Source organism: Nonomuraea dietziae, from assembly GCF_014195505.1.
Classification (GTDB): Bacteria; Actinomycetota; Actinomycetes; order Streptosporangiales; family Streptosporangiaceae; genus Nonomuraea; species Nonomuraea roseola.
Map to the genome: position 1 here is coordinate 1 of NZ_JACIBV010000002.1, position 57,671 is coordinate 57,671.

Below are 57,671 nucleotides of genomic sequence, written 5' to 3' on the forward strand. Positions count from 1 at the left end.
GAAGCAGCCGGCCCCGACGTCGTCGGCTTCCTCGGCGCCCGGTCTGCCCCACCAGCCGGCCAGAGGCTCGATGGCGTCCACCAGCCGGTCGGCCCTGACCGGCTCGCTCAGGCAGTCATCGGCCCCCGCCTCGTACGCCTCCAGGCGATCGAGAAAGTTCCCTGCCTCGATCAACACGATCACCGAGGCGCCTGTGGCAGCGCGCAGCTTGGCGATCTGCGCCACCGTCGGGCCCGCCTCGCCGACGCTGAGTACGGCGACCGCAGCCTGACGACGGCGCGGCGCAGGCCAGGCCTCGCCACACGCAGCCCCTTTGGTTTCCACCGTGTGCCCGCGCTCTGCCAACGCCTCGACGAGCGCGGAGACCCACGGTTGCGCCGGGTCCGTCAGCAGCACAGTGGCCACTGGAGCTCCTCGTCCATTGTCCGCATGGCGTCATGATCGCGCCTGCCGTCGCCGCAGAAACGAATCCATACGCCATGCCGACGGCAAACCGGTAAAAAACGATGCGTTCTTGACGCGCGGTGCCGGGTGGGGCGTTCTAGAGCAGGCCGGTGCAGTCGACGGCGATCGGCTCCAGCCCTAACAGCGGCATCCGCTCCTGCCGCTCCCCCAGCCTGCCACCGCACTCCCCTCACGGACATCCTCGACCCCGCCGACCAGCCCTCGCGCGCCATCGCCCATGCGGTGTCGGGTCAGCGGTCATGGCAGCGGGCGTGTCAGGACGGCGGCGGCCCGGTATCAGAGCGGTCGCCCCACGGCTCCATCGCCCTGACCTCCGCGACCGGCCTGGCAGGGCACGTGCTCAAGCTCTTGCAGGGGGTCTTCGCAGAGCCGCAAAGGCCGACTACGTTGAGGGGCACGACGCCACCGCACCGTCGTACCGCAAACGCTGCCAGGTCAAAGTGATCAAAGATCGTTTGGGTATCTGGAGCGCATCCATGGCGCGCACACGCAACGAAAAACTCGCGGCACTGCTGAGCGAAGCTGGCTGGTACGAACGCAAGCGGCCAACGAGTTCAACCGCGCCGCGCAGCACCTCCAGCAGGCCACGGCCGCCTGCGCCGACCTCGCGGTTCGGTGGACGTGCCCCACTTGACGCCGATGCTCAGCCTCGACAACGTCTTCGGCCCCGAGCAGCTCGCCAAGCGGGCCGCTGCGCTGGAGCGCAGGCTCGGCCACCCGGTCGCGTCCATCCGGGTCGACCGGCTGCCCCAGTGGCAACGCCCGGGACTGCTGTGTCCCCTCTTCGTTCGGGGCGAGGTCCTCTCGGAGGCCGACCTGGCCTGGGTCCGGTCGCGCCGGGTGGTGCCCGGGCCCGGCGTCTTCCCATGGTCGACGACGATCACCTTCTCGGTCTTCACGTACCCGGCACGCACTCGCTCACCTCGCTGCTGGGCTGGTAGGGGCTGCCCTCGGAGGCGTACGTGACTGCTTCAGGGCCGCCCAGCAGGAAGCTCCGGCACTCGGCGGCCCGGGAGGAGCAGGTGCCGGTGATAACGCGCAGGTTGACGCCCTCCTTCTCGAGGCGCCACTTGGCGGGGATCTTAGGAGGATCGTGCACCGCTTCGTCCAATGGCCGGGCGAACTCAAGGGCTGACCGATGTCACGCGGTGTCCGCCATTTCCCGTCAAGGAGGTGATGACCCCCTACGGCGAGAAAAGTGAGCGAGGTCCGATGAGTATGGCCGACCTGGGGCTGACCGCCGACCAGGAGAACCTCTACCGGCGCCTGCTGCGTGACCCGCACACCGATCTCGACGCGGCCGGGGCCGGGCAGGTGCTGGCCGAGCTGCGTGCGCTGGGTCTGGTGGACGGCGCGCTGACCGCCGTCCACCCGGCCGTCGCCATCGATCTGCTGGTACAGCGGCGCATCGAGCAGACTCGGCGCCAGCTCGCCGGGCTCACCGTCGCATGGGACCTGCTCACCGAGTTGGCCGAGGAGCACCGCAGCGGGCGCCCCGTGCGGATGGTCGAGCACATCCCCGACGAGCCGGCCGTCACCCGCCGCGTGTACATGATGCTCGCCGAGCATCCCGGCGAGTTCGCGCATCTGAAGACCACAGCGCTGACCACGGGCGCCGGGTATGAGGAGCTACCCCACTACGACCACGCCCCGTTCAGGCGCTCGCTTGCCACCGGCTTGCGCAGCCGTACCCTCTTCCCCGCCCACGTCTTGGAAGATCCGGCGCAGGAGCCTTACGTCCGCCAGTGGCACGCCCAGGGCGCCCTGCACTGTCTCCACCGGCGCGGGCACCGGACCTGCCCGGCCCTGACCCGTCGATCCCGTCCCGCGACCCGGCGGCACGCAACCGCCGGGCCGCGGGCCGTACACGAGCCCTGGCCTCACCTTGAGAAGACGGCGATCAGCCTTCCTTGATCGCCGTCTCCACCAGGGCGCGTGCCGCCCACCTGATGGTCTCCTCTTCGGCACGGGCATCGAGGCCGCGCACGTCACGCAGGGCGATCTGCGCCTCCCAGCCGACCACGACGGTCAGCGCCGAGATCAGGCGCTGGAACGACTGCTCGCTCAAGGTGTCGCGCAATGGCTCGCAGGCCTGCTCCAGCCAGCCCACCCGGCGTTGGGTCCGGCGCGGCGCGGGCGGCCGCGTGTCGTCGTCCGGCATGTCAACGGTCAAGCGGATCAACCTGCGCCCCAGCGGAAGTGACTGCGGTGAGTGCTCCAGCAGCGTCCGGATGAGGGCGTCCACCCGGGCCGCCGCGTCGCCCGCGACCACGGGGTCGGCCAGCGCCTGCTCCACCGGGGGCTCGTTGATCGCACCGGCGGTCGCGTCGATCAGCAACTGGTCGAGGGTCGGGAAGTGGGAGTAGATCGTGCGACGTGCCACGTCGGCGGCGGCGGCGATCTCGTCGATGGACGGCGTCGCGCCACCCGCGCTCAGTTTGGCCGCCGCCTCGACGATCGCTTTGCGAGTACGGCGGCGCTGCGCTTCGCGTCCGCTGCTCATCATGTCCTCCATGCCTCAGGTCGGCTGGGTCCTGTTGACGGCTAATCACGACATGAGTATACCTATGTGCATTCACTGCACTCCAGTGCAATGAATGCACATCTGTGTTTTCGAGTTCCGTGTCACGAACCGGCCTGGCCGTTTCGTCTCGGAAGCAGCGACCTATGTCGACGAAGGAGATCGATTATGCGAGTGTTCGTGGCTGGCGGTGCCGGGGCGCTGGGCCGGCGGCTGGTGCCGCAGCTGGTGGCACGTGGTCATCAGGTGACGGCGACCTCGACGAGCACGAAGAGGTTCGGCGTGCTGCAGCAGCTGGGCGCCGAGCCCGTCGTGATGGACGGGCTGGACCCGGTGTCGGTCAGTGAGGCGGTGGCCAAGGCGCAGCCGGAGGTGATCGTGCACCAGATGACCGCGATCTCCGGCAAGCCGGATCTCAAGAACTTCGACCGCTGGTTCGCCACCACCAACCGGCTGCGCACCGAGGGAACGGACCACCTGCTGGCTGCCGCCGAGGCCAACGGCGTCTCTCACTTCGTGGCGCAGAGCTACGCCTCCTGGAACGGCATCCGCCAGGGCGGGTGGGTCAAGACCGAGGAGGATCCGCTGGACCCGACCAGCATCGGCGCGGGCGCCGCGGCGATCCGCCATCTCGAGGAGGTGGTGGTCAAGGCCGGTGGCGCGGTGCTGCGGTACGGCGCGTTCTACGGGCCGGGCGCCACCGACGATCAGGTCGAACTGCTGCGCAAGCGTCAGTTCCCGGTCGTCGGGGACGGCGGCGGCCACAACTCGTGGGTGCATCTCGACGACGCGGCGAGCGCCACCGTCCTGGCCGTGGAGCTGCGGGCTCAGGGCGTGTTCAACATCGTCGACGACGAGCCCGCCCCAGCCCGAGAGTGGCTGCCCTACATGGCCGCCTGCGCGGGCGCCAAGCCGCCGATGCGGGTGCCGGTCTGGCTGGCGCGGCTGCTGGCCGGGAAGACGGCGGTGACGATGATGACCGAGGGACGGGGCTTCTCCAACGCCAAGGCCAAGCGGGAGTTCGGATGGACGCTGCGATACCCGTCGTGGCGACAGGGTTTCAAGGAGGAGCTGGCATGAAGACACAGGTTCTGGTTCTCGGCGCGGGTTACACCGGCATGATGGCGGCGCTCGGCGTGGCGCGCCGCACCCGTGACGCGCAGGTCACCCTGGTCAACCCCACCGACCGCTTCGTCGAGCGACTGCGGTCGCACCAGGTCGCGGCCGGGCAGACGCTCGGTGACTACCGCATTCCGGCGCTCGTGGCGGGCACGGGCGTGCGGTTCGTCCAGGGCCGGGCGACCCGCATCGACGCCTCCAGAAGGCGAGTGCTCGTCGCAGACGTCGAGCTGCCTTACGACGTCCTCGTCTACGCGATCGGCAGCTACACCCCGCCCGTCGAGCACGCCTTCACCATCAGCGACCCCGGGCTGCCGGAGTTCCTGCGCCATGCGACGGGCACCTTCACGGTATGCGGCGCCGGCCTGACCGGCATCGAGGCCGCAACCGAGACCACCGAGGCGTACCCCCACCTGCACGTGCGTCTGGTCAGCCAGGGCGAGCCCGGCGCGATGATGGGCCCGGCGGCACGCGCCCACATGCACAAAGCGTTCGACCGGCTCGGCATCGAGGTCCGCACCGGCGTGAGCGTCGCCAAGGTGCTGCCCGACGCGATCGACCTCGGCGGCGGCGAGCTGCTGCCCACCGACGGAACGCTGTGGACGACCGGAGTCGCGTACGCGCCTTTGGCCGCCTCGGCGGGGATCACGACCGACGAGGCCGGGCGGATCGTGGTCGACCAGACCCTGCGCTCGGTGTCGCATCCGTCCGTCTACGCGGTCGGTGACGCGGGGGCGATCCGGCAGTCCTATGGGGTGATCCACGGTACGTGCCAGAGCGGCATCCCCATGGCTGCCCACGCCGCGCAGTCGATCGTCCGGCAGGTGCGGGGCAAGCAGCCGCGCCCGTTCCGTTTCGGCTACTGGCATCAGCCGGTTTCGCTCGGACGACAGGATGCGGTCATTCAGTTCACCTACCCCGATGACACACCGCGTCGCTGGTATCTGAAGGCGAAAGCCGCGATCCGCTACAAGGAGGCGGTCAGCAGCAGCCCGCTGAAGTTCTACCGCATGTCAGTCCCGCTGCCGGCGCGGATGCTCGGCATGACCGGCGGCCGCCGCAACAAGCTGCCCAGCTGATTGCGCATCCGGAAATCGTCATGATCTCCCGGATGCCGTGCGTTCAGAGCTACGGCCCTCATCTAGATGTATTGACCACAAGCGTTGTTGACACGATGTGCGGAACGTCGCGGCGAGCGCATAAGGCGAGGTTCGGGTAGGGGTGCCTACCGGCTTTTGTCTGCTGCGGTGCTGGAAGCGTGCACTTCGTCCATGTCGAGGCTGCGCGCCTGGTTGATGAGGTCGTCGAGTGCTACCTCGGGCAGGGCGCCGGCCTGACGGAAGATGGCGATCTGTTCGCGCACGATCATGAGGGTGGGGATCGACGTGATCTCGAATGCCTGCGCCAGTTCTCGCTGTGCCTCGGTGTCGACCTTGGCGAAGACGACGCCCTCGTGCTTGTCCGAGACCTGCTCGAAGACGGGCCCGAACTTACGGCAAGGTCCGCACCATTCGGCCCAGAAATCGATGATCACAAGTCGTTTCCGGAGATGACCTCGTTGCGGTCAGCTCGATGGTGCTCATGAGTGCTACTCCTGCATGTGATCGGGGTATCGGGTTGCGCTGGGGCGCTGTGCGGCCGTCGGGCACACTGCGAGGTCGCGGTGTGCCCGACGGCCGTCTGCCGTGCGGGCGGCGTCGTGCTCCGTCCGCACGGAGTCCCTGCGAGGTCAGCGAGCGGCGACGTTGTCCGCGACCCCGGTCTCGGGGACTGCCTCGGCGTCGCGCTGGAGGGGTGCGGTGTTCTTCGGGCCGCGCAGGGCGACGTAGAGAAGCAGGGCGGCCATGACGGCGGCGCCGACCCACATGGACTGCTGCCAGCCGTCGACGAAGGACTGCTGTGCGGCGTGGATGAGGTCCTGGGCGTGGCTGCCGCTGGTGGGTGCGACCTCGATGGCGTTGGCGATGCCTTCGCGTGCGGTGTCCGCGGCCCCGCTGGGGATGCCGTCGAGCTTGCCGTCGATGGCGCTGCGGTAGCCGCCTGCCAGGAGCGCGCCGAGCATGGCGACGCCGAGGGCGGTGCCGAACTCGCGGGTGACGTCGTTGAGTGCGGAGGCAACGCCTTGCTTGGCGCGGGGCAGTGAGCTGGTGATGGCCTCGGTGGAGGGTGTCATCGACAGACCCATGCCGATGCCCATGGCGAGCATGCCAGCCAGGATGGACAGGTAGCCGCCGTCGACGGAGACGAACAGCGCCATCTGCGCCAGGCCGATTGTGGCCAGGGCGACGCCGACGGTCATGGTGGAGCGGGCGCCGATCTTGGCGGCCATTTTCGGGGCCAGGCCCGAGGTCATCATCATCATGACGGCCATCGGCATCATCGCCACCGTGGACAGCAGCCCGGACCAGCCGAGTACGGCCTGGAAGAACGGGAAGAGCACGACGGCGATGCCGGCCTGGACGCCGAAGACGACGAGCAGGGTGATAGAGCCGCCGGCCAGGCCGCGCTCACGGAAGAGGCGTACGTCCAACAGCGAGGCGTCGCGGCGGTGCAGCTCCCAGGCCACGAAGGCGATGGCGGCGACGACGCCGACGGCCAGGCTGATCAGGGTGATGGGGGCGGTCCAGCCGCGCTCGGGGCCTTCCTGCAGGACGAAGATGAGACCGATCACGGCGATGGTGGAGACCAGCGCACCGATGGTGTCGAAGGAATGGGTGGAGCGTTCGCGGGAGTTGGGCACCGACTTCAGAGTCATCGCCAGCGCGACGACGACCAGGACCACGGGCAGCACAAACAGCCAGCGCCAGTCGGCGACGTCGACCAGTAGGGCGGAGAGGAACATGCCCAGGATGCCGCCGCCTCCGGCGACGCCGGTCCACACACCGATCGCCTTGCCGCGCTCCTCCTCGGGGAAGGTAGAGGTAATGACTGCGAGAGTGATCGGCATGATCATCGCAGCGCTGATGCCGGCGGCTACGCGCGCGGCGATCATCACCGCGGCCGACGGGGCAAGCCCCGCGACGACGCTGGCGGCACCGAAGATGACCAGTCCGGTGATCAGCATGGGCTTGCGGCCCAGACGGTCACCGATCGCGCCGAGCGGCAGCAGCAGCGCGGCCAGGGCGAGGGTGTAGATATTGATGATCCACAGAACGGTGGTCTGCGAGGCGCCGAACTCGACGGCCATGTGGGTCTGGGCGACATTCAGCCCTGACACCGAGGCAATGACAGCCATCAGCGCGAGCGAGACGGTGATCAGGACCGCACGCAGCTGACGCGCATCCGGCGTACCCCCGGCGCCTACTGGCGTATCCGGTGCCTGGGGAGGCTGATTGATACTCATGGTTTCCTTCCAAAAGGGCATGCCGACTCAGCGCCGGGACAGGGCCGGTCGCCAGGTTGGTGAGATGGGGACTTCCCGCGCGGCCCGTTGGATGGCGGTCGCACGGTTCTTCAGCTGCGGGGCTTACGTGTCAGCCAGCGGTTTTCTGTGCGGCGGCGAGCGCGGCGTCGGTGTCCGCGGTGGCCAGCAGGGCGTTGATGTGGGAGCCGGCCAGGGCTCCGGCCGCGGCGGAGGCTCCGACCTGGGCGGTGAGGTCGGTGGCGTTGCCGACCACCCACACGCCCGGGATCTCGGTGGTGCCGGCCATGGCGGAGGCGAAGCGACGGCCCATGTTGTCGGGCAGGTCCTCCATCGGCAGCTTCAGGCCCTCCAAGCCCTCGGTGCGGGCCTGCATCTGCGTGGCCACAGCCAGAACGCGCCGCTCCACGAAGCTGCCGTCGGTCAGGCGGACGCCGGCGAGGGTGCCGCTGTCGTCGTTGACGACTTCCTTGATGTCCGTCTCGATGATGCGGATGCTGCGGGCGGCGAAGCGGGCGCGGGTGTCCGCGTCCAGATCGGTGCCGTGAGTGAAGTAGATGAGGTCATCCGTCAGCTGGCGGAACAGCCAGGCGTGGTGGACGGAAGCCGGGCCGGTGGCGAGGATGCCGATGGGCTCGTCGCGCACCTCATAGCCGTGGCAGTAGGGGCAGTGCACCACGCTGTGGCCCCAGTGCTCGGCCAGGCCGGGCACCTCGGGCAGCACGTCGCGCAGTCCGGTGGCCACCAGCACCCGGCGTGCCGTCAGCGTGCGGCCGTCGGCCAGGGTGACGGTGAACCGCAGGTCACCGTCGCCCGAGGGGGCGGCGGGTTCGGCCGTGGCCACTTCCCCGAAGACGATCCGGCCGCCGTACTGGCGTACCTGCTCACGTCCGCGCTTGAGGATCTCGGGGGGCGGGGTGCCGTCCAGGACGATGAAGCCGTGCATGGCTGTTGCGGGGGCGTTGCGCGGGGTGCTGCTGTCGATCACGACGACCGAGCGGCGCGAGCGGGCCAGCATCAGCGCGCCGTTCAGGCCCGCGGCGCCGCCGCCGATCACCACGACGTCCACGGTCTCGGTGGGCAATGCGTCGCTCTCGTAGTGGGAAGTCTGCGCAGACATGTCGCGCCCTTTCGTCGTACCTGGCCCCCCGTGCTGGACCATCTGTATTCGACGTTAAGCCCATGTTGCATCGGGGGCATACCATATTGCCTATGACGCAAGAAGATCGGCAGCTGGAGAGCCTCGTACGCAAACGGATCCGCGCTCTGCGCGTCGCGCAGGGCTGGTCGCTGGAGGAACTGGCCACCCGGGCCAACCTCAGCCAGTCCTCACTGAGCCGCATCGAGAACGGTCAGCGACGCCTCGCCCTGGATCAGCTGGTCACCCTCGCCCGCGCCCTGGACACCACGCTGGACCAGCTCGTGGAGAACGCTGCCGACGATGTCGTCATGAGTCCGATGATCGACGGCACTCACGGTTTGATGCGCTGGCCCATAAAGGGCGACCCGGGCATGAGCGTGATGCGTCAGCGGATGACCGACCCGCCGCCCGACAACCCCTCGAAGATGCGTGCCCACCCCGGCCGCGAGTGGCTGGTGGTGCTGTCAGGCACCGCCATCCTCATGCTGGGCCACCGGCGCTTTCGCATCGAGACCAATCAGGCCGCCGAGTTCCCCACCATGATGCCGCACGCCATCGGCGCCGAGGGCGGACCGTGCGAGATCATGGGCATCTTCGACCGCGACGCCCGCCGCGGCCACCAGAAAGACGCCGGCGCCGACGGCTCCGAAGCCGACTGCGGAGGCACCCAGGGCCCCTGCGAATAGCGGGCCACGGCCGCGCGGGAGGCCCAGGCCCGGCGGGCGATCTTGCGTGCTGGGCAGCACGTCAATCCACCTTCTTGCGTAATGCGCAAGGAGTCGTGCGGAAGGCGCATAGCGGGCTTACGGTGTTGCCATGACCCAAACGCACCAGCACACCCGCCATGGCGAAGGCGGTCACCACCTCGACCACGGCCATGGCGGCCACCACGAGCACACCGATGGCGGGCAGGCGGAGATCCTCGATCTGGATGCCGAGGTGCTCGCCGAGCACATGGCGTCCATCACCGCCTGGCTGCCGCTGAAGAGCGAGCCGCGCCACATCGTGGACCTGGGCTGCGGCACCGGCGCAGGCACCTTCGCGCTCCTCGAGCGCTTCCCCGACGCGCACGTCACCGCCGTCGACACCGCGGCCGGGCATCTCCAGCTCCTGCGCGAGAAGGCATGTGCCCGCGGTGTCGAGGGGCGCGTACGGACCGTGCAGGCCGACCTCGACAGCGACCACTGGCCCGACCTCGGCAGGCCGGATCTGGTGTGGGCCTCGGCCTCGATGCACCACACGGCCGACCCCGACCGCGCCCTGGCGAGCGTCCGCGACCTGCTCGCCCCCGGCGGCCTGTTCGCCGTCGTCGAACTGGCGGGCTTCCCCCGCTTCCTGCCCGCCCACGCCCCGGAGAACCGGCCCGGCCTCGAAGAGCGCGCCCACGCCGCGACCGACAGCTTCCACGCCGAGCACGTTCCGCACCGCGGCGCCGACTGGGGCCCGATGCTGACAGCCGCCGGCTTCACCGTCGAGGCCGAGCGCACCATCACCGTCAACATCGAAGGTGAACGCAGCGCAGCGATCGGCCGCTACGCCTACGGCAGCCTGCAGCGCATCCGCGGGGTAGCCGCCCCCGCCCTCGGCCCCGAGGACCTCGCCGCTCTCGACGAGCTCCTGGATATCGACAGCCCGAACAGCCTGCTGCGCCGCGAGGATCTCGCCGTACGCACCGAGCGCACCGTCTGGGCCGCCCGCCGCGCCTGACACCCGGCAGGCACCCCGGGTTGCCTGCCGGGCAGCCCCAGCACCGAATTGCTTGCCTCATACGCAACCACCGCCTGCGCAGCGCCATGCGCGTCGTTGGGCTGAGCAACCACGCCCGCGCACGCCTCGCGCAGCGCTATCGCCGCGCCCCACGGTGCGGCGGAGAGGAAAGGAGCATTCATGACTGCACCGCAGATCCCCGCCGACTACGAAGCCTGGCGCCAGGGCCGGCGGGAAGAGATCGCCGGAGCCAACGGCAAGGCCAAGGTCGCCGCCAACGCCAAGATCACCGACCCTGGTCCTCACACGCTTCCCGGCATCCCCGGCGAATGGCGCACCACCGAAGCAGGAGACCTGACCGTGACGGCCCAGGCCGCCGACGGCGTACAGGTAGCCGGCAGCCTGGTCGACGGAACGAGCCCCGTCCCCTCCGGCAGCACCCTGGAGTTCCCTGACAACCGGGTCGGCTTCGCCAGCGGCGCGGATGGCTCCTACGGCCTGGTCGTCGTGGACCAAGGCCGCCTCGAGCGCACCGGACTCACCGGCATCGACTCTGGGAGCGTCCGAGGAGGTCGCGGCGGCGTGGGCGATATTCGCCCGTCGGGCCAGGCGGAAGGTGCTGATCGCCAGGTTGCGGAAGGACACGAGACCTCGCGGTGCGGTACCCGATCCTGAGCCGGTTTCGGGACAGTTTTAGGGACGATGGTCGAGTGAACGCCCCCACCGAGACGAAACCGTACGGCCCCGCCAACACGATCCGGATCGGCTACGCCCGTCTCCACCCGCGCCCAGGACCACCTGTCGCAGATGCGGGCCCTGGGTGGCGCGCACTGCCGCGAGATCGTCGAAGAGATCGCCAGCACCCGCAAGGATCGGCCCAAGCTACGCGCCACCGTCGAGCGGATGCACCCCCGCGACACGCTGGTCATCTACAAGCCCGACCGCATCGCCCGCAGCGTGAAGGAGCTGTTGGTCTTCCTGGATGACGAGCTGGCCCCGCGCGGCATCAACCTGGAGATCCTGTCCGGCATCTGCGCCGGTACCCATCGGCCCAACGGTCAGACCATCGCCGACAAGATGCTGTTCATGGTCGCCGCCATGGCCGCCGAGATGGAACGTGACCTGATCAGCGGGCGCACCCTGGACGGCCTGGCCGCCGCCCGCGCCCACGGCCGCGCCGGAGGCCGACCCTCGGCGCTGGACGCCGACAAGCTGGCCGCCGCCCGCGCCCGCCAAGAGCGCGGCGAGTCCATCACCGCCATCGCCAAGCACCTCGGCGTCGGCCGCTCCACCCTGTATCGAGCGCTGGAGAAGGACGACCGGCCCGCCGCGGCGGCAACGAATGCCGCCCCCGTATGGGCGGTGTCAATTCTCGGACGCGGGCCGTATGGAACCCGTCAGGAACGACAAAACCGGACACATCTGGGTTTTGGCTAGTCCCGTAGCAATCATCCGGATGTGAGGAGTGGGGATGGCCGACGTCATCTTCGTCGCCCTGACGATCGCGTTGTTCGTGATCCTCGGGCTCGTCGTCAAGGCGGTGGAGCGCCTGTGAGCGCGATCAACGCCACTGGCCTGTTCGTGGCCGCCGGCCTCGTGATCTTCATGATCGCGGCCCTGCTGTTCCCTGAGCGGTTCTGATGGGCTGGATCTTCGTCGCCTCCCTCGTCATCGCGCTGGCCCTGGTGCACAAGCCGCTCGGCGACTACATCCACAGGGTCTACACGACCACCAAGCACAACGGGGTCGAGCGCTTCCTCTACCGCTTGGTCGGCGTCCAGCCGGACGCTGAGCAGAAGTGGGGGGTCTACGCGCGAGGCGTGCTGGCGTTCTCGGTCATCTCCCTGCTCGCCCTGTACGGCCTGCAGCGCCTGCAGGACAAGCTCTTCCTCAGTCTGGGCTTCGCCCCGGTCCCCGACCACATCGCGTGGAACACCGCGGTCAGCTTCGTGACGAACACGAACTGGCAGGCGTACTCGGGTGAGTCCACGATGGGGCACCTGGTCCAGATGTCCGGCCTCGCCGTACAGAACTTCGTGTCGGCGGCGGTCGGCATGGCTGTGGCGATCGCGCTGGTGCGCGGCTTCGCCCGCAGGGGCTCCGACACCCTCGGCAACTTCTGGGTGGACCTGGTGCGCGGCACCATCCGCGTCCTGCTGCCTCTCGCGTTCGTCGGCGCGCTGGTCCTGGTGGCCGGCGGCCTGGTGCAGAACTTCGTCGGCCCGCACGAGATCACGGCTCTCACCGGCGGCCCGCAGAACCTGACCGGCGGCCCGGTGGCCAGCCAGGAGGTCATCAAGGAGCTGGGCACCAACGGCGGCGGCTTCTACAACACCAACTCCGCCCACCCCTTCGAGAACGCCACGTCGTGGACGAACTGGTTCGAGATCTTCCTGATCCTGCTGATTCCCTTCGCGCTGCCGCGCACCTTCGGCAAGATGGTCGGCCAGCCCCGCCAGGGGTACGCGATCCTCGCCGTCATGGGGATCATCGCGCTGGCTGGCATCACGCTGACCAACGTCTTCGAACTCGGCGGCGACGCGACCGTCCCGCAGGCGGTCGGCGCGGCCATGGAGGGCAAGGACGTCAGGTTCGGCGTCGCCAACTCCGCGACCTTCGCCGCGGCGACGACGCTGACGAGCACCGGCGCCGTGAACTCCTTCCACGACTCCTACACCCCGATCGGCGGCATGATGACGCTGTTCAACATGATGCTGGGCGAGGTCGCCCCCGGAGGCGTCGGCGCGGGCCTGTACGGCATGCTCGTGCTGGCCGTGATCACCGTGTTCGTGGCGGGCCTGATGGTCGGCCGCACGCCTGAGTACCTTGGCAAGAAGATCGGCTCCCGCGAGATCAAGCTGGCCTCGATGTACTTCCTGGTCACCCCGATCCTCGTGCTGGCCGGCACGGCCGTGGCGATGGGCAACGAGGCGGGCCTCGCGGCCATGCTCAACAGCGGGCCGCACGGCTTCTCGGAGATCCTCTACGCCTTCACCAGCGCCTCGAACAACAACGGCTCGGCTTTCGGCGGCGTCACCGTCAACACCCCGTGGTACGACGTCGCGCTCGGCCTGTGCATGCTGCTCGGCCGGTTCCTGCCGATCATCTTCGTGCTCGCGCTGGCCGGTTCGCTGGCTCGGCAGAAGCCCGCACCCGAAAGCGCCGGCACGCTGCCGACCCACCGGCCGCAGTTCGTCGGCATGGTCGTCGGCGTGACGCTCATCCTCGTCGCTCTGACCTTCCTCCCGGCGCTCGCGCTGGGGCCGCTCGCAGAAGGACTCCTGTCATGACGACCCAACTGGTCGAGGCCCCGGCGCGGACACCGGGGCAGAAGAAGAACGGCAAGATAGGAGACGGTCTGCTCGACCCGAACCAGATGCTCAGGTCGCTGCCCGACGCGCTCAGGAAACTGAACCCCGTCACGCTCTGGCGTAACCCGGTCATGCTGATCGTGGAGATCGGCGCGGCCTTCACCACCGTCCTGGCGGTGCTGGACCCTTCGTTCTTCGCCTGGGCCACCGTCGTGTGGCTCTGGCTGACCGTGGTCTTCGCCAACCTGGCCGAGGCCGTCGCCGAGGGGCGCGGCAAAGCTCAGGCGGCGACGCTGCGCAAGGCCAAGACCGACACGATGGCGCGCAAGCAGTCCGGTGAGCTGGTCCCCGCGCCCGAGCTGCGGCAGGGCGACATCGTCGTCGTCGAGGCCGGGGAGGTCATCCCCGGTGACGGCGACGTGATCGAGGGCATCGCCAGTGTGGACGAGTCCGCCATCACCGGCGAGTCCGCTCCGGTGATCCGCGAGTCCGGAGGTGACCGGTCCGCGGTGACCGGCGGCACCAAGGTGCTCTCCGACAAGATCACCGTCCAGATCACCCAGAAACCCGGCGAGAGCTTCATCGATCGGATGATCGCCCTCGTCGAGGGCGCCAACCGGCAGAAGACGCCGAACGAGATCGCGCTCAACATCCTGCTGGCCGCGCTCACGATCATCTTCCTGGTAGCCACCGTGACCATGCAGCCGCTGGCCATCTGGGCCAAGGGCCAGAACCCCGGCATTCCCGACTCCCTCGCCCTGACCGGAGACGGTGTCACCGGCATCGTGTTGATCTCGCTGCTGGTCTGCCTCATCCCGACGACCATCGGCGCCCTGCTGTCGGCCATCGGCATCGCGGGCATGGACCGGCTGGTCCAGCGCAACGTCCTGGCCATGTCGGGCCGCGCGGTCGAGGCCGCAGGTGATGTCTCCACGCTGCTGCTGGACAAGACCGGCACCATCACGCTGGGCAACCGCCAGGCGTCGGAGTTCGTGCCTGTGGCGGGCGTGTCCGAGATGGAGCTGGCGCGGGCGGCGCAGCTGTCGTCGCTGGCCGACGAGACGCCCGAGGGTCGCTCGATCGTGGTGTACGCCAAGACCGCCTACGGCCTGCGCGAGCGGGAGCCCGGCGAGCTGGCCCATGCCGACTGGGTGGCGTTCACCGCGCAGACCCGCATGTCGGGCGTGAACCTCGACGGCAAGCAGGTCCGCAAGGGCGCGGCGACCGCCGTCATGAAGTGGGTCAGGGACCACGGCGGTCACCCGACCGACGAGGTCGGCGACATCGTCGACGGGATCTCCGGCTCGGGCGGCACCCCCCTGGTCGTGGCCGAGAAGGGCCGCGTGCTGGGCGTCATCCACCTCAAGGACGTCGTCAAGGCGGGCATGCGCGAGCGGTTCGACGAGATGCGCCGCATGGGCATCAGGACCGTGATGATCACCGGTGACAACCCGCTGACCGCCAGGGCGATCGCGGACGAGGCCGGCGTGGACGACTTCCTCGCCGAGGCCACCCCCGAGGACAAGCTCGCCCTGATCAGGAAGGAGCAGGAGGGCGGTCGCCTGGTCGCCATGACGGGCGACGGCACCAACGACGCCCCCGCTCTCGCGCAGTCGGACGTCGGCGTCGCCATGAACACGGGGACCAGCGCCGCCAAAGAGGCGGGCAACATGGTCGACCTCGACTCCGACCCGACCAAGCTCATCGAGATCGTCGAGATCGGCAAGCAACTGCTCATCACCCGCGGCGCGCTGACGACGTTCTCGATCGCCAACGACATCGCCAAGTACTTCGCGATCATTCCCGCGATGTTCGCTGCGGTCTACCCGGGCCTGGACGCGCTCAACGTCATGCGCCTGGCCAGCCCGCAGTCGGCGATCCTGTCGGCCGTCGTCTTCAACGCGCTGGTGATCGTCGCGCTGATCCCGCTCGCCCTGCGCGGCGTGCGCTACCGGCCTTCGAGCGCGTCGAAACTGCTCAGCCGCAACCTCTACGTCTACGGCCTGGGCGGCATCGTCGCGCCGTTCATCGGCATCAAAGTCATCGACCTGCTCGTTCAGTTCCTTCCTGGGATGTCATAAATGGAACGCATGCCCAGCTGGATCCGCCTGCACCTGGCCGCGCTGCGCGCGCTGCTCGTGCTCACGGCGGTCACCGGCGTCATCTACCCGCTGGCGGTCACGGGCGTGGCCCAGGCGCTGTTCACCGGCCAGGCCAACGGCTCGCTGGTCGAGAAGGACGGCAAGGTGGTCGGCAGCGCGCTGATCGGCCAGTCCTTCGAGGGCCACAGGGAGTACTTCCAGAGCCGCCCGTCGGCGGCCGGTGACGGCTACGACATGCTGTCCACCGCCGCCAGCAACCTCGGACCCGAGGACGTCGTGGACGTCCTGCCGGTGCCCGGCGCCAAGGACGACGAGGGCGACCCGGACGAGGGCAGGCAGTCGCTGCTCACCCAGGTCTGCGCCCGCTCCAAGGCGATCGGCGAGCTGGAGGGTGTCAGCGGCGCGCGGCCGTACTGCACCAGCGACGGAGTGGGCGCGGTGCTGAAGGTCTTCCCCGCCGTGGGCGCTCCCACCAGGGCGGTCAGCGTCAACCAGGCCTGCCCCTCGCGACCCTTCGTCGCCGAGTACCAGGGCGTCAGGGTCGAGTGCGGCAGGCCCGGCGAGGACTACGCCGCCGGCCGTACCGTGCCGGTGCGCGGGAACGTGAGCGACGTCGAGGTACCCGCAGACGCGGTCACCGCCAGCGGCTCCGGCCTCGATCCGCACATCTCCCTGGCCTACGCCGAGCTGCAGGCGCGGCGGGTGGCCGAGGAACGCGGCGTCGACGTCGGCAGGGTGCGGCAGCTCATCGGCGAGCACACCACCGGCAGGGCGCTCGGCTTCATGGGCGAGCCGGCCGTCAACGTGCTCGAGCTCAACCTGGCACTCGACAAGGAGTAGGACATGCCACGCGGGCGGCTGAGGGTCTACCTGGGCGCCGCACCCGGGGTGGGCAAGACCTTCGCGATGCTGGGTGAGGGCCGCCGGGCCAAGGAGCGTGGCAGGGACGTGGTCGTGGGTCTCGTCGAGACCCACGGCCGCCTCCACACCGAGGAGCTCCTCGAGGGCATGGAGGTGATCCCCCGCCGGAGGCTGGTCCACCGGGGGGCGACCTTCACCGAACTCGACGTGGACGCCGTCATCGCTCGCGCGCCGAAGATCGTGCTCATCGACGAGCTGGCGCACACCAACGTGCCGGGGTCGAGGAACGTCAAGCGCTGGCAGGACATCGAGCAGATCCTCGACGCCGGCATCAATGTCATCTCGACGGTCAACGTCCAGCACCTGGAGTCGCTCAACGACGTCGTCCAGCAGATCACCGGCGTCCCGCAGCGGGAGACCGTACCGGACGAGGTGGTGCGCCGCGCCGACCAGATCGAGCTGGTCGACATGTCACCCGAGGCCCTGCGCAGAAGGATGGCACACGGCAACGTCTACGCCCCGGAGAAGGTCGATGCCGCCCTGTCCAACTACTTCAGAGTCGGCAACCTCACCGCTCTGAGAGAGCTGGCCCTGCTCTGGGCCGCGGGCAAGGTCGACGAGCAGCTCGACCGCTACCGGGCCGATCACGGCATCGCCACCACCTGGGAGGCGCGCGAGCGGGTCGTCGTGGCCCTGACCGGCGGGCCGGAAGGTGACACGCTGGTACGGCGCGCGGCCCGCGTCGCCGCTCGCACCAAGGGCGCCGACCTGCTCGCGGTGCACGTGACCAGGGCGGACGGCCTGTCAGGCGGCGATCCCGCCAGCCTGTCGCGTCAGCGGACCCTGGTGGAGTCGCTCGGCGGCACCTACCACCAGGTGGTCGGCGACGACATCCCGCGCGCGTTGCTCGACTTCGCCCGTGGCGTCAACGCCACCCAGCTGGTGCTCGGCGCCTCCCGGCGCGGCAGGTTCGCCCAGATCCTCTCCCGCGGTGTCGGGGTGGAGACCACCGCGCTGTCCGGCTCGATCGACGTCCACATGATCACTCATGACGAGGTGAGGAAGGGCAGACGCCGCCCGGAACGTCACCGGGCGGCGCTGACCGGCCCGCGCCGGCTGACCGGGTGGATCGTGGCGGTCGTGGGCGTTCCCGCGCTCACGGCGGCGCTGATCCCGTTCAGGAACGACCTGTCGTTGCCGAGCGAAATCCTCTTCTTCCTGGTCATGACGGTCGGGGTGGCGCTGATCGGCGGCATGTGGCCGGCCATCACCGCGGCCGTGGGCGGGTCGCTGCTGCTCAACTTCTTCTTCACTCCCCCGGTGGGCGAGTTCACGATCTCCGACCCTGAGAACCTGTTCGCTCTGATCGTGTTCGTGCTCGTGGCGGCGGCGGTGAGCACGATCGTGGATCTCGCGGCCCGCCGTACCAGAGAAGCGGCGCGCGCCACCGCGGACGCGGAGGTGCTCTCGACGCTGGCCGGGCACGTCCTGCGCGGCGAGTCCGCCGTGTCGACGCTGCTGACCCGCCTGCGGGAGACGTTCGCGCTGATATCGGTGACGCTGCTGGAACGGCTGCCGGACACCGGCGGGGCGCCGGACGACCAGACCGACCCCGCGGCGTGGCGGGTCGTCGCGACGAGCGGTGGCACGCCGTGCACGACGCCGTCGGAGGGCGACACCGACGTGGTGGTCGACGAAGACCTGGTGCTGGCGGCGCGGGGCGGGCTGCTCAACGCCTCCGATCGGCGGGTGCTGGAGGCGTTCGCCGCAGAGATCGCCGTGGCCCTGCGCCAGCAGCGCCTGGAGGAGCAGGCCGACAGGGCCAAACCCCTGGCGGAGGCGGACAGGATGCGCACCGCGTTGCTCGCCGCCGTCAGCCACGACCTGCGCACCCCCCTCGCCTCGGCCAAGGCGGCCGTGGAGAGCCTGCGCAACGACGAGATCGACTGGAGCCCCGAGGATCACCGCGAACTGCTGGCCACCGCCGACGAGTCGCTGGCCCGCCTGGACCGCCTGGTGGCCAACCTGCTCGACATGAGCCGCCTGCAGGCAGGCGTCCTGGGCCTGGCACTGCAGGCCGTGGCGCTCGAGGAGGTCGTGCCCCGCTCGATCGACGACCTCGGACCGCTCCGTGAGCGGGTCGAGGGTGACATCTCCATCGAACTGCCCGAGATCGCCGCCGATCCCGCGCTGCTCGAACGGGTCCTGGTCAACCTGATGGCCAACGCGATCCGCTACAGCCCGCCGGAGGCGAAGGTGCTCATCACCGCGAGCCGGCACGGCGACCAGGTGGAGATCCGGGTGATCGACCGGGGCCCCGGCATCCCGCCCGATGCCCACGACCGCGTCTTCCTGCCCTTCCAGCGGCTGGGTGACCGCGACAACCACACCGGTGTCGGCCTCGGCCTGGCCCTTTCCCGAGGACTGGCGGAGGCCATGGGCGGCACCCTCGTACCCGATGAGACACCAGGGGGAGGTCTCACCATGATCCTCGCATTGCCCCTCTTCTCGAGAACGGTGACCATGTGACGCGCGTCCTCATCGTCGATGACGAACGACAGATCCTTCGAGCGCTGCGGATCAACCTGGCCGCCCGGCACTACGAGGTGGAGACCGCCGCCGACGGCAGCGCCGCCCTGCGTCAGGCCGCCGACAGCGCACCGGACCTGGTCATTCTCGATCTCGGCCTGCCGGACCTCGACGGCGTGGACGTCATCCACGGCCTGCGCGGCTGGTCCAGGGTGCCGATCATCGTCTTGTCCGGCAGGGCCGGCAACCAGGACAAGGTGGAGGCGCTGGACGCCGGGGCCGACGACTACGTGACCAAACCGTTCGGCATCGACGAGCTGCTGGCCAGGGTCCGCGCGGTCACCAGGCGGACGGGGACGCACGAGGCCGAGCCGGCCAGCATCCGGATCGGCGACCACGTGGTCGACCTGACCAGCAAGACCGTATCGGGCAAGGTGCGCCTCACTCCCACCGAGTGGCACATCCTCGAGATCCTGCTGCGCAACCCGGGCAAGCTGGTGAGCCAGCGGCAGCTGCTGGCCGAGGTGTGGGGGGAGAAGTACATCAAGGAGACCCACTACCTGCGGCAGTACATGACCCAGCTGCGCCACAAGCTCGAACCCGACCCCGGCCACCCGGCCCACCTGATCACCGAGCCCGGCATGGGCTACCGGTTCACCCCGTAGCGTCCCCCTTCGCCCTGGATCTGTGATGGGATCCGGCGCGACGCGGAGTTCATGCTCGGCACCCGGAAACCGGCAAGCCGTTCGAATACCTGCCTCAGCGCGTTAGTGATGCTAATCACCGTCGCCGACGCCTCATCTTCGTCACATTCTGCGGCCCGAATCCGTCCTATGAGTAGGCAAGGTTAGGGGGCCCACATGCGTTCGCTGGTCAAGCACCGGTCGTTTCAGTTCTCGCACTGGTCGTTCATGTTCGCGGAGATCGCCGTCTGGTCGTTCGTCGTCCTGCTGGTGACCGGGGCCGTGCTGATGGTGTTCTACGACCCCAGCATGGCCCAGGTGACCTATGACGGCTCCTACGGCCCGCTGCGTGGACTCTTCGTCAGCAGGGCCTTCGACTCGACCATGCATCTCAGCCTGGAAGTGCGTGGCGGCCTGCTCATCCGCCAGGTCCACCACTGGGCGGCGCTCGTCTTCGTGGCGGCCGTCGCCTTGCAGCTGCTGCGCATGTTCCTCACCGGCGCGTTCCGCCGCCCGCGCACCACTCAGTGGCTGATCTGGGTGACGCTGCTGGCGCTGGGCATGGCCGCGGGCGAGACCGGCAACGCCCTGCCTGACGACATGTTGTCGGGTGGGAGCCTGTGGCTGATCATGTCGGTGGTGCAGTCCATCCCCTTCGTAGGAACCTGGGCGCTGTCGCTGCTGTTCGGGCCGGACTTCCCCGGAGACAGGATCATTCCGGTGATGTACGGCGGGCACCTGCTGATCGCGGTCGTCATGGCCGTACTGCTGATCGCCCGTGAACTCCTGGTGCGGCGGCACGGCCACTCCCGATTCATCGCCTCGGTGTCGGCACGGCGGAGCGCACGCCCCCTGATGGCCCTCGCGACGTTCGGCATGCTGATCATTCTCGGGTTCGGGTTCCAGATCGCCCCCATATGGCTGTACGGACCCGCCAAGCCGACGCAGATCTCGGCGGGCTCGGTACCTGACTGGTACATGGGGTTCCTCGACGGCGCCCTCCGGATCATGCCCGGGTGGGAACTCACTCTTGGGGACTACACGCTCAGCCTCGCGGTCCTCATCCCCACGCTGGTGATACCAGGGCTCTTCTTCACCGCCCTGGCCGCCTACCCGACCGCCGAGCGCTTCCTCGTCTCGCGACGCAGCCGCCGCGACGCACTGGGCCGGCCCAAGACCACGAGCCGCATGCCCCGCGTACCGGGCGCGCAAAACATGCTCGATCGGCCACGCGACACGCCGACGAAGACGGCCATCGCGGTCGCCGGCATCACGTTCTACGGCCTGCTGTGGGCAGCCGCGGCCAACGACCAGATCGCCCACCAGTTCCACCTCACCGTCGAGGCTGTGACGATCTTCTTCAGGTACGCCGTGGTCATCGGCCCTGTCATCGCCTTCATCATCGCCCGGTGGATCTGCCTCGCACTGCAGCAGACGGATCGCCACGTCGTGGAGCACGGGGTGGAGACCGGGATCATCACGCGCTCCCTGGACGGCGGGTTCCACGAACGGCTGGCGCCGGCGCAGCAAGAGCCCCAGGAGCTGGCGGCCACCTCTGGGAGATGACAGTTGTACCGATCAAGCGCGTGAACGTGGCCCTCGGCGGCCGACGAGCGTGCAGCACCGTCGGAAACCACCGGGCCAATGCCGTGAGGATGGCCCGGTCGGCCCGGTCCGGCTTCGGGCGCCCGACCTGGCGCCTCAGCACAGCCGCCTCCTGAACTCGCCGAAGACCGTTACCCGATCTTGCCGAGGTCGAAGGCGACGTCGGCGAGATGAACCGCCCGCACCTCCGGGTCATCGAGGAGCTTACGCAGGTCGGCGAGTTTCCAGCGGTCGGGTCTTCCGGGCCTTCTCCGTGGACTCCGTGTCGGCTCCGGGGTCCGCCTCCACGACGGCGATCGCGTCGGCCAGGTCTCCGGACGGCCCGTCGAGGGAGGGAGCCCGGACACCGAACAGGTCCTCCACGATCTCGTACCGCCCCTCGCCTCGCTGGGACCGGCCCTGCGCGGCTCCCCCCACAGCGTGAGGATCGTCTCCAGCAGTCCCCCACCCTGGCGGTAACCGGGCGCCAGGCGCTTGTCCGGGGTTCGCGACGCGGGCGGCCGTGGCGTACACCTGTGCCATCCGTTCGTCGTCGAGGTTGATGAGACACCCCCAGAACCCGGTCGACCGCGCTGAAAGCCAGGACAGCACCGCGGTGACGGCCAGGACCTTGCCCAGAGACCTGGCCACGTAGGTCCAGTCGGGCTCCCTCACGTTCATCACCGGCGCGCCCCTGAGATCCAGATCAAATCGGGTACGGCGCACCATAGCCGCCCGGAACCGAGGCGGGACTCCTTATGACAGCGCGGCCGGAACTGCTGCCGGGCAGGGATGCAGGTCCGGCTGGCGGGCAAGCGCCTGGCCGGTCGCGGCGGCACGGAGCTCTGTCGCCTGGAACGGTCACGGCAGCCCTGCCGAGGGACGGTGGCGATTAAGAGAAGGCTCCAGAGTGTTCGAGCGCCTTCCACATCGATGGCAGGAGACGAGAGAGGGGGCGGGTACGCGAGAATGCCGGATGTGATTGTGGACAAAGCGATCTACTGCGACGGAGTGCGCGAGACCATCAACGGCGACATCAGCGATGCGGTCACCGCCGCCCGCGCCCGGGGCGACTGTTTCTTGTGGATCGGCCTGCACGAGCCCACACAGGAGGAGTTCGACCTGATCACCAACGAGGTGAAGCTGCATCCGCTGGCGGTGGAGGACGCCATCCACGCCCACCAGCGGCCCAAGCTCGAACGCTACGACGACACCCTGTTCATCGTGCTCAAGCCGCTGCTGTATGTGGAGGAGAGCTCCGACATCGAGGTCGGCGAGATCAACCTGTTCCTCGGCCGCGACTTCGTCATCAGCGTCCGCCACGGCCAGGCCAACCCGCTGAGCGGGGTACGCCGCCGCATCGAATCCGACCCCGATCTGCTGGCCGCGGGCCCGGCCGGGGTGCTGTACGCGATCTGCGACGAGGTCGTCGACGCCTACTCGCGCATCTCCCACGAGGTCGCGGGTGATCTCATCGCCCTGGAGCAGCGGGTGTTCAGCGGTGAGCACGCCGATGTCACCGCCGACATCTATTCACTCAAACGCGAGGTGTTGGAGTTCCGCACCGCCCAGGACCCGCTGATCCCGGTGCTGGAAGAGATCGTCAAAGACCGCGTGGAGCTGTGCAGAACCAACCGGGAGCAGTTCCGCGATGTTCTCGATCACCTGTTGCGCGTGGACGCCCAGGTCGATGAGCACAACGAGCTGCTCACCAGCGCCTTGAGCGCCCATCTGGCCCTGGTGGGCCGTGAGCAGAACACGGTGGCCATGCAGCAGAACGCCGACATGCGCAAGATCTCTTCGTGGGCGGCCCTCATCGCCGTCCCCACCATGATCGCCGGGATTTACGGCATGAACTTCGACTACATGCCCGAGCTGCACTGGTTGCTCGGCTACCCCTTGAGCCTTGCGGTCATGGTCGTCGCCGTTCTCTTCGTCCACCGGCTGCTGCGCAAGAGCGGATGGCTGTGAGAATCCCCAAGTTCTTCTCCCGCAGGCTCTCCCCGAGCAGGCTCCTGATCGCCGTGATCGTCGTCTGGATCATCCTGTTGACCATCATCATCGTGGTCGACCCCCAAGGCTCCGGCCCCGGCCCATGAGGCCACGACCGAGTAGCTGACGGTTTCAGCCTGCGGTCCTGCGTCGGTCCGGGCAGATGAGGCGGCGCGCAAGGTCGAGGAGGTCCAGGGGAGATCGTCTGGTGTTCGTAGCGGATGCGCAGCCGTTCGAACTGGTGCGGCCAGGCGAGGGCCTGCTCGCTCACCATGAGATGGTGCCCGGTCCCGAGCGGTCAGAAGGCGGCCGACCGTGCGATGAGCTATGACGCGGTACAAGCCCGCATGCGAGATCACCGCACCGCGATCCCGCTGTTGATCTCCGCCAGCAACGTGGTGGTCGCCGTGTACCGCAGGAGATTCCCCGACAGCGGCAGGTCGAGCGTGGCCTGCGCGTACCGGACGGCATCGCCGACCGTCCGCGACCCGAGCCGTCCCGCCGTGAGCGACCGAAGCTCCGTCTCGGCACCGATCCGGCGGGTGGCCAGGTTGAGGCAGGCCGCCAGCAACTCTGCCCGGAGCGTACGCGGCTGGAGCAACGGCAGCAGGAAGGCGTCCGAAACGTCGGCCCGGGACAACGACCCGTCGGCGCCGGTGTCGAACCGGACGTCGGTGGCCTGGACACGAGCCAGGTTCTCGGGTGTGTGAAGCGAGGTCCGCAGTGCCCAGAGCGTGACGATCATCGGATCGCGGGTGGGCGCGACAGCGGTGATCCTTGTGCTCGCCGTCGCGGCAGGTGCGGCGAAGTCGCAGCCGCCACCGCTGAAGCGCGCCGACACCGGCACCGTGAGGCCGGCACCATCGGTGTGCAGCAGGCTTGGGCGCGCGGTGAACGCGATCGTGCCGGGCGCGGAACCCGGAGCGATCCGCCCGGTCTCCCACCGCAGGGTGGTCGTCCCGCCGGGGTTACCGATGACGGCGGTGGGCCGAGGGCCCGCGCCCTCGTCCAGGGACGTGCTGTAGTACACCCCGGCCGGGAGTGTGGCGGTGATCGTGGCCGAGGAGGCCGCTCCGGTGCCCGTGTTGCGGTATTCGATCGCGTACGAGATCGGCTCGCCCGCGTTCACGGAGGGCGGGGCGGTCACCGTCAGACCGGGGACGGGTCGGCGAACCGTGGTGGAAGCCGTCGCGGTGTTGTCGCCGAGCGTGCCGTGCTCCGGGGACCCGTACTGGTTGGTGCCCGAGATCCGCACCTTGTTGGTGACAGTCGAGCCGTCCGCGGCCGTGCACGGGATCGGGTAGGTGAACCTCTCGGTGGCAGGCAGCGCGCTCAGGGAGCGGATGACGGCGGTTCCGTCCGGGAGGGTGTCGGCGAGGGAGACGTTCGTGGGCGTGCCCGCTCCTCGGCCGGTGGCCTGGACGGTGTAGGTGAGGGTGTCGCCCGCGTCCGCCTCCGGCTTGTCCACGGTCTTGGTGACGGCCAGGTCGATGGGCGAGTGCAGGCTCCGCGCGGCCTCGCCGGTGATCTCCTGCGCACCGGCGCCGGTCACGCCCCGGTGGGCGCCCTCGGCGAACATGCGGCTCTCGCGAAAGTTGAACCGCAGGCGGCTCCAGTCATCCCAGGCGGTGAGCGTCTGCTTGGGTGAGGCCGGACAGGAGGTGGTGTCGTCGCCCAGCGCGATGTGGTTGACGTCGGCCGTCGCGGCGGTCTCCACGACCTTGTCGCCGTTCCAGTCCAGCGGCTCGGTGGAGGAGGCGTCGCGCCGCACGCCGTTCAGGCCGTAGACGATCGAGGTGTAGGCGTCGGGTACGGCGGGGCCCGTCTCGTCGAGGCCGGCGTCCTCCTTGAGCGTGCCATGCGCCCGGTTCTGGTAGTCGGGCTTCCCATCCGCGTTGGAGCCGGGGAACTGGTAGAGGTAGTTCATCACGCTGGTGTAGTTCGGCTTGCAGTTGATCGGGTCGCTCCCGCCATGCTGAAGGCCCAGGTTATGGCCGAGCTCGTGGATGAACGTGCCGGCCTCGACGTCCGCCAAGCCGCCGTTGGCGGTGATCATGTCGTCGGTCCAGGCGCCGAGTGTGATGAGGAAGTCGTTGCCGCCGGGGAGCGCCCGGCCGGTGCGCTGGGCGTCGGCGACCGTGGTGGCGGAGTCGTCACCGAGCTCGGCGAATCCCGACGTGGTGCCTCTTCCCGTGATGGCGTGGGCGGACAGCGCGTAGTGGAAGGCCAGCCGCTTGGCGCCCAGGACGTTCACGCAGTTGGCCGAGGAGCGCTCCTGAGGGGCGCCGAACCGGCCGTCACACGGGCGATCGGTGAATCCGGACTTGATGTCGTCGAAGTCGTCCAGGCCGCCCGATCCCTTCACATCGAACAGCAGGCCCTCGGCCTCCGTCACCGTGTCCTCGTCGCGGTCGACGTGGAGGGCGATCCCGTGCTCGGCGAACTCCCAGAACACCGCGAGCACCGCTTCGTCCGAGAGCCTGCGGGGACGGTTCCTGCAGTAGGCGGCTTGGCACGCCATGGCGTCCATCTCCACGAAGACGTCCTTGCGGTGCGGGTCGGCCCGCTCCTCCAGGTGGTAGTCGACGTCGCCGTCCCTGTCGTAGTCGATGCCCTTGGTCTCCCACTCGTCCGGCAGGCCGTCGCCGTCCGAATCCGGCAGCGCCAGCACCCGGATGGTGACCGTGCACGTGGCCAGGACGGTGTTGCCCGTCGCCGAGGATCTGATGTCCAGCACGATGTCGGCCGGGCCCAGGCCCAGGCCGTACGCCGGGCCCAGGTCAAGCTCGCCGCGGAAGGTCGCCGACCCGACGACGGCCCGCTCGTGGACGAGGTGCTCGCGGCCGTAGTGGAAGTTCTCCCGCATGGTGACGGTGAAGGTCACCAGGTTGTCCGTGCCGTTGGTGAGCGTGAGCTCGCTGGGTAACTTGTCTCCTTCCATGAGGAAAAGCCCGCCCGCGGGGAACTCGCACGCGGCCTGGACCGGACCGGCCGCGTGCCCGGGCAGCGGGATCAGGGCCGCGACGGCCATCAGGGTGAAGACGAGGATGGTACCGATCACTCCGCGATGCCGGCGGTGCATTCCAGGGCCTCCTCAGCGGGGATGTGAGGAGATTGTTAGCGATCTACCCCTGGAGTTCATGAGTAGGGCCTACTCAGCTTGCGGGAGGAGGCGTGGCGGGTCTGACCGCGCCGCGCGAACTGGAAGAGGAGAGCGGCCTGCCGTGGCAGCACGCCGGCTCGTCGCCCTTCCACGACGTCGTAAGAGCAAATCTGTAGCGACTGGAGTAGACATTCGTTGCTGTGGGGGCTAATGTTTCTGACATCGCAAGGAACGAAACGCCGGGCAGCGCAGAAAGACGCAGCAAGACGCCGAACTGCCCGGACATGGTGGATGAAGTCGGAGTTTGTGAGGGCAGAAGGTCGGACGTGAGGGGCCAGGGCAGTTGTAAGGGCCCCGCCCGTGGACGCGCTGCCGAAGAAGAAGTTGGTTGATGGCAGGGGCAGAAGGTCGGACGTGAAGGGCCAGCGCAGTAGTCAGGGCCCCGACCGTGGACGCGCTGCCGAAGATGAAGTTGGACAGTGGTCCGGAAGATAGAGATGAAGGGAGTGTTGAACACCATCAGGATCGCCCGTTGCCGGCTGAGTCTCGCCGCTCGGGTACCGCAGTTCCACAGATGGGAAGGTGGTCTACGGTCACGCATTCGCGATCCCCGCATCGCCGCGCTGTACGGCTGATGCGGAAACGGTAAGTACCGGCCGATGGCCGGTAGATGGTGTTGAAACTCTTCGGGGGCCCCGGCGCGAGATAGCGCCGGGGCCTCTGTCGCATCACGAAAGGCTTGTATGGATCAAACGCACCCGACCGCCGGCACCGCCACACTCGAGCACCGCGGAGCCTGCGACAGGTTCGACGATGAGAACTATCCCGCCTACAGCATGGGCGCGGCTACCGAGATGCTCCAGGTCACCCCCGCGTTCCTGCGCGCCTTGGGCGCCGCCAGGCTGATCGAGCCGCAACGCTCCCGCGGCGGACACCGCCGCTACTCCCGCTACCAGCTGCGCCTGGCCGCCAGGGCGCGGGAACTGGTCGACCAGGGCACGCCGCTGGAAGCCGCCTGCCGCATCATCATCTTGGAAGACCAACTGGCCGAGGCGCGGCGCATCAACGGCTCCCGCAGTCATCTGGCCGACGCCTAGCGCCACCACCTTCGCCGATCACGCGCTCTGATCTGTCGCAAGAGCAGATCAGAGCGAACGGCGCAACGGCCTGCGACGGCCAAGCCCTGCCCGCCGGACCGGGCTCTCCACTTGCTGATCGACCACTGTTACCAGGATCGTCGGCCGTTCCGTCCCGCCCGGCGATTGACAACGGGTGTGGTGATGGTCACGGGAATCCCCGAGGGAGCCTGGGCACCCGTGATACGTCGGAGTTCCGCCTCGCCCGAGCGGACCTGGCTGGTCTGCGGGACGATACCGGCGTCGGCCATCAGGCGGGTCATGTCACGGCGCTGGTTGGGCAGCACCAGGGTGACGACGCTGCCGGACTCGCCGGCGCGGGCGGTGCGGCCGCCGCGGTGCAGGTAGTCCTTGTGGTCGCTTGGCGGGTCGACGTTGACGACGAGGTCGAGATTGTCGACGTGGATGCCGCGGGCCGCGACGTTGGTCGCCACCAGCACCGTGACGTGGCCGGTCTTGAACTGAGCGAGGGTACGGGTGCGCTGGGGCTGGGACTTGCCCCCGTGTAGCGCGGCGGCGCGTACTCCGCTGTTCAGCAGGTGTTCGGTGAGCCGATCCACGGCGTGCTTGGTGTCCAGGAACATGATCACCCGGCCGTCGCGAGCAGCGATCTCCACAGTGGTGGCCTGCTTGTCGGCGCCTTGGATGTGCAGGACGTGGTGCTCCATCGTGGTGACCGCGCCCGCCGAGGGGTCGACCGAATGGACCACCGGGTCGCTCAGATAGCGGCGGACCAGCAGGTCGACGTTGCGGTCCAGAGTGGCGGAGAACAGCATCCGCTGGCCCCCCGGCCGCACCTGGTCGAGCAGATGGGTGATCTGGGGCATGAAGCCCATGTCGGCCATCTGGTCGGCCTCGTCCAACACGGTGATGCCGACCTGGTCCAGGCGGCAGTCGCCGCGCTCGATGAGATCCCTGAGCCGTCCCGGGGTCGCGACGACGACCTCGGCACCGCTGCGCAGCGCATTGGCCTGCTGGCCGATCGACATGCCGCCGACGACGGTGGCCAGCCGCAGCTTCAGTGATCGGGCGTACGGGGTGAGAGCGTCAGTGACCTGCTGGGCCAGTTCCCGCGTGGGGACGAGAATCAGGGCGAGCGGCTGTCGCGATTCGGCACGCTGTCCGGAGGTGCGGACGAGCAGGGCCAGACCGAAGGCGAGCGTCTTGCCTGATCCGGTGCGGCCCCGCCCCAGGACGTCCCGGCCGGCCAGGGAGTTCGGCAGCGTGGCCGCCTGGATCGGGAACGGTTCGTTCATGCCCAGGCTGATGAGCATCTTCAGCAGCGCGGGCGGCATGTTCAGTTCGGCGAATGTCGCGGCTGCGGGCAGGGCCGGGGTGACGCTGACCGGCAGCGCGAACTCCCCCTGAAGCGCGGCAGGGCGCCGCCCGTAGCCACCGGTACGGCTGGGGGCGCCTGAACGGCCTGAAGCCGGCGAGCCGAATCGGCCACCTCTGCCGGAACTGGCAGAGCCGCCCGTACGGGTGGGAAAGTTGCGGCCGGGCGTGCGAGTTGCATGGTTCATGCAGAATCTTCCTCGATGCGGCACGTGTCAGGAATTCTCGGCGCGATGAGCGGCACAAAGAATAGTGAGTACGAGCCGAAGAAAAGACGAGTCGAGCCGGGGCGGAAAACAGCCTGGGTCTCGTGCGTCGAAATGGTCGGCATTCGCCGAGAAGAACGGCGGCTGCGATGCCGGGCCAGAGGACTGGAGCGGACTTATGCCCGAACCGGAGCCATTGGTGGCGTAGCCGGTGTGCGGCGGAAGAACAGACGTCTTCGCGGTTCGTGAGGCCGTCGCAGCACATGGGTACCACAAAAGCAACGCGCTGGGGCCCGCCCCCTACAGGGCGGGCCCCAGCTGCGTGGTGCGTCGGTGTCAGGCGGGAACGATGTTCTCCGCCTGCGGGCCCTTCTGGCCTTGCGTGACGTCGAAGGTCACCTTCTGGCCCTCCTGAAGCTCGCGGTAGCCCTGGGCGGCGATGTTCGAGTAGTGGGCGAAGACGTCAGCGCCGCCACCGTCCTGCTCGATGAAGCCGAAACCCTTTTCCGCGTTGAACCACTTCACTGTGCCAGTAGCCATCTTGCATCTCCTTCGGGGCAGTGCCCGTAAGGCTCGCACTGTGCGAGCCTCGCGTCGCCGCGATGATTACCCCGTCCGGAAAAGCGCCGGCAATACAAAAGTGCCACCACCGGCACAGGACGCCGGCGAGGGCACTTGAAGTCTTTGGGAACCACAACTGCAACTGAGATGGACAGTATCACAGTGCGCGTTTCCGAGGAAAGCAAGGGTTCACATTTCGTCGGTTACGCCATAAAACCTAACCGTACGTCGTCCTAATTTCTGCATCTGTGGCAATAGATATTCGCTTCCGTGAGCCTCGTCATCTGAAGCGGCAGGTCTCAGGCTTGCCCAAGCTCGTGAACTTGGTCTCCAAGCAGAGAAGCCCCTGGTAGCTGCGTTGTCGACCAAGAGCGACAGCATCCCCAGGAGCTTCGCGTGCCGCGCTGTCCACCGGCACGTGGTCCTGCCGCTTAGACGTCGTCTCATTTGGTGAGTCGGCGGTAGCAGATGAGGGCTGCGGCGATGGCGACGAAGGATGCGAAGTGGTCGGCCCGGCGCTCGTAGCGGCGGTGCAGGCGGCGACAGCCGGCCAGCCAGGAGACGGTCCGCTCGACGACCCAGCGGTGGCGTCCCAGGCGGCTGCTGGATTCGATCCCTCGGCGGGCGATGCGTGGAACGATGCCGCGGCCGCGCAGGAAGGCTCGTAGATGGGGGTAGTCGTAGCCTTTGTCACCGTGGAGCTTGCCCGGCCGGCGACGCCTCGGCCCGCGGCGGGAGCGGATCGGCGGAATGCTGCGCACCAGCGGCTCCAACGCCAGGCTGTCATGGGTGTTGGCTGCGCTGATCGCGACAGAGATCGGCAGGCCGGTCCGTTCGACGATCAAGTGGATCTTCGACCCTTTCTTGCCGCGATCGACAGGATTCGGACCCGTCAGCTCCCCCCTTTGGCCGCCCGGACGCTGACCGAGTCGATCGCGCACCGCGACCAGTCCAGCTCGCCGCGGGAGCCGAGCTCATCCAGGATGATCCGATACAGCTTGGCCCACACCCGGGCTCTGCTCCAGTCGGTGAAGCGGCGGTGCACCGTCTGCCAGGAAGCGCCGAAGCCCGGTGGCAGCTGCCGCCACGTGCAGCCTGTGGTGGCCACGAACACGATGGCCGCCAGGATCAGGCGGTCATCGGCCCGCCGTCGGCCACCACCTTGCGGCCGCTTCGGAGGCGGCGGCATCACGCGCTGAAACAGCTCCCATAACTCGTCAGGAACCAGCTGATCTAGGAACGCTTCCATGATCGATCCAACGAGTGATCACCAATCAAGACACGGTCTTACTGTGTGACTCTCACCGTTTGACGGGCTGCACCGGCAGCGGGCAGCTCTCGCCTGGAGCAAGGCGGTGAACCCTGCCCGACAGACCCGCCCGTTCCATGTGGCGCAGGAAGTCGTCCAGCGGGGAGGAGAAGACGGTGTAGTCCTCGTGGTGCACGGGCACGACGGTACGAGGGTTGACGAGGTGGACCCATCTGGCTCCCTGCTCGCCGTCCATGGTGACAAGCAGAGCTCCCAGGAGTTTGGTGCCGCCCAGGTGGACGATGGCCACATCGATGTCCGGGAAGCGGACGGGGATGCCCGACAGGCGGCGATGGTCCATCAGCGTGTCCCCGCTGATGTGCAGGCGGAGGTCCGGCTTCCCATGTGGGTCGGAGAACTCCAGCATGCTGCCCATGACAGGAGGCAGGAGCAGGTTGGCGAGGCCGAGCGCGTGCTTGGCGGGCAGCGCGGTGATCGTGACAGTCCCGTCACCGTTGCTCAGCCGGTGCTGGCCCCATACGTCGAGGGCCGGTGGCCCGGCTGAAGCCCTGACGTCTCAAGCGACGGGCGGCGTGGGGAGTGGTGATGATCGGTGTGCGCTTGTCCAGGGCCCCGCGGGCCACCCTGTCCCAGTGATCTCCATGCATGTGGGACAGCACGACCGCGTCCAGCGGCGGCAGTTGGCTGATGTCCAGTGCGGGCTCGGTGAGCCGCCTGGACGTGAGCCCGTAGCCGAGATAGGCGCGCTGGCCGCGGTGCAGGAAGTTGGGATCGGTCAGCAGGGTGAAGCCTTTGTAGCGGATCAGCGTCGTCGCGTTGCCGATGAAACGCACTCCCGCGGTCTCATGACCGGACATCAGGTCTCCAGGGTCGAGGAATGGAGCGCATCAACGAGAACCGTGACTACTCCCCCACAGCTCCGCTGCCCGGAGGAGCAGCGCTGGAACGTGCCTGAGGTAAGGGAGACACCCAGATCAGACGCGGCGGACCGGCCAAGCGCCGCGTCAGCGACGCCTTGCCCACGGCCTGGCGGATGGCGTGGCCACCCCCGATGACGACATCGTTGCTGGGTGTGCGGTGTCCAGGCGGGGACATGGCAAGGTTCCCTTCTCGATCTCGGTGAGGATCTGGAGCTTTGCGACGTGGCCGCCGGGACGATCACGTGTTCCGGCGCCGGTCTTCGCCGGCGAGCCGCGTATCCACCAGGGGTGGCTGCCTGCGTGCTGGATGGTGTGCAGCACGTCGGAATGTGCGGCGACGCGCCGACCTCACAATTCGCTGCGCTGTCTTGTCGAACTGGTGAGAGCAGACCCGACCAAGGGAGTCAGTGACACGATGGCCAGGACGCCATGACCATCCCATCCGAGCCACGAGGCGGCCGGCTCGATCCGGGCCTGGGCGCGATCATGAGCGAGCGGCGTCAGCTGATCAATCTGGCGTATCGGCTTCTCGGCTCCCTGGCCGATGCCGAGGATGTCGTCCAGGAGACCTACGCCCGCTGGTATGCCATGTCCCGGCGGCAGCAGGACGCCATCGCGTCTCCCGGCGCCTGGTTGACCAAGGTCGCCGGCCGCCTCTGCCTCAACGTGCTGTCCTCGGCACGGGTCCGGCGCGAGACCTACGTGGGCGAGTGGATCCCCGAGCCGCTGCCCGAACCCACGGAGTGGATCACCGGGCGGTCTGACGGATTCACCGGGGACCCGGCCGACCGGGTCACCCTCGACGAGTCGGTCAACATGGCCTTCCTCGTCGTGCTCGAGTCGATGACCCCGGCCGAGCGCGTCGCGTTCATCCTGCACGATGTCTTCCGGTATTCCTTCGCCGAAGTGGCCGAGATCGTCGGCCGTACCCCGGCGGCCTGCCGCCAGTTGGCCTCCTCGGCCCGCCGCCGCATCCGCGCGACGCACGCTCCCGCGGCTCCGGCAGCCCGGCAGGCTCGGATCGTCAGGGACTTCAAGCAGGCATGGGAAGACGGGGACATCGACGCCCTCATCAGCCTCCTCGACCCCGACGCCACGGCGATCGCCGACGGCGGCGGCGTCGTCGGCGCCCTGCTGCGCCCGATCGAAGGCGCCGAGCAGATCGTCCGCTCCCTGGTCCATCTCGATGGCAGGCTCCGCGACCTGACGATCCTGGAGCGTACGGTCAACGGCCGGCCCGGACTGATCGCTCAGCACGACGCTGTGACCGTGTCGGTGTACGCGTTCGAGGTCGCAGGCAACCGGATCAAGCGCATCTGGGCGATTCGCAACCCCGACAAGCTCCGGTGGTGGACGGCGGGGCTGCAGCACTAGGAAGTTCTCAAGATGATCTTCGCTCGCAGGGACATACCTTGATTCGAGCGCGCCTCACCCAAGGTCAAAAGGGTTTCGCCGGCGACCTCCGCGAGGGACAGGCCGGCACCACACAAGCGCTCAATGTTCAGTCGCCACATTGACCTGGCGGCGCAGAGACGGTCTCACACGGTGCCGGGCCGGCTCCATGCGTCTGGACGGCGCGCCACCGCACCGTGAGTGACCCTGTGTGCCCCACCAGCCTGGTCCGCCGGATCGGCTTCGCCCTCGGCCCCGGCTGACCACTCCATGGTGGAGTCGCCGATCGCCGGCCGCGACTTCGAACTGAAGGCCACACAACGCAAGGAGAAGTCATGAACATGCCAGATCGATTCGACGAGAATGCTGAGAGACGGACTCAAACGACCAGAACGCACGAGAAGGCGGCCACCGTCGCACGAAGCGGCTGGAGCCGGATCCGCCTCATCGCCTTCTGGGCCACCACGTTTGTCATCGTCTTCGAGCTGACTGCTGGATCGGTGTGGAACCTTGTGCCGATCGAATGGGTGGAGGCTCAGTTGCGCCACCTGGGATACCCGCACTACTTCGCCTACATTCTCGGCGTGTGGCAGGCCGGCGCGGCCGTCGCGATCATCGCGCCCCGGCTTCCGCTGATCAAGGAATGGGCGTACGCGGGCGCCTTTTTCCTGTGGTCGAGTGCCGTGGTATCGCATCTGACGATCGGTGACGGTCTCCAGACATGGGGGCCGCCGCTGATGTTCGGGGCATGCGCCATCGCGTCGTGGGTGCTGAGGCCTGCCGACCGTCGGCTCCCTGCGTCGCGGCTCCGTCCTGCCGCCGGACAGGACGCGGCCGGTCCGCCGGAAACCCGGCCTCGCGCTTGGGCCGTCCCGATGGGGCTCCTCGTTGTTCTGTATGCCGTTTCCCTCCTCACGCTGCCCGCGGCCGACGCCATGATGCACGAGTGGGCAGTTCAGAACGGCTGGATCGACGAGTAGCGGCTTCCTGCCCCGCCGGCTCTGCGGCCGGAGCTCCCCCAGACGGCCGGGCGGCGAACGAAACCCCGCGTCGACGGCATCGCGTTGCCCGTGCGTGGCGCGGCGATCGGCCAAACGCGCACCGGCTGGTCGACGAGCTGAGGGCTGGTGACGTCGCAGGTGACCGCCAGCGCGTGCCCGCCCTCCTCGCGGATCATCTGGGCGGTCTTCTCGTTCTGACCGGCCGCGACGTCGGCGACCACCACGCCCGCGCCTTCGCGGGCGAACGCCAGCGCGGTGGCGCGGCCGATTCCGCTGGCCGCACCGGTCACCAGCACGGCCTGGCCCTCGAAGCGGCGGTGAACAGGCTGCGTCATGGATGCCTCCCTGAGGCTCGTGTCGTGTCGTGGGGTCGCCGCCGCGTTCAGGGCGTGAGGAGGACCTTGATGGCGCGGCGCTCGTCCATCGCCCGGTATCCCTCGGCCGCCTGCGCCAGCGGGAGGGTCAGGTCGAAGACCTTGCCCGGGTCGATCTCGCGGTTGGCGATCAGCTCGATCAGCTTCGGCAGGTACTCGCGCACCGGCGCGGGGCCGCCGTGCAGGTGGACGAGGGAGAAGAACAGCTCGTCGCCCGGCAGCGAGACATCGTGGGAGACGCCGACGAACCCCATGTGCCCGCCGGGCCGGGTGGAGCGGACGGCCTGCGTCATCGACTCCTGGGTGCCGACCGCCTCCACGACGCTGTGCGCACCGAGCCCGCCGGTCAGCTCCTTGATCCTGGCCACGCCCTCGTCCCCGCGCTCGGTTACGACGTCGGTGGCGCCGAACTGGCGGGCGAGCTCCTGGCGCGGCGCGTGCCGGCTCATCGCGAGGATCCGCTCAGCGCCGAGCTGCTTGGCGGCCAGCACCGCGCACAACCCGACCGCGCCGTCACCGACGACGGCGACCGTCTTGCCCGGCCCGGCCTGGGCGGCGACGGCGCCGAACCAACCGGTGCCCAGCACGTCGGAGGCGGCCAGCAGGCTCGGGATCAGATCCGCATCCGGCATGCCGGGCGTGGCGACCAGCGTGCCGTCGGCCAGCGGGATCCGCGCCCGTTCGGCCTGGGTGCCGATCGTGCCCATCAGCACCCGGTGGACGCACGCGCTCTGGTAACCCGACCGGCAGGTCTCGCAGGTGTTGTCCGAGGCCCAGAACGAGCCGACCACGAACTGGCCCGGCTTGATCGTGGTGACTTCGCTGCCGACCTCCTCCACGACCCCGACGTACTCATGCCCCATCGGGACCGGCCCGTCGAGCTTCTCCACGCCGCGGTAGGGCCACAGGTCCGACCCGCACACGCAGGCCGCCGTCACGCGGATGATCGCGTCCGTGGGCTCGATGATCATCGGATCGGGCCGCTCCTCGACCTGGACGTCGCCCGGGGTGTGCAGAACTACTCCACGCATGTGAATCTCCTTCAGAAAGGCGGGATGGGGGGCCGACGACGTTCAGCGGTGGTTCTCACCGGCGGGTGGTGGAACGTGCGGCCCCGTACTCGGCGTCGCTGACGTGCTCCAGCCAGGTGGTGTCGTCGCCCTCCCACAGCGCGAGGTGGACCATGAAATGGTCGGGGGCGGCACCGTGCCAGTGCTCCTCGCCCAGCGGGGTGTACACGACGTCACCCGGGTGCGCTTCGGCCAGGGCCTTGCTGGTCGGCGGCTGGGTGATCAGCTGCATCGCAGGGTTCCTCTTCGACGGTCGTCTTCAGCTGCGTGTCCGCAGCTCCTCTTCAGTCGCCCTGTTTCCGGCAACGGGTGGAGTCATCTCGGCCCTCGGCAGAAGATGGCCTCCGTCACGGCGTTCCTTTGCCTGGTCGGCCTTCCGCTTCGGGCTCGCCCCATCCAGGAGACCGGGCTCCGGCGCGCGGGTGACTTCCTCGCCGGCCGGCGCGCCAGGATCACCCCGCAGCGGGCCGAGCCGGCTCCCGGCGATCGCCGCCGGGTGCACGGCCTGCGCCGCGAGGAAGTCACCCGACTGGTACACCCGCTGCTCGACGCCATGACCGACGCGCCCCGGCCATCCTCCGCGACGGCCGCAGGGAGCTCCTTGCCGCCAACCGCCCGAGGCGCACCATGTACTGGCCCGTCTTCCAGCCCTCCGCTGTTGTGCGTTCTCCCCCGGCCACACCTGATCACTTCAGGTTGTTCCGGAAGAACGTGGTCAACTTGTCGAAGGGGATGAGGTTGACGCGATCGTAGAGATCCACGTGACCGGCGCCGGGAACAATCACCAGTTCCTTGGCTTTACCGGCGAGCCGGTAGGCCTCTTCGCTGAACTCCCTGGAATGCGCCTTCTCGCCCGTGATGAAGAGCATCGGGCGGGGAGAGATCGTCTGGATGTCGGCGAACGGGTAGAAGTTCATGAACTTGACGTTGCTGGTGAGCGTGGGATGCGTCGTGGTGTTCGGGCTGTATCCCCTGGCGGTGCGGTAGAAGTCATAGAATTCACGCTCGACCGGAGTCGAGTTGTCATTGAGCTGTTCAGGCGTTCCGCTGGTGTATTCGGTTTGACCACCCGCGAACTCCACATCGCGCTGTTGCGCTGCCTGCTTGAGGATGTCCTTCCGCTGCTCGAGGGTGACGGATTTCCTGAGCCCGTCGCGGTTGGCGGCGCCCATGTCGTACATGCTGACCGTCGCGACGGCCTTGATACGCGGATCGATCTTGGCCGCACTGATGACGAAGCTTCCGCTGCCGCACACGCCGATCGCACCGATCCGCTCCTTGTCGACGAAGGCTCGGGTGCGCAGGAAATCCATCGCGGCACTGAAGTCCTCGGCATAGACGTCCGGCGAGACAGCGTTGCGAGGCTGGCCGTCACTCTTGCCCCAGAACGACAGATCAAGGGACATGGTGACGAACCCCTGCTCGGCCATCTTCGTGGCATACAGGTTTGCGCTCTGCTCCTTGACCGCACCCATGGGATGTCCGACCACCATCGCCGGATTCTTCGCTCGGCGATTCAGGTTCTTGGGGACGAACAGGTTCCCCGCGACGTTCATCCGGTACTGGTTCTTGAAGGAGACCTTCTGCACCGTTACCTTGTCGCTGGTGTAGAAGTTGTCCGCACCGTTGGACGTGTCCCCAGGCGGCAGGTTCGGTGTTGTATGGGCCATCGGCGCAGAGGGCGTGGAGGCCTGGGCGGCCGAAGGCCAGCCTGATGCGAAAAGCACACCGAGTACGGCGGCGCCGGCGCCCGCCCGCTTGATCAGCCCACGGCGCGCGACAGTCCGCCCCGCGGATGCCGTTGTCGTCGCCTGTCCGGCGGTATCAGACTTCGTGTTCATCGTTGATGCTCCCTGTGGTCTGTCAGCCGACAACTTTCGGCGGCACGGGTATTCAGCGGTTCCCTGATCGCATGCGATTGGTCCTCAGAGGGTGAGGGTGAGTAGCTTCTTGATCGGGTGACGGCTTTCGTCAACGACAGGCCGTCACGCCGTGTGGCAACACCCAGAAAACCGGCTCCGTCGCGCGGGCGGGAGGTCGCGTTCATCGGGGGGACAACCTCTACCCCTTTCCGCCCCCGGCCGCTCCCTACAGTGGAAAGGTGGACAACCGAGATGAGATCCGCGACTTCCTCGCCAGCCGGCGCGCCAGGATCACCCCACAGCAGGCTGGGCTGGCTCCCGGCGGTCGCCGCCGGGTGCCCGGCCTGCGCCGCGAGGAAGTCGCCGTGCTGGCCGGCGTGAGTACCGACTGGTACACCCGGCTCGAGAAAGGTCACATCAGCGGCGTCTCCGAGGACGTCCTGAACGCCGTGTCGCGCGCCCTCCAACTCGACGACGCCGAACGCGCTCACCTGTTCGACCTGGCCCGCGCCGCGGGCACCCGCGCCCGCACCCCCCGCCACGCCCACAAGGTCCGTCCCGGGCTGCAGCGGATGCTCGATGCCATGATTGACGCCCCGGCCATCATCCGCAACGGTCGCATGGACCTCCTGGCCGCCAACCGCCTCGGCCGCGCCATGTACTGGCCGGTCTTCCAGACGCGACTCGCCGCCCCCGGCCGGAACCTGCACCCGGGCGCCACTCCCGGCCAGCCGGCCAACATCGCGCGCTTCCAGTTCCTCGACCCGGCCGGGCCCGACTTCTTCCCCAACTGGGACACCGCCGCCGACACCACCGTCGCCCTGCTGCGCACCGAAGCCGGCCGCGACCCCTACAACGCCGACCTCACCCAGTTGATCGGCGAGCTGTCCACCCGAAGCGCCGACTTCCGCGGCCGCTGGGCGCAGCACAACGTCCGCCTCCACCACGCCGGCACCAAGACCTTCCACCACCCCGCCGTGGGCGACCTCACCCTCGACTACGAGTCCATGGATCTGCACGCCGACCCCGGCCTGAACCTGACCGTCTACACCGCCGCCCCCGACACCCCCTCCCACGACGCCCTTCGCCTGCTCGCGAGCTGGGCCGCGACCCTCGACCAGACCGGACAGCCTCAGGACACAGGCGCGCATCTCCCGCGCGGCTGAGATGGCAAGCGCTGGTTCACAGGCGACCCATGGAACAGCGTTCGCGCAAGCCGATGAGCTCTCAGCATCGTCGGCAGGAAGCGGGACAACGCCGACAGTCACCGATCGGGGCCGCGACGGCTGCCATCCGCGCCGGTGCCGGGTTCCGTCGAGGCGAGACTTGACGCGTCCGCCGAGACCTGACGGAGCCACGGTGATCGTCGATCCCCATGGACGGGGATGGCTCCTGCGACTCGGGGCGTGGGAACTCCCGGGCTGGAGACAGGACTACAACACCGGCCCCTTGCGGAAGCAGCGGGCCGAAGCGCTGCTTACCCGTCAAAGCGGTGGTCGCTGGGGTCGCTATGGCTGGGGCGTCATCCCAGTGATCAGGGTCTGCGGGTCGCGGATCCCCGCGAGGCGGCCGAAACCCTCGGCGTAGGCGGCGATGTCGGCCTGGAGCCGGCGAAGGTGGTCCCGGCACTGCCGGCCGTCGGGCCAGGCGGACTCCGGCTCGTCGGGGTGTTCCCGCTCCCACTCGGTCAGCAGGGGGTGCCACCTGGACAGGAAGGGGCGCAGCTCCTTGTTGAGCATGGAGATCGCGAAATACTCGACGGTCTGGCCGCCCGGCACCGGGGCCGAGGGACGGCCGGCCTTGAGCGCGTCGCGGGTGGTGGCGAACAGGCCGTAGAGGGAGTCCATCGCCTCCCTGATCAGGCCCTCGTCGTCGTCCAGCGCCTGGACGGAGACCCGGGTGACGGTCTCGACGAACAGCTGCCAGGCGACCTGGCGGCTCTGGTTGTTCACCAGGAAGGTCAGCTCGCTCAACTGGGGGACGGTGACCTTCACTTCGGTCAGCTGGGCCGCCCTGGACTGCGCCACGGCCGTGGCGGCAACTCCGGCGACGGTTCCGGTGAGCAGGAATATCCAGCGTCCTCCGGCTGAGGTCAGCTCGAAGATCGCCAGGCCGACGAGCGCGCCGATGAACGCCGCCGCGAGTAGCCTGACCCATCGGGCCTGCATGATCGCGATCATACGCGCTTTCATGGGCGTTCCATTCGTCGGCTGGTAGCGACTTTACTTCCGATCTACCTTCGGGCTGTAGGGGCTTCAGCAGATCTTCTTGTGAGGCTCCCCTTCGGGCAGGTACAGCCGCCACTCCTGCTCGGTGAGGGAGCGGCCGGCCAGGGCGCAAACCGCCTTGAGAGGGTCCGCCGGGATGCCCGGTCGCCACAGCAGGATGGTTCCGGCGTTGTCGGAGCTGGCCAGGGTCTGACCGTCGGGGCTGAAGGCCAGCGCCAGGACGTCAGCGGTGTGGCCCTTGAGCGAATTCCCGATCGGCCGCCCGGTCCGTGCGTGCCACAGTTGGACGCCGTTGTCCGCCCCCGCGGTGGCCAGCGTCTGGCCGTCGGGGCTGAGCGCCACGGCGCCGTCGCCCTTGATCGGATCTCCCGAAAGCCGCTGGGTTCGGGTGTCCCAGAGGCGGGTGGTCCCGTCGCCACCGAGGGCAGCGAGCAGCTTTCCATCCGGACTGAACGCCATCGAGTTGACGCCTTCCATGGAGTTGCCGATCTGCCGTCCGGTCGCTGTGTCCCACAGCCGGATGGTTCCGCCGCAGGCGGTGGCCAGGATCGTGCCGTCCCGGCTGTAGACGAGCGCCTGCACGGCTTCGGTCCCGGCCTTGAGCGGCTGCCCGACCGGTCGCCGGGTGGCCGGATTCCACAGCGAGACGGTCCCTTCGCCGTCGCCGACGGCCAGGGTCGCGTCATCCGGGCTGACCGCCACCGCTTGGACGCGGCGCCCCACCTGGATCGGCTCTCCGATCGGCTGCCTGTCCGCCATGCCCCACGGCTGGACCTCTCCGTCGGGATCGGCGATGACCAAGGTCTGGCCGTCGGCGCTGAGCGCCATGGGCCAGGCGGCGTTGCCGTAGGCGTTCGGGATCCCGATCGGCGTGCCGAGCTGGCGTCCGGTCCTGGGATCCCACAGGCGCACGGTCTCCTCCTGGCCGCTGCTGATCAGAGTCCTGCCGTCCGGGCTGAACAGCAGTGGCGTGACCTCCTCCGTATGGCCCTTGAGCGGGTCCGCGATCGGCCGGCGCGCCTCCGGGTCCCACAGCCGTACGGTCCGGTCCAGGCTGCTGCTGACCAGCAGTGTGCCGTCCGCGCTGAAGGCCACCGCCGAGACGATGTCGGTGTGGCCGGTGAGCGAGTCCCCGACCTGCCGGCCGGTCGTCGGGTCCCACAGCCTCACGGTCCGGTCCCAGCCGGCGGTGGTCAGGGTCTCGCCGTCCGGACTGAACGCGATGGCGCTGACGGGGCCGTCGTGCCCGCTTCGCGGGCTCGTGACGGGCTTTGCCGTGACCGAGTCCCACAGCCGGACGTCTCCGTCGTGGCCTCCGGTGGCCATGATCCGGCCATCCGGACTGAAAGCGACCGATCGGATCGCGCCGGTGTGGCCGCCCAGCGGCTTTCCCTTCCCGGTGGCGAGGTTCCACAGCCGGGCCCCGTCGCGGCCCACGCTGGCGAGAGTGGTGCCATCCGGGCTGAGCCGCAGGGACTCGATGTCGTCGGTATGCCCGGTGAGCGGGGGCCCGATCTGCCGCCAGGTCGCGGTGTCCCACCGCCGGATCTTCTCGTCGAATCCGACGGTGACGAGAGTCCCGCGGTCAGGGCTCAGCTCCAGCGCTACGACGTCGTCGCCCGGGCCGGGGAAGGCGGTCCCGATCGGGCGCCAGGTCGCCGAGTCCCACAACCGGATGTCTTCGTCGTTCTCCAAGGTGACCAGTGTCCGGCCGTCCTGGCTGAACTTCGCCGACCGGAAGTGCGCGGTGAACGGGTGTCCGACCCACCTGCGGGTGACCGGGTCCCACAGGCGCATGGCCCGGTCATCGCCGGCCAGGATCTTGCCGTCCGGGCTGAGCGCTCTGGTGTCGCCGAGGTCGTTCAGGACATCACGGGCAGGAGTCGCCAGGGAGGCGAGCATGCCGTGGCGAGCCTCGGGGGTCTGATTGAAATGCCAGGCCGCGGCGGCCAGGAGCCCGGACCGCACCGGGTCGGCGTCGCCGACCTGGTCTCTGCGCATGACCAGCAAGCTGGACACGGCGCTCCTGTGCTGCCTCTCCGCCCTGTCGCGCTGCGCCCGCGCGACATCGGCCGAGTTGACCGCGGCCACCGCGCCGACGACCGCCGCCGCGGTAAGGAGGGACAGCCCCGTCCAGGAGAAGCGCCGGAACCGCCGGGCCCGCCGGTGCTGGCGGACGTCCTCGCCGACGAGCTCGTCCTTGGGGCGGTGGTGCAGGGCGGAGGCGAGCGTCGCGACGGTGTCAAGGAAGGCGGGGCTGCCGAGGGACAGGTCGGTCTCAGTGCGGACCGAGCGCAGGTCCACCCACAGTGGAGCCTCGGTGAAGCCCCGCAGCAGCGACTCGGGCAGGGCCGTGGTCAGAGTCTCGTCGAACTGCCCCGCCTCGTGATCCCAGACGATCTCGCCGTCGGTGACCACGATGAGCATGGGCCGTTCCGGCGCGAGCGACCGCCAGTGCTCGACCTCCCGCAGGACCCAGAAGGACCGCGCCGATTCGGGCGAGGCCAGCAGGATGAAGCAGTGCGACGCGTCCAGCGCGGCCTCGATCGTGGTCCACAGGCCCGGCGATGCCGACAGGCTGCGGGCGTCGCAGAAGACGCGCAGGGCGCGCAGTCGATACCAGGGACGGGCGAACTGGTGGAGGCCGTCGCGCAGGGCCGGGCCGAGGCGGTCGTCAGCGGCTCGGCTGTAGGAGATGAACCCGTCGTAGTGACTCGGAGATGGTTTCCCGCGCTTGCCCAGGAGGTCCACATGCACAAGTGTGAAGCTTCGGGGATTGAGTATGGGCCTACTCATGCAACACAGATCCGTGCGAGCGATCATCGGGATCCGGATGGTTCGGAGAGGACCGCGAGATGAGATGGTTGGCTCGATCGCTGGTCGCGTTAGTCGTGGTGATGGCGTACCTCGCGCCCACCGCAGCCCAGGCCGAGAACGTGAAGGTCACCGTCCACCTGTACAGAGTGGTCGAAGTGGAGTGCGGCGAGGGGGAAGGCGAGTCGTGCGGGAACGATTACTACCCCAGGTTCCTGATCGACGGTCAAGGATTCGGCGCCGACAAAGACGACTTCTGCTGCGCCCACGGGCCCGACTTCAGGACGAACTGGTCGCGCACGGTGACGGTGAACCCCGACCACAATCCCATCGACATCCACCTGGAGCTGTGGGACCAGGATGACCTCACCCCGGACGACCCCATCGACTGGGGCGCGCCCGGAGATGATCTGGACATCACGTTCGACCTGAACACCTGCATCTTCACCGGCGGCGACCTGACCGCCCAACAGGGGGCGGGCATCCTGTCCCTGACGGGACAGAGCGAGGCCAGCGGGGTCGACTCGGCCCGCGGTTACTTCACCATCACCACCGACCATTGCCTCGCGGAGGCGAAGAAGGCAAGCAGGGACAGCGACGGCGACGGCCTCCAGGATTCCTGGGAGATACCCGGCCTAGGTCTCGACGCCAACACCGACGGCACGGTGGACCTGCCCCTGGGCAACCCGCCGTACAACGCCCTGCCGTACCGGAAGGACCTGTTCGTCGAGGTTGACTACCTGAAGGGGTTTCGGCCCGACTACCTGGGCCTCCTGGACGTCGTCGACGCGTTCGACCGCGCACCGGTCGATCGATACCACGGCGGCACATACTTGGGCGTCCGGCTCCACATCCTGGACATCGACGAGGAACTGCCGCATGTGCCCGTGCTCCGCTTCATCCCGGGCAACGATGGCCAACCAGACAATTTCAGCTTCATCAAGAACGGCGCGCCGAACAGCACCTGTGCGGGCGCCTTCGGCACCGCAGCCGACCGCTCCAGCCCGAACTGCGTGAACATCCTGAAGGCCAAGAGCATGGTGTACCGGTACATGATCTTCGGCGACCGCGTCGAGGACAAGAACCGGAGAACCGATGGGTCGGGCCCTGGCCGAGTGGGAACCCACCAGCCCCAGGGGCGGCAACGACTTCGTCGTCACCATGGGCGTGTTCACCCCCAAGGAACTCCAGAATCTGGGCGGGCGGGCGAACGCCGAGAAGTCCACCTTCATGCATGAGCTGGGACACACGCTGGGCCTGGGACACGGCGGCGACGAAGAGATCAACTGCAAACCCAACTACCTCAGCGTGATGAACTACTCCTACCAGTTCCAGGACTACGACCGCATCCGGCCGCTGGACTACAGCAGCGCGGCCAGCGGCACCGCCCTCGGCGTGCCCCTGCAGGAGAACCATCTCAACGAGAACGTCGGGGTGTACGCCAGCCCCGATCGTCAGGTCGTGTACGGCGTCGACGGCAAGCCCCGAACGGTGACCGCCACCAGCGGATTCATCGACTGGAACGGAAACGGCACACGCCAGGGCGACACTCCTGCCAACATCAACCGCATCCTGAAAGAGTGCCCCGATCAGGCCCTGCAGGCGCTGCACGGCTTCGACGACTGGGCCAACATCCAGTACAATCCCCGCCTCAACGCCGGCTTCTTCGCCGACGGAGCGCGCCGCGACCTGCCGCAGGAACTCACCGCGGAGATGATCCGTGCCAGGTTCCAGAAGTCCGACCTCAAGCTCACCAAGTCCGCCGACCAGACCGAAGCCGTCGGCGGCGACACCCTGACCTACACGGTGACCGTCACCGACCTCGGCCCCGGCGCCGCCGGCGCCGTCTCTCTCACCGACACCCTGCCCGACGGCACCACGCATCACCGCTCGCTGCCCGACCTGGCCAACGGCGCGGTCCACACCGTGACCCCCGAGTTCACCTACCAGGTCCCCTGCGCCACGACCGACGGCGCCGTCCTCACCAACACCGCAACGGTCACGGGCAAGGACTCCGACGGCACCCCCGACCCCTACACCGACGACAACACCGACCGCGCCACCACCACCATCCGCGCCCCGGCCCTGACCGTGAAGCAGACCGCGACCCCCACGGTCAACGCCGGCGAGGCCGTGAGTTACACCGTCACCTACGCGAACACGGGCGGCGGCGCCGCGTCCGACACCGTCGTCACCGCCACGCTCCCCTCCGGCCTCTACTACAGCAAGGTGCTCGACCTGGGCACGGGCCCCCGACCCGGCTCGGTGACGCTCAACGCCGACGGCACCCGGACCCTCGTCTGGAACGTGGGCGACACACCGGCAGAGTCCGGCGACCGGGAGATCGTCTTCACCGCGCGGCCGACGCTGCTGGCCCCGGCGGGCACGACGTATCCGAGCCAGGTGTCCGTGAACTACAAGAACGCAGGCGGCGCGTGCGTCTTCGCCCCCGTCACCGCCACGGCGACCACCACGGTCACGGCCGTGCCGCCGACCCGCGACCCGCTCTCCAAGGGCTTCTGGAAGAACCACGCCGGCCAGTGGACGGCCGAGGTCCTCGCCCGTGTCCAGGCCACCGACCAGCGCTACGACAGCGACCGGAGCGGAGCCCTGAACACCGCCGAGGTCACGACCGCGTTCAGGGGCGACAACGCGCCGAAGAGCGTGCTCACCGAGCACCTCCTGGGCACCTACTTCAACCTGGCGACCCGGCGCGTCAACGCCGACACCACGATCAGCTCCAGCCCCGGCACCGTGCGGGCCGCGGTGCTCTACGCCCAGGTCACAACCGACCTGCCGGTCGACTCCGGCACCGCCGAGCGGTACAGCAGGAGCATCCGCCTGCTGGATGACATCAACGCCAACAGGATCGAGGTGTACTGAGGGTCAGGCCGGCGGACAGCAGGCCCTACACGATCATGTTCGCCGGCGGCTGTGCGCCGCCGGATAGCACACGCATTCCGCCCTGGTTCGGTCATGCCCGGGGCGCGTAAGCAGGCCGATGCCGCCTCCCCACGAAGGTCAACACACAGACGGACCCGGTCTCGGGGTCCTCGTGGGGAGACGCTCTGTCATGCGGCGAGGGCATCGAGAACGCGTGGGTAGGCGATCTCGCGAGGCGTCGATGCACTTCGCGTACACCCTGAGCAGAGCTTCGGGTGTGGACACCAGCGGCGGGCGCGGCACCACGTGCACCCGCTCCTCCCCCGCCGCCCTCCGGCACGGCGCACGCTTACCCAGCCGCACTTTATTGCACAGTCTGTAAATATTCACCTTGAAGACCTTGCGGCGACATGGCGATGCCCGGAATGATCCCGACGGGGAGCCTTCACCTGGAACAACTTCCTCTGGAGTCTGTCAATATGCGTAACCATGTGCCGCCCGCCTGTGACGACACGCAGAGGTCACGTCACCTGGCGCCGCCGCGGCGTCTCACCTGACAGCACTCCTCGGACTCCCTGAGACCCACACCCTTGATCCCCAAGAAACCTCGCAGAAGGAATGCCCATGCGCCTCTTGGTCCCTCCCCTCGCAGTCGCCGTGGCCTTGACCGGACTGCTCGCCGCCACGAACACCACCGCAGCCGCCGCCGACCGCGGAAGCAAGCCGAGCTACCGGTTGGACTGCGACGGCAACGGCCCCGGCAGCACCTGCACAGTGGTCGCCACCGGCAAGGCCCGGCCTCACCGCGTCGAAGAGTTCGTCACCACCGTCAGGAGCGGCGACCAGGTATGGGCGCGAGACACCCTGTACACGCGTGACGGGCAGGTGCGCAGCCGGCCCTTCGTGCTCCCCGACAAGGACGTGACGGTCGACGTCTCCCTCACCTCCCTGCCGGAGAAGCACGTGGGAACACCGCTCCGGCTGATGGCATGGAACCTCTTCGTCGGCGGCACCTACAACCGCCAGGAGAACACCGGCGAGAACCTCGCCCAGATGATCGACTACATGAACGAGGTCAACCCCGACATCCTTTTCGTGGTCGAGGGGTACGGCTCCGGCCAGAAGATCCTCGACGGGCTGAACGCAGGACGGGCGGAGGGCGACCGATTCGCCAGCGTACAGCTCACCACGCCCGAGGACTACAGCGTCAACGGCGACAACCTGTGGCTTTACACCAAGCTCGACATCCAGAAGGTGTACCCGCGCTACGCCGACGCCGACATCAGCTCGTTCAACCTGGGCGGCGCCCGGCTCGGCCTGCCCAACGGCAAGCACGTCCACGCCTTCAGCCTGTGGACCTGGCACGACGGTTGGGCCTACGGCGACACCCACGACGCGGCGGTGCAGAACACCCACGGCCTGCCCCGCACCAAGACCAACGAACAGATCCTGGAGGGCGACAACCTTCGCCGGGTCGCCATGGGCAAGGCCATCCTCGAGAAGGCGATCCCGTCCTTCATCGGCGATGACGATGCCCCGGTGCTCATGGGCGGCGACCTCAACGCGCAGTCGCACCTGGACTGGAGCGAGCAGTTCGCCAACGCCCCCGGCCACGGCGGCGTAGTGCTGCCTTGGCCGTACACCAAGCTGTACACCGACCACGGCTTCATGGACACCTTCCGCTACGCCAACCCCGACGCCGGACGCTACCCCGGCCGCACGTGGAGCCCTTACCACGGCATGGGCGCCATTCCAGGCCGCATCGACTACGTCTTCGCCCGCGGCAAGGACGTCCGCGTCCTGGGGTCCCGCGCCGACATCGATCGCCTCCCCCGCCACCGGCAGAGCTGGCTCAACCAGCCCTACCCCTTCTACTCCGACCACGGCTCCGTCGTCACCGACATCCTGATCCGCGGCAAGGGGACCGGACCCGATCGGGAGCCCGTCACCGAGGAGCCCGGCAAGGGACGCCACATCTGGCCGGCCGAGCCCGCCGGGCGCCGCGTCCCGCCCGCCGAGCTCAAGGCCACTGCCAGCACCTTCAAACCCGGCATCGGCGATCCGCGCAATGCCATCGACGGCAAGCTGACCACCGACTTCCACTCCGACTACCCCGCCGTCCCCCCACAGCCGCACACCATCACCGTGGACCTCGGCCGCGTCAGGGAACTGTCGGCCGTACGGTTCCAGCCCAAGCTGCGCACGAACATGAACGGCACCATCCTCAAGGGCATGGTGCAGGTCAGCGACGACGGCATCACGTTCAGGGACGTCACACCCGTCGAGTGGCCCCGCATGACCGCGCCCAACGACGTCAGCCTCCAGGGGCTCTCGGCCCGGTACATCAGGCTGCGCTCCGACTACGGCATCGGCGGAGCCTCCGCCCTGGCCGAGATCATCCCCTACGAGAAGGCCTGACACCGAGGGTCGGCCGAGCCGGGTTCACCCTGGCTCGGCCGGCCTCCAAGAGGAGGGGCGTCAGGAGACGCCCTGAGGAGCAGCGGGGTCAAGGATCGCCCCTTCCAGCGAGAAGAGCCGCTCGTCCACATCGTCCAGCGCCAGGCAGGCTCCGCCCAGGGCGACGCATTCCTCACCGAGCGTCGACGGCCGGATGTCGGGAACGCGCACGCAGTGGGGCTCAAGGGCCCGGTTGAGCGCGGGAAGCAGGACGTCGGCCGAGCGGGAGAAGCCACCGCCCAGAACGACCAGTTCTGGATCCAGGGTCAGCACCATGGCGGCGGTGCCGAGGGCGAGGTGGTGGGCGTAGGTGTCGACGGCGGCCTGGGCTTCGCGGTCTCCGGCGCGGGCTGCGTCGAAGACGAGCCGGGCAGCCTCCTCAGGTGATGCGCCGACGGCCGCGCGACAGCCCTCCAGGTGGCCGGCCATGGTGCGCCACCCGGTGACCTCCATGAGGCCCACCTCGCCGGTGGCTCCGCTGAACCCGTGGTGAAGCCTGCCGTTGAGGATGAGCGCAGCGCCGGGCCGGCGGCCGACGTGCAGGTAGACAAGGTCCTGAACACCTGCGGCGACGCCGAGCCGCTGCTCGGCGAGAGCGGCTAGCTTGCTGTCGTTCTCGATGGTGATCGGGCAGGGCAGGCGCTGCCCGAGATGGCCGGCCAGTTCGACTCCGGCCCAGTCGGGAAGATCGTGGACGCGGGTGACCAGCCCTTCCCTGTTGACGACGCCGGTGCTTCCTGCGGTGACGCCCCACAGGTCGGAGGCTGCCCGGCCGGCGGCGACGAGTGCGGCGTCGATGGCTCTCCACACGGCCTCCAGCCGCTCATGCCGGGCGGTGTGCCGGTCGACGGCGACCCGGCCGCTGGCGATGACCCGGCCCGCGAGGTCGGTGACCACGGCCAGGACCTTGTGAACTCCTATGTCGATGCCCAGCACGTGCCCGACGTCGGTGCGGAAGCGGTAGCGCTTGGCGGGCCGGCCCAAGGTGCCCGGTGTGGGGTCCACCTCGGCGATCCAGCCACGTTGCTGGAGCTCGGCGACGACGTCCCCCACGGAGGCTCGCGACAGCCCGGTCTGCGCGACCAGCTCTGTGAGCGTCAACGGTGCGCGCGCCTCACGCAGGACGCGGAGGCTGTTCAGGGTGTTCTGCTGACGCAGCCGCTGAAGGTCTCCACCACTGACCTGCACGGGTGTGCTCCTCACTATCAACAGGGTCTGAATTATGTCGCGCCGGTCCAGCCTGATCATCCGGCATCGAAGGTCTTGACGGCAAGGCGGGATTCGTGAATATCTATGGAGCCTGTAATAAAGGGAGTGTTCCAATGACATTGACCATAGCCGTCGTCGGGGCGGGAGCGCGCGGCCAGATCTACGCCAGGGCGGCGGCGGCTGACGGTCGGGCACGCATCGTGGCTGTGGCCGACCCCGACCCGGTGAGGCGGGCCGCGCTGGCCACCGAGCACGACGTGCCGGAGCGGTCCCGCTTCACGGGATGGGCTGACCTGGCCGCCGTGCCGAAGCTGGCGGACGCTGTGGTCATCGCGACGCAGGACCGGTTGCACGTCGAGCCGGCGGTCGCCTTCGCCGAGCTGGGTTATGCGATCTTGCTGGAGAAGCCGCTGGCCCCCACCGAGAGGGAAGCCCGCCGTATCGTCGAGGCGGTCGACCGCAGTGGCGTGGTCTTCGCGGTCTGCCACGTGCTCCGCTACACCGCCTACACCAAAGCGTTCAAGGAGCTCCTGGGTAGCGGCAGGTTGGGTTCGCTCTCCAGCGTCCAACACCTGGAGCCGGTGGGATGGTGGCACATGGCCCACTCTTTCGTGCGCGGTTCCTGGCGCAACACGGTCGAAGCGGGGCCGATGCTGTTGACCAAGTCCTGTCACGACATCGACTGGCTGCTCCACCTCGTCGGCGAGGAACCGGTCGCCGTGTCGTCCTTCGGCTCGCTGACCCACTTCCGGCCGGAGAACCGGCCGCAGGGCGCGGGCACGCGGTGCGTGAGCTGCCCTGTCGAGCCGACCTGCCCTTACTCGGCCACACGCCTCTATCTGGGCTGCCTCGGGGATCCGGCCCGGGAGTTCTGGCCGCTCGGCGCCGTCACCTCCGACGCCAGTACGGCAGGCGTCATGCGCGCGCTGGAGACCGGTCCCTACGGCCGTTGCGTCTACGACTGCGACAACGACGTGGTGGACCAGCAGGTCGTCACCCTGGAGTTCGCGCGGGGCGCGACCGCGTCGTTCACGATGACGGCGTTCACCCCGCTGGAGCACCGCAAGACGCGGGTTTTCGGCACCCACGGCTTCGCCGAAGGGGACGGGCGCCACATCAGGATCGTCGACTTCGTGACCGGCGCCGAGGAGACCCTTGACACCGGGACGAACGCGGGCGCATCGCTGGCCGATGGCCATGGCGGTGGCGATGCGGGCCTCGTCAGGGCGTTCATCGACGCGGTGGCGGCCGGAGACCAGGCGCCGCTCGGCGCCGACCCGGCCGAAGCTCTGGCCGGGCACCTCGTCGTGTGGGCCGCCGAACGCGCCCGCGAGACCCGGACGGTGCAGGCGCTGTGACCCTGATCCCGGCGCCCTCCCGCTGCGCACCAGGACAAGGGCTGTTCACCTTCACCGCCGCTACGCCGTTGACCGCCGACCCAGTGCTGGCCAGGGCCGCGGCGTGGCTCCGCCACGCGCTCACCTCGGCCACCGGCCTGCCGCTGCTCGAAGGTCCCGGCGGGGTCGAGATCCGCCACACCGTGGGCCTCGGGCCCGAGGAATATCGGCTCACCGCCACGACGGAGTCCGTCCTGATCGAGGCCTCGGCCCAGGCCGGTGCTTTCTACGGGGCGCAGACTCTTCGCCAGCTGCTCGACCCGGCCGCTTTCCGCGCCGGCCGTACCGGAGACAGGACCTGGAGCATCCCCGCGATCGAGATCGCCGACGCCCCCACGTACGGCTGGCGCGGCTGTCTCATCGACGTCGCCCGGCACTTCCTGCCCAAGAACGACCTGCTGCGGTACATCGACCTGCTGGCCGCGCACAAGCTCAACGTCCTCCATCTGCACCTGACGGACGACCAGGGCTGGCGGCTGGAGATCAGGAAGTACCCGAAACTCACGGAGGTCGGCGCCTGGCGACGCGAGTCACCGTTGGGCGCCAGGCGGCATCGCCTGTTCGACGGGCGTCCGCACGGCGGCTTCTACAGCCAGGACGACATCAGGGAGATCGTCTCCTACGCGGCCGACCGCTCCGTCACGGTCCTCCCTGAGATCGACCTGCCAGGCCACACGCAGGCCGCCATCGCCGCCTACCCCGAGCTCGGCAACCTCGACGTCCCCCTGGGGGTGCGCACCGAGTGGGGTGTCGGAGAGAACGTCATCAACGTCTCCGACGAGACGATCGCCTTCTTCACCGATGTCCTCGACGAGGTCCTCGAGCTCTTTCCCGGCGAGTACATCTGCGTCGGCGGCGACGAGACCCCCAAGACCCAGTGGAACGAGAGCCTCCCCGCCAAGGAGCGCATGCGCGAACTCGGCCTGCGCGATGCCGACGAGCTGCAGACCTGGCTCATGCGGCACTTCACCGACTACCTGCTGGCCCGCGGGCGCAAGCCGCTCGGCTGGGACGAGCTCCTGGAGGGCGGCCTGCCACCAGGCCTCACCGTCGGGGCCTGGCGCGGTGACAGGTGTACGTCGATGGCCGCGCGGGCCGGCCACGACGTGGTCGTCTCCCCGTTCGCCGAGACGTACCTGGATTTCCGCCAGGCGGAGGGCGATCAGGAGCCGGTGCCGATCGGCAGCGTGACCTCCCTGCGCGCCGTCCACGCTTTCGACCCGGTCCCCCATGGCCTCACCGGGCAGGAGCGGAGCAGAATCCTCGGCGCGCAAGCCGCGCTGTGGACCGAGCACATCGACTCGCCCCGCCTCCTCGACTACATGGCCTTCCCGCGACTGGCCGCCTTCGCCGAGGCGATGTGGAGCGACGAGCGCGACTTCGAGGACTTTCTCGTACGGCTGGCCGTACACGAAAAGCGGCTCGACGCCCTGGGCGTGGAATATCGCCCGGCCACCGGCCCGCACCCGTGGCAGCGACGTCCCGACGCTCCCGGCCACCCCCGGACCAGGGCCGAGATCGACAGCGAGCTCGCCGACTGGACCTCCAACCTGCGGCCCTGAACACCCCCCAACCATCTGGAGACAAACGTGCGTTTCCGTCTACCCCTCGCCTGCCTCACCGGCCTGGCCGTCATGACCGCCGGCTGCGGCTCCTCCAGCGAGCCGGAGGCCTCAGGGAAAGCCACGATCAGCTACGCCATCTGGGACAAGAACGACCAGGCGAGCGCGGAGAAGATCATCGCGGCCTTCCAGCAGACCAACCCGAACGTCACGGTGAAGCTCGAGATCACGCCGTGGGACCAGTACTGGACCAAGCTCCAGACGGCTGCGTCCGGCGGCGCCGCACCCGACGTGTTCTGGATGAACAGCCTCAACGTCCGCATGTACGCCAAGGGCGGGATCATCACCCCGATCGAGGAGTCCAAAGTCCAGGGCCTGTCCCCGGCGGTCGTCGACGGGTACCGCTACGACGGCAAGCTGTACGGCCTGCCGCACAACGTGAGCATCCCGGCGCTCTGGTACGACAAGAAGCTCTTCGACGCCGCCGGAGTGGCCTACCCCACCGCCGACTGGACCTGGGATGACGTCAAGGCCGCGGCCAAGAAGCTGACCGATCCGGCCAAGAAGCAGTTCGGCATCCTCGCCCACATGTGGGATCAGGGCGCCTTCTACCCCACGATGCTCCAGGCGGGCGGCCACGTGCTGTCGGAGGACGGCAAGAAGAGCGGCTTCGACGACCCCGCCTCGATCCAGGGCCTGGAGTACTGGACCGACATGATCGAGGAAAAGGTCGCTCCCGTCGCCGAGGTCTACACCGACACCGACCCCATCCAGCTCTTCCAGTCCGGCAGGTACGGCATGTTCTACGGCGGCGCCTGGCTCGCCTCCACCTTCTGGGCCAACCCCGAGATCCGCGAGCGGATCGACGTGGCCCCGCTGCCCAAGGGTCCGGCCAAGGAGGCCGTCATCCTGCTGGGCCTGGCCAACGCCGTCTCGGCCAAGACCAAGCACCCGAAGGAGTCGGCGGCCTTCGCCGAGTTCGTCGCCTCCGAGCAGGCCCAGAAGATCCTCAGCGACAGCGGCGGCGGCTCCCTCTCGCTCCGCGACGGCACGCAGGAGGGCTGGTTCAAGGCCTTCCCCACCTTCCACCTGAAGGAGACCTACGACGCCTCGATGCCCAACGGCGTGCCGTACCCGGTGTCGCTGAACACCGCGCAGTGGCAGGACGTGCAGAACAAGCTGCTCGCCGAGGCCTGGGCAGGCAAGCGGCCGGTGGCCGACGTCGCCAAGGAGATCGCGGCGCAGATGAACGAGATCCTGGCCAAGGAGTAACCGATGCACTCCAAGCGCGAGTGGGCGTGGGGGTACCTCCTCATCGCACCGATGGCGCTGGGTCTGGCCGTCTTCTACCTGTGGCCCATCGTTCAGACCCTGTATCTCAGCATGACCGAGTCGGGCGTCTTCGGCGGCTACACCTGGGTGGGGACGGCCAACTTCGCCGACCTGTTCACCGACGAGGAGATGTACGGCGCGCTCGCCAACACCCTGCTCTACGCGGTGCTGGTGCTGGCGGGCGTTCCGCTGTCCATCGTCGTCGCGGCGCTGCTGAACGTGCCGGGGCTGCGCGGGCTGAGCCTCTACCGCACCCTCTACTTCCTGCCCGTGGTCACGATGCCCGCCGCGGTGGCCCTGACCTGGAGTTACCTGTTCAACGGCGACTTCGGGGCGATCAACCACGTCCTGGGCACGGTGGGGATCGACGGGCCGTATTGGCTCGGCGACCCCGACTTCGCGATCTACGCCATCGCGGTCGTCGGGATCTGGAGCTCGATCGGCTACAACGCCGTGTTGTTCCTGGCCGGGCTGCAGGGCATTCCGCGTCACTACTACGAGGCCGCCGAGATCGACGGGGCCGGGCGGCTGCGGCAGTTCTTCCGCATCACGCTGCCGCTGCTCACGCCCACCACGTTCTTCGTCATGGTCATAACGATGATCAACGCGCTGCAGGTCTTCGACCTCGTCTATCTCATGATCGACCTGAAGAGCCCAGCCCTGGAGGGCAGTCGCACGATCGTCTACCTGTTCTACGAGACGGGCTTCGTGCAGAACCAGCGTGGGCTCGCCGCGACGATCGCCGTCATCCTGCTCGGGCTGATCCTGGTGCTGACCGCGTTCCAGTTCAGGCTACAGAAGAAGTGGGTGCACTATGAGTAGGCCCAGGACCTGGCCGGCGCACGTGTTCCTGGCCGCCGGCGCGCTGGTCATGCTCGCGCCGTTCGCCTGGCAACTCGTGGTCTCGCTGCAGACCCTGCCTGACTCGCTACGGGTGCCGCCGAAGTTCACGCCCTCCTGGCAGTGGTCGAACTTCGCCGATGTGTTCCGGTCGGTGCCGCTGGCCAGGCAGTTCCTCAACACAGTCGTGGTCACCGCGGCCGTCACCGCCGGGCAACTGCTGCTGTGCTCGCTGGCCGCGTTCGCCTTCGCCCGGCTCCGCTTTCCAGGCAGGGGCGCCCTGTTCCTGCTCTTCCTGGCCGTCCTCATGGTGCCAGGGGAACTGTTCCTCATCCCGCGTTACGAGATCATGATGGAGCTCGGCTGGCTGAACTCTCTGCAGGCGCTGATAGCGCCAGGCGTGTTCGGCGCGTTCGGTACCTTCCTGCTCCGGCAGTTCTTCCTGTCGTTGCCCAGGGAACTGGACGAGGCGGCCTCGATCGACGGGGCGAACCCGCTGCAGATCTACTGGCACATCCTGCTCCCTCTGGTCAGACCCGGCCTGCTGGCGCTCGGCATGCTGACTGTCATGTGGTCGTGGAGCAGCCTGCTCTGGCCACTGGTGGTCAACACCGATCCGGAGATGATGACGCTCTCGGCCGGACTCGCCTCACTCCGCGGTCAGTTCCTGACCAACTTCCCCATCCTGTTCGCCGGGTCGGTCGTGGCCTCGCTGCCCGTGATCGCCCTCTTCGTCGTCATGCAACGCCAGCTCATCGCCGGCATCGCCTTCACCGGTTCGAAGGGCTGATCGATGCCGACCTCAATCCCAGCGCACAGCACGAAACCGTGTTTCCGAGCGGGGGATCGGATTTCAGCCGCGGTGACGGCTCGACCGCCGAGCGGCAGCGGGGCGCCCGTGAGACGCACCTCGCTGCCGCCGTACGCGCTCACGGCAGTGGCCCCCGCACCCCATCAGGTGACAGGGACCCGAGCAGGACGGCTCAGCCGAAGGGGGTGCATCCTGCGGGGTACGCATTACCCGAGGTGACGATCTTTCCGCACGCCCGCCACGGGGACCCGTGGATGCCGACCGTCCCGGAGTTCATGGATGTGCTGCCCGACGGCACCTTCCTGAAGCCGGTCACGACGCCGGTCGCGTTCGTCACCCACACCTCGTCGCCTGCCTTCGCATGGATGATCTGGGCATGCCAGCCGTTGTCGCACCTCCAGAGGCGGACCGCCGTCGGGCGGGCGGCGGTGCCGCCGGACAGCCGGGTGGGCCCCGCCGTCACGGCGCAGCCCTGCGCCGAGAGTTCACCGGACGCTGCCAGGTCCCGTGCGGTCTGGGCGGAGGCGGGGGGTGCGGCCAGCGCCACGGTGGCCGCCGACATCGCCACGATCGCCGCTCTCCTGACGGCTGTGGTCCCGATTCGCATGATTCCTCCTGATGGAAGAGGTAATTCGCCGACCTCAGGAGTCAAGCCGGTGGCTGCGTCAGGACTGTGTCACACCAGTTTCACCGCGCCTGACGTCACTCATGGGCCCAGATCAGGGCCAGGAAGGAGTGGTGGCCGCCGTCCCTGCCCACGATCACGCGAACCCCGGCGAAACGCTCTCGATCCGCATGGGTGAGGTCGGCAGCGCGCCCGGTGAACACGGCCACGCGTGCGTGGGGCTGCCGCACTCCCGTCGGCGAGCGGAGGCTGGGTGGCGGCTCCTCGCGGAGCAAGGAGGCGTGGACGCGCCGCAGGTCGGCCGAGGGCGCGGTGCCCAGTTCCTCGGCCAGCAGCCGCCTGAGCCGTTCGTAGCTGGCCAGTGCCTCGGCCTGCCGCCCCGAACGACCGAGCGCGACGAGCAGGCGCTCCCACAGCGGTTCGCGCAGCGGGTGGCGCGCGGACAGCTCCATCAGCTCCGCGACCAGCTCGCCGTGACGCCCTTCGGCCATGTCGAGGTCGATCCGCCGCTCCACCGCGCCCAGCCGCGCCTCCTGCAGGTAGGCCGAGGCTGACGCGCACAGCCAGTCGGAGTCGACGCCTTCGAACGGCGAGCCACGCCACAGCGCCAGCGCCTCCTCCACCAGGGCGCGCTCCGCGAGCGTTCCTGGCGCGCGGCCCGCCTCGGCCAGCAACCGCCGAAAGCGCAGCACGTCGATCCGGTCGGGATCGACGTCCAGCAGGTAGCCGTCGGACAGCGTGCGAATCACGTCCCGGCCGAGCGCGCGGCGCAACCTGGTGACGTAGGTCTGGACGCCGCGCCGCGCGTTGAGGGGCAGATCCTCTCCCCACAGCGCCAGGGCGAGGCGTTCCACGGGTACCGTGTCGCCCGCGGAGATCGCCAGCGTGGCCAGCAGTGTTCTCAGGCGACCGGCGGTGAGCCGGATCTGGACATCGTCCCGCCGTACCTCCAGCGGCCCCAGCAGGGCGACGGCGACTCCTCTACCGCTCATGCGCTCACTGTCCTCCGCTCCCGCCGCCCGCGCGTCCGCCCGGCGGCGGCAGGACGAGTACGCCGTGTGGCGCACATGTGCCGTGTCGGGCTGACGCGGGCGGACCGGATGGACGAGTCCGGAGGCTGGTCACGATGAGTGGGCGTAGGCGACAAGGGATCGTTCGATCGGCTGGCGGGCGTGGCTGGTGCAAGGATCCCTGGCGGAACGCGAAGGGGCGAGTGACCTGACAAGCCATCGGACCGGACTTTCGTGCTGTCTCCACCGGAAGCCTCCCATGGGCGGGGTCACATGACTGCCGGACTTGACTATCGGCACATGCGTTCCGGTTCGGAACGAGGGCGGAGGCACGTGTCCGGAAACGTGGCGTCATCGTCTGGTACGGCCAACGCCTGCTACGGCCACGATCAGGGGCGACACAGCTCCGGATGAAGCCACACTGCCTCAAACGCGCCGAACCTACGACGAGTCCGTCTCCCCGCCTGGCCAGGGCGTGGACGAGGTTGCTGGGAAGACGCCCTCAACGACCGGCGACGGCTGTCAGCGCAGCGTGTGGCTGCCGCGGGAGCCCGGGCTCCGGTCAGTAGCGTCGGCACGGGGTACGGCGCGCCTCGTTGCCAGGTTCGCCAGCAGTCCGGCCACGCTCACAGCGGCGCCCGCCAGACCCAGTCCGGAAGGCGTGAGCTGCTCCTGGAGCAGGCCACCGAGGGCGCCCCCGAGGGCGACGCCGACGTAGATCGCCGAGTTGTTCAACCCCAGCAGCACAGCAGCGGCATCCGGCGCGTGCGCGACAAGGCGGCTTTGCTGCGGCACAACAGGCAGCGAGACGCAGACGCCCCAGAGCACCGCCCACACGATCGTCATCGCGAAGTCGCCGGTGGCCTGAGGGCTGACCCCGAGCATGACGGCGGCGGC

General features: G+C 68.6%; 51 protein-coding genes and 1 pseudogene (1 of these 52 running past the window's edge). 29 read left to right on the forward strand and 23 right to left on the reverse strand.

What is annotated here, in order from left to right:
• Positions 1-405 (reverse strand): DNA-binding transcriptional response regulator (locus tag FHR33_RS42630; protein ID WP_183660673.1); only part of this gene is annotated, 405 nt, incomplete at its 3' end.
• A gap of 955 nt (positions 406-1,360) precedes the next feature.
• A complete protein-coding gene (locus FHR33_RS42635; protein WP_183660675.1) occupies positions 1,361-1,564 on the reverse strand; it encodes a hypothetical protein in 204 nt (67 codons plus the stop codon).
• A gap of 113 nt (positions 1,565-1,677) precedes the next feature.
• Between FHR33_RS42635 and FHR33_RS42640 the strand changes: the two genes are divergently transcribed.
• Complete coding sequence (locus tag FHR33_RS42640) at positions 1,678-2,379, forward strand: hypothetical protein (protein WP_183660677.1); 702 nt, start codon at positions 1,678-1,680, stop codon at positions 2,377-2,379.
• Here FHR33_RS42640 and FHR33_RS42645 read toward each other — a convergent pair.
• A complete protein-coding gene (locus FHR33_RS42645; RefSeq protein ID WP_183660679.1) occupies positions 2,366-2,980 on the reverse strand; it encodes a TetR/AcrR family transcriptional regulator in 615 nt (204 codons plus the stop codon). The two genes, FHR33_RS42640 and FHR33_RS42645, sit on opposite strands and share 14 nt — an antisense overlap.
• A 174-nt stretch (positions 2,981-3,154) precedes the next feature.
• On the opposite strand from FHR33_RS42645, the gene FHR33_RS42650 reads away from it, so the two are divergent.
• Complete coding sequence (locus tag FHR33_RS42650; protein ID WP_183660681.1) at positions 3,155-4,066, forward strand: NAD-dependent epimerase/dehydratase family protein; 912 nt, start codon at positions 3,155-3,157, stop codon at positions 4,064-4,066.
• A complete protein-coding gene (locus tag FHR33_RS42655; RefSeq protein ID WP_246453690.1) occupies positions 4,012-5,184 on the forward strand; it encodes an NAD(P)/FAD-dependent oxidoreductase in 1,173 nt (390 codons plus the stop codon). The genes FHR33_RS42650 and FHR33_RS42655 overlap by 55 nt, the downstream gene beginning before the upstream one ends.
• A 146-nt stretch (positions 5,185-5,330) precedes the next feature.
• Here the strand turns inward: FHR33_RS42655 and FHR33_RS42660 are convergent, their stop codons facing one another.
• The 3 genes from FHR33_RS42660 to FHR33_RS42670 all read right to left on the reverse strand — a co-directional run bounded on the left by FHR33_RS42660 (position 5,331) and on the right by FHR33_RS42670 (position 8,586).
• On the reverse strand, positions 5,331-5,639 hold the full coding sequence (locus FHR33_RS42660) for a thioredoxin family protein (RefSeq protein ID WP_183660683.1): 309 nt from the start codon (positions 5,637-5,639) through the stop codon (positions 5,331-5,333).
• A gap of 195 nt (positions 5,640-5,834) precedes the next feature.
• Complete coding sequence (locus FHR33_RS42665; RefSeq protein ID WP_312896035.1) at positions 5,835-7,469, reverse strand: MFS transporter; 1,635 nt, start codon at positions 7,467-7,469, stop codon at positions 5,835-5,837.
• Between the two features lie 109 nt (positions 7,470-7,578).
• Positions 7,579-8,586: an NAD(P)/FAD-dependent oxidoreductase gene (locus FHR33_RS42670; RefSeq protein ID WP_183660687.1), complete on the reverse strand. Its 1,008-nt coding sequence runs from the start codon at positions 8,584-8,586 to the stop codon at positions 7,579-7,581.
• A 62-nt stretch (positions 8,587-8,648) separates the two neighbouring features.
• Between FHR33_RS42670 and relB the strand changes: the two genes are divergently transcribed.
• From relB to FHR33_RS42730, 12 genes and pseudogenes are all read left to right on the forward strand, one after another.
• Entirely contained in the window at positions 8,649-9,293 is a 645-nt protein-coding gene (relB, locus tag FHR33_RS42675; RefSeq protein ID WP_376773307.1) for a type II toxin-antitoxin system RelB family anti-toxin, read from the forward strand.
• Between the two features lie 130 nt (positions 9,294-9,423).
• Positions 9,424-10,314, forward strand: coding sequence for a class I SAM-dependent methyltransferase (locus FHR33_RS42680; protein ID WP_183660689.1), 891 nt, complete (start codon positions 9,424-9,426; stop codon positions 10,312-10,314).
• Positions 10,315-10,494: 180 nt separating this feature from the next.
• Positions 10,495-10,989, forward strand: coding sequence for a hypothetical protein (locus tag FHR33_RS42685; protein WP_183660691.1), 495 nt, complete (start codon positions 10,495-10,497; stop codon positions 10,987-10,989).
• Positions 10,990-11,100: 111 nt separating this feature from the next.
• Positions 11,101-11,478 (forward strand): annotated as a pseudogene (locus FHR33_RS52230) (recombinase family protein); the annotation flags it as partial.
• Positions 11,464-11,751, forward strand: a complete 288-nt coding sequence (locus FHR33_RS52235) for a helix-turn-helix domain-containing protein (protein ID WP_281388563.1) — start codon at positions 11,464-11,466, stop codon at positions 11,749-11,751. The pseudogene FHR33_RS52230 and the gene FHR33_RS52235, both read left to right, overlap by 15 nt.
• A gap of 114 nt (positions 11,752-11,865) precedes the next feature.
• The gene (locus FHR33_RS42700) at positions 11,866-11,955 is read left to right on the forward strand and encodes a potassium-transporting ATPase subunit F (RefSeq protein ID WP_183660695.1); all 90 of its coding nucleotides are present in this window, start codon (positions 11,866-11,868) and stop codon (positions 11,953-11,955) included.
• Positions 11,955-13,604, forward strand: a complete 1,650-nt coding sequence (kdpA, locus tag FHR33_RS42705) for a potassium-transporting ATPase subunit KdpA (RefSeq protein ID WP_183660696.1) — start codon at positions 11,955-11,957, stop codon at positions 13,602-13,604. The genes FHR33_RS42700 and kdpA overlap by 1 nt, the downstream gene beginning before the upstream one ends.
• A complete protein-coding gene (kdpB, locus tag FHR33_RS42710; RefSeq protein WP_183660697.1) occupies positions 13,601-15,706 on the forward strand; it encodes a potassium-transporting ATPase subunit KdpB in 2,106 nt (701 codons plus the stop codon). The genes kdpA and kdpB overlap by 4 nt, the downstream gene beginning before the upstream one ends.
• Positions 15,707-16,567 (forward strand): potassium-transporting ATPase subunit C, encoded by an 861-nt coding sequence (locus tag FHR33_RS42715; protein WP_183660698.1) that lies wholly within the window; start codon positions 15,707-15,709, stop codon positions 16,565-16,567. It begins immediately after the preceding gene.
• A 3-nt stretch (positions 16,568-16,570) separates the two neighbouring features.
• Positions 16,571-19,117, forward strand: coding sequence for a DUF4118 domain-containing protein (locus FHR33_RS42720; RefSeq protein WP_183660699.1), 2,547 nt, complete (start codon positions 16,571-16,573; stop codon positions 19,115-19,117).
• Positions 19,114-19,782, forward strand: a complete 669-nt coding sequence (locus FHR33_RS42725) for a response regulator (protein ID WP_183660700.1) — start codon at positions 19,114-19,116, stop codon at positions 19,780-19,782. Before FHR33_RS42720 ends, FHR33_RS42725 begins: the two co-directional genes overlap by 4 nt.
• A 195-nt stretch (positions 19,783-19,977) precedes the next feature.
• Positions 19,978-21,366, forward strand: coding sequence for a cytochrome b (locus FHR33_RS42730; protein WP_183660701.1), 1,389 nt, complete (start codon positions 19,978-19,980; stop codon positions 21,364-21,366).
• Positions 21,367-21,609: 243 nt separating this feature from the next.
• Here FHR33_RS42730 and FHR33_RS42735 read toward each other — a convergent pair whose 3' ends face one another.
• The gene (locus FHR33_RS42735; RefSeq protein ID WP_183660702.1) at positions 21,610-22,065 is read right to left on the reverse strand and encodes a hypothetical protein; all 456 of its coding nucleotides are present in this window, start codon (positions 22,063-22,065) and stop codon (positions 21,610-21,612) included.
• A gap of 288 nt (positions 22,066-22,353) precedes the next feature.
• Here FHR33_RS42735 and FHR33_RS42740 point away from each other — a divergent pair, with 288 nt between their 5' ends.
• Both FHR33_RS42740 and FHR33_RS52240 read left to right on the forward strand, forming a co-directional pair.
• A complete protein-coding gene (locus FHR33_RS42740) occupies positions 22,354-23,355 on the forward strand; it encodes a magnesium and cobalt transport protein CorA (RefSeq protein ID WP_183660704.1) in 1,002 nt (333 codons plus the stop codon).
• Positions 23,352-23,483: a hypothetical protein gene (locus FHR33_RS52240; protein ID WP_281388538.1), complete on the forward strand. Its 132-nt coding sequence runs from the start codon at positions 23,352-23,354 to the stop codon at positions 23,481-23,483. The genes FHR33_RS42740 and FHR33_RS52240 overlap by 4 nt, the downstream gene beginning before the upstream one ends.
• Positions 23,484-23,731: 248 nt before the next feature.
• Here the strand turns inward: FHR33_RS52240 and FHR33_RS53015 are convergent, their stop codons facing one another.
• A complete protein-coding gene (locus tag FHR33_RS53015; protein ID WP_183660706.1) occupies positions 23,732-26,437 on the reverse strand; it encodes a DUF11 domain-containing protein in 2,706 nt (901 codons plus the stop codon).
• 785 nt (positions 26,438-27,222) lie between these two features.
• Here FHR33_RS53015 and FHR33_RS42750 point away from each other — a divergent pair.
• Complete coding sequence (locus tag FHR33_RS42750; RefSeq protein WP_183660708.1) at positions 27,223-27,576, forward strand: helix-turn-helix domain-containing protein; 354 nt, start codon at positions 27,223-27,225, stop codon at positions 27,574-27,576.
• Between the two features lie 128 nt (positions 27,577-27,704).
• Here the strand turns inward: FHR33_RS42750 and FHR33_RS42755 are convergent, their stop codons facing one another.
• The 5 genes from FHR33_RS42755 to FHR33_RS51185 all read right to left on the reverse strand — a co-directional run bounded on the left by FHR33_RS42755 (position 27,705) and on the right by FHR33_RS51185 (position 31,844).
• A complete protein-coding gene (locus tag FHR33_RS42755) occupies positions 27,705-29,138 on the reverse strand; it encodes a DEAD/DEAH box helicase (protein ID WP_183660710.1) in 1,434 nt (477 codons plus the stop codon).
• Positions 29,139-29,492: 354 nt separating this feature from the next.
• Positions 29,493-29,696 (reverse strand): cold-shock protein, encoded by a 204-nt coding sequence (locus FHR33_RS42760; RefSeq protein ID WP_183660712.1) that lies wholly within the window; start codon positions 29,694-29,696, stop codon positions 29,493-29,495.
• 464 nt (positions 29,697-30,160) lie between these two features.
• Positions 30,161-30,966 (reverse strand): IS5 family transposase gene (locus FHR33_RS42765; protein WP_183660714.1). Its coding sequence is split into 2 segments (ribosomal slippage): positions 30,161-30,615 and positions 30,615-30,966, totalling 807 coding nucleotides; the frame shifts between segments, so codons are not numbered across the junction.
• 52 nt (positions 30,967-31,018) lie between these two features.
• Positions 31,019-31,402 carry an MBL fold metallo-hydrolase gene (locus tag FHR33_RS51180; protein WP_246453692.1) on the reverse strand — a complete coding sequence of 128 codons (384 nt, stop codon included), beginning with the start codon at positions 31,400-31,402 and terminating at the stop codon, positions 31,019-31,021.
• 73 nt (positions 31,403-31,475) lie between these two features.
• Positions 31,476-31,844 carry an MBL fold metallo-hydrolase gene (locus FHR33_RS51185; RefSeq protein ID WP_246453693.1) on the reverse strand — a complete coding sequence of 123 codons (369 nt, stop codon included), beginning with the start codon at positions 31,842-31,844 and terminating at the stop codon, positions 31,476-31,478.
• Between the two features lie 492 nt (positions 31,845-32,336).
• Between FHR33_RS51185 and sigJ the strand changes: the two genes are divergently transcribed.
• Both sigJ and FHR33_RS42780 read left to right on the forward strand, forming a co-directional pair.
• Positions 32,337-33,281, forward strand: coding sequence for an RNA polymerase sigma factor SigJ (gene sigJ / locus FHR33_RS42775; RefSeq protein ID WP_183660716.1), 945 nt, complete (start codon positions 32,337-32,339; stop codon positions 33,279-33,281).
• A gap of 353 nt (positions 33,282-33,634) precedes the next feature.
• Entirely contained in the window at positions 33,635-34,279 is a 645-nt protein-coding gene (locus FHR33_RS42780) for a DoxX family protein (RefSeq protein ID WP_221242515.1), read from the forward strand.
• Here FHR33_RS42780 and FHR33_RS42785 read toward each other — a convergent pair.
• The 4 genes from FHR33_RS42785 to FHR33_RS42800 form a co-directional block, all read right to left on the reverse strand.
• Complete coding sequence (locus FHR33_RS42785; protein WP_183660718.1) at positions 34,255-34,635, reverse strand: SDR family NAD(P)-dependent oxidoreductase; 381 nt, start codon at positions 34,633-34,635, stop codon at positions 34,255-34,257. The two genes, FHR33_RS42780 and FHR33_RS42785, sit on opposite strands and share 25 nt — an antisense overlap.
• Before the next feature lie 47 nt (positions 34,636-34,682).
• Positions 34,683-35,705: a zinc-dependent alcohol dehydrogenase family protein gene (locus FHR33_RS42790; protein ID WP_183660720.1), complete on the reverse strand. Its 1,023-nt coding sequence runs from the start codon at positions 35,703-35,705 to the stop codon at positions 34,683-34,685.
• Positions 35,706-35,760: 55 nt separating this feature from the next.
• Positions 35,761-35,976 carry a cupin domain-containing protein gene (locus FHR33_RS42795; RefSeq protein WP_221242516.1) on the reverse strand — a complete coding sequence of 72 codons (216 nt, stop codon included), beginning with the start codon at positions 35,974-35,976 and terminating at the stop codon, positions 35,761-35,763.
• Positions 35,977-36,430: 454 nt separating this feature from the next.
• Positions 36,431-37,585: an alpha/beta hydrolase gene (locus FHR33_RS42800; protein WP_183660722.1), complete on the reverse strand. Its 1,155-nt coding sequence runs from the start codon at positions 37,583-37,585 to the stop codon at positions 36,431-36,433.
• 260 nt (positions 37,586-37,845) lie between these two features.
• Here FHR33_RS42800 and FHR33_RS42805 point away from each other — a divergent pair, with 260 nt between their 5' ends.
• Positions 37,846-38,772, forward strand: a complete 927-nt coding sequence (locus tag FHR33_RS42805) for a helix-turn-helix transcriptional regulator (protein ID WP_183660724.1) — start codon at positions 37,846-37,848, stop codon at positions 38,770-38,772.
• Positions 38,773-39,114: 342 nt separating this feature from the next.
• Here FHR33_RS42805 and FHR33_RS42810 read toward each other — a convergent pair whose 3' ends face one another.
• Positions 39,115-39,798, reverse strand: coding sequence for a hypothetical protein (locus tag FHR33_RS42810; RefSeq protein WP_183660726.1), 684 nt, complete (start codon positions 39,796-39,798; stop codon positions 39,115-39,117).
• A 63-nt stretch (positions 39,799-39,861) separates the two neighbouring features.
• A complete protein-coding gene (locus tag FHR33_RS42815) occupies positions 39,862-42,585 on the reverse strand; it encodes a WD40 domain-containing protein (protein WP_183660728.1) in 2,724 nt (907 codons plus the stop codon).
• A 104-nt stretch (positions 42,586-42,689) separates the two neighbouring features.
• Between FHR33_RS42815 and FHR33_RS51190 the strand changes: the two genes are divergently transcribed.
• The 3 genes from FHR33_RS51190 to FHR33_RS42825 all read left to right on the forward strand — a co-directional run bounded on the left by FHR33_RS51190 (position 42,690) and on the right by FHR33_RS42825 (position 47,949).
• A complete protein-coding gene (locus FHR33_RS51190) occupies positions 42,690-43,886 on the forward strand; it encodes a hypothetical protein (protein ID WP_246453694.1) in 1,197 nt (398 codons plus the stop codon).
• 475 nt (positions 43,887-44,361) lie between these two features.
• On the forward strand, positions 44,362-45,531 hold the full coding sequence (locus FHR33_RS42820; protein ID WP_246453734.1) for a CLIPPER-2 domain-containing protein: 1,170 nt from the start codon (positions 44,362-44,364) through the stop codon (positions 45,529-45,531).
• 624 nt (positions 45,532-46,155) lie between these two features.
• Entirely contained in the window at positions 46,156-47,949 is a 1,794-nt protein-coding gene (locus tag FHR33_RS42825) for a discoidin domain-containing protein (RefSeq protein ID WP_183660732.1), read from the forward strand.
• Positions 47,950-48,009: 60 nt separating this feature from the next.
• Here FHR33_RS42825 and FHR33_RS42830 read toward each other — a convergent pair whose 3' ends face one another.
• Complete coding sequence (locus tag FHR33_RS42830; RefSeq protein WP_183660734.1) at positions 48,010-49,176, reverse strand: ROK family transcriptional regulator; 1,167 nt, start codon at positions 49,174-49,176, stop codon at positions 48,010-48,012.
• Between the two features lie 134 nt (positions 49,177-49,310).
• On the opposite strand from FHR33_RS42830, the gene FHR33_RS42835 reads away from it, so the two are divergent.
• The 5 genes from FHR33_RS42835 to FHR33_RS42855 are packed head-to-tail and all read left to right on the forward strand — an operon-like array spanning position 49,311 to position 55,118.
• Positions 49,311-50,555 (forward strand): Gfo/Idh/MocA family protein, encoded by a 1,245-nt coding sequence (locus FHR33_RS42835; RefSeq protein WP_183660736.1) that lies wholly within the window; start codon positions 49,311-49,313, stop codon positions 50,553-50,555.
• Positions 50,552-52,156, forward strand: coding sequence for a beta-N-acetylhexosaminidase (locus tag FHR33_RS42840; protein WP_183660738.1), 1,605 nt, complete (start codon positions 50,552-50,554; stop codon positions 52,154-52,156). The genes FHR33_RS42835 and FHR33_RS42840 overlap by 4 nt, the downstream gene beginning before the upstream one ends.
• A gap of 27 nt (positions 52,157-52,183) precedes the next feature.
• Complete coding sequence (locus FHR33_RS42845; protein WP_183660740.1) at positions 52,184-53,428, forward strand: ABC transporter substrate-binding protein; 1,245 nt, start codon at positions 52,184-52,186, stop codon at positions 53,426-53,428.
• A 3-nt stretch (positions 53,429-53,431) separates the two neighbouring features.
• Positions 53,432-54,310: a carbohydrate ABC transporter permease gene (locus FHR33_RS42850; RefSeq protein ID WP_183660742.1), complete on the forward strand. Its 879-nt coding sequence runs from the start codon at positions 53,432-53,434 to the stop codon at positions 54,308-54,310.
• On the forward strand, positions 54,303-55,118 hold the full coding sequence (locus FHR33_RS42855) for a carbohydrate ABC transporter permease (RefSeq protein ID WP_183660744.1): 816 nt from the start codon (positions 54,303-54,305) through the stop codon (positions 55,116-55,118). The genes FHR33_RS42850 and FHR33_RS42855 overlap by 8 nt, the downstream gene beginning before the upstream one ends.
• A 193-nt stretch (positions 55,119-55,311) precedes the next feature.
• Here FHR33_RS42855 and FHR33_RS42860 read toward each other — a convergent pair whose 3' ends face one another.
• From FHR33_RS42860 to FHR33_RS42870, 3 genes are all read right to left on the reverse strand, one after another.
• The gene (locus FHR33_RS42860; protein WP_183660746.1) at positions 55,312-55,746 is read right to left on the reverse strand and encodes a hypothetical protein; all 435 of its coding nucleotides are present in this window, start codon (positions 55,744-55,746) and stop codon (positions 55,312-55,314) included.
• Positions 55,747-55,841: 95 nt separating this feature from the next.
• On the reverse strand, positions 55,842-56,756 hold the full coding sequence (locus FHR33_RS42865; RefSeq protein WP_183660748.1) for an AfsR/SARP family transcriptional regulator: 915 nt from the start codon (positions 56,754-56,756) through the stop codon (positions 55,842-55,844).
• Positions 56,757-57,296: 540 nt separating this feature from the next.
• A protein-coding gene (locus FHR33_RS42870; protein WP_221242518.1) for an MFS transporter crosses the window boundary here: on the reverse strand, positions 57,297-57,671 show its end. The gene runs 816 nt beyond the window's last position; the window shows 375 of its 1,191 coding nt (coding positions 817-1,191); the start codon falls outside the window, past its right edge; the stop codon is at positions 57,297-57,299.

Bases quoted from the DNA above. Each gene is read 5' to 3' on its own strand.
- FHR33_RS42715 (WP_183660698.1), top strand. From the start codon at position 15,707: ATGGAACGCATGCCCAGCTGGATCCGCCTGCACCTGGCCGCGCTGCGC.
- sigJ (WP_183660716.1), top strand. From the start codon at position 32,337: ATGACCATCCCATCCGAGCCACGAGGCGGCCGGCTCGATCCGGGCCTG.
- FHR33_RS42730 (WP_183660701.1), top strand. From the start codon at position 19,978: ATGCGTTCGCTGGTCAAGCACCGGTCGTTTCAGTTCTCGCACTGGTCG.
- FHR33_RS51190 (WP_246453694.1), top strand. From the start codon at position 42,690: ATGAGATGGTTGGCTCGATCGCTGGTCGCGTTAGTCGTGGTGATGGCG.
- FHR33_RS42645 (WP_183660679.1), bottom strand. From the start codon at position 2,980: ATGGAGGACATGATGAGCAGCGGACGCGAAGCGCAGCGCCGCCGTACT.
- FHR33_RS42735 (WP_183660702.1), bottom strand. From the start codon at position 22,065: ATGAACGTGAGGGAGCCCGACTGGACCTACGTGGCCAGGTCTCTGGGC.
- FHR33_RS42855 (WP_183660744.1), top strand. From the start codon at position 54,303: ATGAGTAGGCCCAGGACCTGGCCGGCGCACGTGTTCCTGGCCGCCGGC.
- FHR33_RS42760 (WP_183660712.1), bottom strand. From the start codon at position 29,696: ATGGCTACTGGCACAGTGAAGTGGTTCAACGCGGAAAAGGGTTTCGGC.
- FHR33_RS42865 (WP_183660748.1), bottom strand. From the start codon at position 56,756: ATGAGCGGTAGAGGAGTCGCCGTCGCCCTGCTGGGGCCGCTGGAGGTA.
- FHR33_RS42780 (WP_221242515.1), top strand. From the start codon at position 33,635: ATGAACATGCCAGATCGATTCGACGAGAATGCTGAGAGACGGACTCAA.
- FHR33_RS51180 (WP_246453692.1), bottom strand. From the start codon at position 31,402: ATGGGCAGCATGCTGGAGTTCTCCGACCCACATGGGAAGCCGGACCTC.
- kdpB (WP_183660697.1), top strand. From the start codon at position 13,601: ATGACGACCCAACTGGTCGAGGCCCCGGCGCGGACACCGGGGCAGAAG.
- FHR33_RS51185 (WP_246453693.1), bottom strand. From the start codon at position 31,844: ATGTCCGGTCATGAGACCGCGGGAGTGCGTTTCATCGGCAACGCGACG.
- FHR33_RS42800 (WP_183660722.1), bottom strand. From the start codon at position 37,585: ATGAACACGAAGTCTGATACCGCCGGACAGGCGACGACAACGGCATCC.
- FHR33_RS42755 (WP_183660710.1), bottom strand. From the start codon at position 29,138: ATGAACCATGCAACTCGCACGCCCGGCCGCAACTTTCCCACCCGTACG.
- FHR33_RS42850 (WP_183660742.1), top strand. From the start codon at position 53,432: ATGCACTCCAAGCGCGAGTGGGCGTGGGGGTACCTCCTCATCGCACCG.
- FHR33_RS42665 (WP_312896035.1), bottom strand. From the start codon at position 7,469: ATGCCCTTTTGGAAGGAAACCATGAGTATCAATCAGCCTCCCCAGGCA.
- FHR33_RS42820 (WP_246453734.1), top strand. From the start codon at position 44,362: ATGATCCGTGCCAGGTTCCAGAAGTCCGACCTCAAGCTCACCAAGTCC.
- FHR33_RS42785 (WP_183660718.1), bottom strand. From the start codon at position 34,635: ATGACGCAGCCTGTTCACCGCCGCTTCGAGGGCCAGGCCGTGCTGGTG.
- FHR33_RS42685 (WP_183660691.1), top strand. From the start codon at position 10,495: ATGACTGCACCGCAGATCCCCGCCGACTACGAAGCCTGGCGCCAGGGC.
- FHR33_RS42810 (WP_183660726.1), bottom strand. From the start codon at position 39,798: ATGAAAGCGCGTATGATCGCGATCATGCAGGCCCGATGGGTCAGGCTA.
- FHR33_RS42640 (WP_183660677.1), top strand. From the start codon at position 1,678: ATGAGTATGGCCGACCTGGGGCTGACCGCCGACCAGGAGAACCTCTAC.
- FHR33_RS42680 (WP_183660689.1), top strand. From the start codon at position 9,424: ATGACCCAAACGCACCAGCACACCCGCCATGGCGAAGGCGGTCACCAC.
- FHR33_RS42795 (WP_221242516.1), bottom strand. From the start codon at position 35,976: ATGCAGCTGATCACCCAGCCGCCGACCAGCAAGGCCCTGGCCGAAGCG.
- FHR33_RS42720 (WP_183660699.1), top strand. From the start codon at position 16,571: ATGCCACGCGGGCGGCTGAGGGTCTACCTGGGCGCCGCACCCGGGGTG.
- FHR33_RS42655 (WP_246453690.1), top strand. From the start codon at position 4,012: ATGGACGCTGCGATACCCGTCGTGGCGACAGGGTTTCAAGGAGGAGCT.
- FHR33_RS42860 (WP_183660746.1), bottom strand. From the start codon at position 55,746: ATGCGAATCGGGACCACAGCCGTCAGGAGAGCGGCGATCGTGGCGATG.
- FHR33_RS42825 (WP_183660732.1), top strand. From the start codon at position 46,156: ATGCGCCTCTTGGTCCCTCCCCTCGCAGTCGCCGTGGCCTTGACCGGA.
- relB (WP_376773307.1), top strand. From the start codon at position 8,649: ATGTTGCATCGGGGGCATACCATATTGCCTATGACGCAAGAAGATCGG.
- FHR33_RS42750 (WP_183660708.1), top strand. From the start codon at position 27,223: ATGGATCAAACGCACCCGACCGCCGGCACCGCCACACTCGAGCACCGC.
- FHR33_RS42650 (WP_183660681.1), top strand. From the start codon at position 3,155: ATGCGAGTGTTCGTGGCTGGCGGTGCCGGGGCGCTGGGCCGGCGGCTG.
- FHR33_RS42790 (WP_183660720.1), bottom strand. From the start codon at position 35,705: ATGCGTGGAGTAGTTCTGCACACCCCGGGCGACGTCCAGGTCGAGGAG.
- FHR33_RS42835 (WP_183660736.1), top strand. From the start codon at position 49,311: ATGACATTGACCATAGCCGTCGTCGGGGCGGGAGCGCGCGGCCAGATC.
- FHR33_RS42740 (WP_183660704.1), top strand. From the start codon at position 22,354: ATGCCGGATGTGATTGTGGACAAAGCGATCTACTGCGACGGAGTGCGC.
- kdpA (WP_183660696.1), top strand. From the start codon at position 11,955: ATGGGCTGGATCTTCGTCGCCTCCCTCGTCATCGCGCTGGCCCTGGTG.
- FHR33_RS42670 (WP_183660687.1), bottom strand. From the start codon at position 8,586: ATGTCTGCGCAGACTTCCCACTACGAGAGCGACGCATTGCCCACCGAG.